The 56126-nt window shown below is 69.4% G+C and carries 64 protein-coding genes (1 of these 64 running past the window's edge); 49 read left to right on the forward strand and 15 right to left on the reverse strand.

The genetic code is table 11. The annotated features are described in order from the left end of the window. Positions 1 to 35: 35 nt before the first annotated feature. A complete protein-coding gene (locus GKO32_RS22415; protein ID WP_154758858.1) occupies positions 36 to 530 on the reverse strand; it encodes a DUF2505 domain-containing protein in 495 nt (164 codons plus the stop codon). A gap of 26 nt (positions 531 to 556) precedes the next feature. Here GKO32_RS22415 and GKO32_RS22420 point away from each other — a divergent pair, with 26 nt between their 5' ends. Continuing rightward, on the forward strand, positions 557 to 1597 hold the full coding sequence (locus tag GKO32_RS22420; protein ID WP_312868328.1) for a UDP-N-acetylmuramate dehydrogenase: 1041 nt from the start codon (positions 557 to 559) through the stop codon (positions 1595 to 1597). On the opposite strand, the gene GKO32_RS22425 is transcribed toward GKO32_RS22420, so the two are convergent. Further along, on the reverse strand, positions 1589 to 2323 hold the full coding sequence (locus GKO32_RS22425; protein ID WP_154758859.1) for an SDR family oxidoreductase: 735 nt from the start codon (positions 2321 to 2323) through the stop codon (positions 1589 to 1591). The genes GKO32_RS22420 and GKO32_RS22425 overlap by 9 nt on opposite strands. Positions 2324 to 2392: 69 nt before the next feature. Between GKO32_RS22425 and GKO32_RS22430 the strand changes: the two genes are divergently transcribed. From GKO32_RS22430 to GKO32_RS22440, 3 genes are all read left to right on the forward strand, one after another. Further along, positions 2393 to 3559 carry a L,D-transpeptidase gene (locus tag GKO32_RS22430; RefSeq protein ID WP_312868329.1) on the forward strand — a complete coding sequence of 389 codons (1167 nt, stop codon included), beginning with the start codon at positions 2393 to 2395 and terminating at the stop codon, positions 3557 to 3559. An 82-nt stretch (positions 3560 to 3641) separates the two neighbouring features. Next, positions 3642 to 4952: a D-inositol-3-phosphate glycosyltransferase gene (gene mshA / locus GKO32_RS22435; protein ID WP_376765988.1), complete on the forward strand. Its 1311-nt coding sequence runs from the start codon at positions 3642 to 3644 to the stop codon at positions 4950 to 4952. Then, positions 4949 to 5425, forward strand: coding sequence for a type III secretion system chaperone family protein (locus tag GKO32_RS22440; protein WP_312868330.1), 477 nt, complete (start codon positions 4949 to 4951; stop codon positions 5423 to 5425). The genes mshA and GKO32_RS22440 overlap by 4 nt, the downstream gene beginning before the upstream one ends. Before the next feature lie 13 nt (positions 5426 to 5438). Here the strand turns inward: GKO32_RS22440 and GKO32_RS22445 are convergent, their stop codons facing one another. After that, positions 5439 to 5942 carry a hypothetical protein gene (locus GKO32_RS22445; protein WP_154758860.1) on the reverse strand — a complete coding sequence of 168 codons (504 nt, stop codon included), beginning with the start codon at positions 5940 to 5942 and terminating at the stop codon, positions 5439 to 5441. A 545-nt stretch (positions 5943 to 6487) separates the two neighbouring features. On the opposite strand from GKO32_RS22445, the gene GKO32_RS22450 reads away from it, so the two are divergent. Next, on the forward strand, positions 6488 to 7228 hold the full coding sequence (locus GKO32_RS22450; protein ID WP_154758861.1) for a phosphoglyceromutase: 741 nt from the start codon (positions 6488 to 6490) through the stop codon (positions 7226 to 7228). A 28-nt stretch (positions 7229 to 7256) separates the two neighbouring features. Here the strand turns inward: GKO32_RS22450 and GKO32_RS22455 are convergent, their stop codons facing one another. Next, positions 7257 to 7904 carry a helix-turn-helix domain-containing protein gene (locus GKO32_RS22455; RefSeq protein ID WP_154758862.1) on the reverse strand — a complete coding sequence of 216 codons (648 nt, stop codon included), beginning with the start codon at positions 7902 to 7904 and terminating at the stop codon, positions 7257 to 7259. A gap of 67 nt (positions 7905 to 7971) precedes the next feature. Between GKO32_RS22455 and GKO32_RS22460 the strand changes: the two genes are divergently transcribed. From GKO32_RS22460 to GKO32_RS22505, 10 genes are all read left to right on the forward strand, one after another. Continuing rightward, on the forward strand, positions 7972 to 8841 hold the full coding sequence (locus tag GKO32_RS22460; RefSeq protein WP_154758863.1) for an aldo/keto reductase: 870 nt from the start codon (positions 7972 to 7974) through the stop codon (positions 8839 to 8841). A gap of 142 nt (positions 8842 to 8983) precedes the next feature. Further along, positions 8984 to 10186, forward strand: coding sequence for a sensor histidine kinase (locus GKO32_RS22465; RefSeq protein WP_312868331.1), 1203 nt, complete (start codon positions 8984 to 8986; stop codon positions 10184 to 10186). Then, the gene (locus GKO32_RS22470) at positions 10183 to 10872 is read left to right on the forward strand and encodes a response regulator (RefSeq protein ID WP_312868332.1); all 690 of its coding nucleotides are present in this window, start codon (positions 10183 to 10185) and stop codon (positions 10870 to 10872) included. Before GKO32_RS22465 ends, GKO32_RS22470 begins: the two co-directional genes overlap by 4 nt. Before the next feature lie 27 nt (positions 10873 to 10899). Then, on the forward strand, positions 10900 to 11946 hold the full coding sequence (locus GKO32_RS22475) for a Ppx/GppA phosphatase family protein (protein WP_312868334.1): 1047 nt from the start codon (positions 10900 to 10902) through the stop codon (positions 11944 to 11946). 78 nt (positions 11947 to 12024) lie between these two features. Further along, positions 12025 to 13557 (forward strand): Rv0497 family membrane protein, encoded by a 1533-nt coding sequence (locus tag GKO32_RS22480; RefSeq protein ID WP_154758864.1) that lies wholly within the window; start codon positions 12025 to 12027, stop codon positions 13555 to 13557. Then, positions 13554 to 14342 carry a sugar phosphate isomerase/epimerase family protein gene (locus GKO32_RS22485; protein ID WP_246244409.1) on the forward strand — a complete coding sequence of 263 codons (789 nt, stop codon included), beginning with the start codon at positions 13554 to 13556 and terminating at the stop codon, positions 14340 to 14342. The genes GKO32_RS22480 and GKO32_RS22485 overlap by 4 nt, the downstream gene beginning before the upstream one ends. A gap of 179 nt (positions 14343 to 14521) precedes the next feature. Beyond that, a complete protein-coding gene (locus tag GKO32_RS22490) occupies positions 14522 to 15349 on the forward strand; it encodes a thioesterase family protein (protein WP_312868335.1) in 828 nt (275 codons plus the stop codon). Between the two features lie 10 nt (positions 15350 to 15359). Beyond that, complete coding sequence (proC, locus tag GKO32_RS22495) at positions 15360 to 16157, forward strand: pyrroline-5-carboxylate reductase (protein ID WP_154758865.1); 798 nt, start codon at positions 15360 to 15362, stop codon at positions 16155 to 16157. A gap of 234 nt (positions 16158 to 16391) precedes the next feature. Further along, complete coding sequence (locus GKO32_RS22500; RefSeq protein ID WP_144643477.1) at positions 16392 to 16604, forward strand: helix-turn-helix domain-containing protein; 213 nt, start codon at positions 16392 to 16394, stop codon at positions 16602 to 16604. Positions 16605 to 16762: 158 nt separating this feature from the next. Further along, positions 16763 to 16864, forward strand: coding sequence for a 30S ribosomal protein bS22 (locus tag GKO32_RS22505; RefSeq protein WP_017986394.1), 102 nt, complete (start codon positions 16763 to 16765; stop codon positions 16862 to 16864). 401 nt (positions 16865 to 17265) lie between these two features. On the opposite strand, the gene GKO32_RS22510 is transcribed toward GKO32_RS22505, so the two are convergent. Genes GKO32_RS22510 through GKO32_RS22520 form a run of 3 tightly spaced genes read right to left on the reverse strand, consistent with a single transcriptional unit; the run spans position 17266 to position 19841 of the window. Continuing rightward, positions 17266 to 18144, reverse strand: a complete 879-nt coding sequence (locus tag GKO32_RS22510; protein ID WP_312868336.1) for an HAD family hydrolase — start codon at positions 18142 to 18144, stop codon at positions 17266 to 17268. 49 nt (positions 18145 to 18193) lie between these two features. Beyond that, complete coding sequence (locus GKO32_RS22515) at positions 18194 to 19189, reverse strand: DUF5667 domain-containing protein (RefSeq protein ID WP_312868337.1); 996 nt, start codon at positions 19187 to 19189, stop codon at positions 18194 to 18196. Between the two features lie 40 nt (positions 19190 to 19229). Continuing rightward, positions 19230 to 19841, reverse strand: coding sequence for a sigma-70 family RNA polymerase sigma factor (locus GKO32_RS22520; protein ID WP_154758909.1), 612 nt, complete (start codon positions 19839 to 19841; stop codon positions 19230 to 19232). A gap of 191 nt (positions 19842 to 20032) precedes the next feature. On the opposite strand from GKO32_RS22520, the gene GKO32_RS22525 reads away from it, so the two are divergent. The 19 genes from GKO32_RS22525 (at position 20033) to GKO32_RS22615 (ending at position 38007) form a co-directional block, all read left to right on the forward strand. Continuing rightward, entirely contained in the window at positions 20033 to 21517 is a 1485-nt protein-coding gene (locus GKO32_RS22525) for an AMP-binding protein (protein ID WP_154758868.1), read from the forward strand. Then, on the forward strand, positions 21514 to 21759 hold the full coding sequence (locus tag GKO32_RS22530; RefSeq protein WP_154758869.1) for a glutaredoxin family protein: 246 nt from the start codon (positions 21514 to 21516) through the stop codon (positions 21757 to 21759). Before GKO32_RS22525 ends, GKO32_RS22530 begins: the two co-directional genes overlap by 4 nt. A 29-nt stretch (positions 21760 to 21788) precedes the next feature. After that, positions 21789 to 23318, forward strand: coding sequence for a molybdopterin-dependent oxidoreductase (locus GKO32_RS22535; RefSeq protein WP_312868338.1), 1530 nt, complete (start codon positions 21789 to 21791; stop codon positions 23316 to 23318). A gap of 143 nt (positions 23319 to 23461) precedes the next feature. Further along, positions 23462 to 23887: a type II toxin-antitoxin system VapC family toxin gene (locus tag GKO32_RS22540; RefSeq protein ID WP_154758870.1), complete on the forward strand. Its 426-nt coding sequence runs from the start codon at positions 23462 to 23464 to the stop codon at positions 23885 to 23887. A 172-nt stretch (positions 23888 to 24059) separates the two neighbouring features. After that, positions 24060 to 24869 (forward strand): redox-sensing transcriptional repressor Rex, encoded by an 810-nt coding sequence (locus GKO32_RS22545; protein ID WP_376765989.1) that lies wholly within the window; start codon positions 24060 to 24062, stop codon positions 24867 to 24869. Beyond that, positions 24870 to 26189: a glutamyl-tRNA reductase gene (locus tag GKO32_RS22550; protein WP_312868339.1), complete on the forward strand. Its 1320-nt coding sequence runs from the start codon at positions 24870 to 24872 to the stop codon at positions 26187 to 26189. It abuts the gene before it with no gap. Further along, positions 26186 to 27142, forward strand: a complete 957-nt coding sequence (gene hemC / locus GKO32_RS22555) for a hydroxymethylbilane synthase (RefSeq protein ID WP_312868340.1) — start codon at positions 26186 to 26188, stop codon at positions 27140 to 27142. Before GKO32_RS22550 ends, hemC begins: the two co-directional genes overlap by 4 nt. Before the next feature lie 32 nt (positions 27143 to 27174). Continuing rightward, positions 27175 to 28707, forward strand: coding sequence for a bifunctional uroporphyrinogen-III C-methyltransferase/uroporphyrinogen-III synthase (locus GKO32_RS22560; RefSeq protein ID WP_154758871.1), 1533 nt, complete (start codon positions 27175 to 27177; stop codon positions 28705 to 28707). A 62-nt stretch (positions 28708 to 28769) separates the two neighbouring features. Beyond that, entirely contained in the window at positions 28770 to 29741 is a 972-nt protein-coding gene (hemB, locus tag GKO32_RS22565) for a porphobilinogen synthase (protein ID WP_312868341.1), read from the forward strand. Positions 29742 to 29784: 43 nt separating this feature from the next. Beyond that, positions 29785 to 30249, forward strand: a complete 465-nt coding sequence (locus tag GKO32_RS22570) for a hypothetical protein (RefSeq protein ID WP_208024512.1) — start codon at positions 29785 to 29787, stop codon at positions 30247 to 30249. Beyond that, positions 30246 to 30665 (forward strand): transport-regulating membrane protein Mce1N, encoded by a 420-nt coding sequence (mce1N, locus tag GKO32_RS22575; RefSeq protein WP_312868342.1) that lies wholly within the window; start codon positions 30246 to 30248, stop codon positions 30663 to 30665. Before GKO32_RS22570 ends, mce1N begins: the two co-directional genes overlap by 4 nt. Positions 30666 to 30678: 13 nt before the next feature. Continuing rightward, a complete protein-coding gene (locus GKO32_RS22580; RefSeq protein WP_312868343.1) occupies positions 30679 to 31011 on the forward strand; it encodes a hypothetical protein in 333 nt (110 codons plus the stop codon). A gap of 25 nt (positions 31012 to 31036) precedes the next feature. After that, the gene (hemL, locus tag GKO32_RS22585) at positions 31037 to 32338 is read left to right on the forward strand and encodes a glutamate-1-semialdehyde 2,1-aminomutase (RefSeq protein WP_312868344.1); all 1302 of its coding nucleotides are present in this window, start codon (positions 31037 to 31039) and stop codon (positions 32336 to 32338) included. Continuing rightward, positions 32335 to 32961, forward strand: coding sequence for a histidine phosphatase family protein (locus tag GKO32_RS22590; protein ID WP_312868346.1), 627 nt, complete (start codon positions 32335 to 32337; stop codon positions 32959 to 32961). The genes hemL and GKO32_RS22590 overlap by 4 nt, the downstream gene beginning before the upstream one ends. Beyond that, entirely contained in the window at positions 32958 to 33530 is a 573-nt protein-coding gene (locus tag GKO32_RS22595; RefSeq protein WP_154758875.1) for a TlpA family protein disulfide reductase, read from the forward strand. The genes GKO32_RS22590 and GKO32_RS22595 overlap by 4 nt, the downstream gene beginning before the upstream one ends. Before the next feature lie 46 nt (positions 33531 to 33576). Next, complete coding sequence (locus GKO32_RS22600) at positions 33577 to 34350, forward strand: cytochrome c biogenesis CcdA family protein (RefSeq protein WP_312868347.1); 774 nt, start codon at positions 33577 to 33579, stop codon at positions 34348 to 34350. Then, on the forward strand, positions 34347 to 35954 hold the full coding sequence (gene resB / locus GKO32_RS22605; RefSeq protein ID WP_312868349.1) for a cytochrome c biogenesis protein ResB: 1608 nt from the start codon (positions 34347 to 34349) through the stop codon (positions 35952 to 35954). The genes GKO32_RS22600 and resB overlap by 4 nt, the downstream gene beginning before the upstream one ends. A 2-nt stretch (positions 35955 to 35956) precedes the next feature. Further along, a complete protein-coding gene (gene ccsB, locus GKO32_RS22610; protein WP_312868350.1) occupies positions 35957 to 36919 on the forward strand; it encodes a c-type cytochrome biogenesis protein CcsB in 963 nt (320 codons plus the stop codon). Further along, positions 36919 to 38007, forward strand: a complete 1089-nt coding sequence (locus GKO32_RS22615) for a MinD/ParA family ATP-binding protein (RefSeq protein WP_154758877.1) — start codon at positions 36919 to 36921, stop codon at positions 38005 to 38007. The genes ccsB and GKO32_RS22615 overlap by 1 nt, the downstream gene beginning before the upstream one ends. Before the next feature lie 127 nt (positions 38008 to 38134). Here the strand turns inward: GKO32_RS22615 and GKO32_RS38105 are convergent, their stop codons facing one another. Then, entirely contained in the window at positions 38135 to 38311 is a 177-nt protein-coding gene (locus tag GKO32_RS38105) for a hypothetical protein (protein ID WP_166459697.1), read from the reverse strand. A 132-nt stretch (positions 38312 to 38443) separates the two neighbouring features. Further along, on the reverse strand, positions 38444 to 38653 hold the full coding sequence (locus GKO32_RS22620) for a BldC family transcriptional regulator (protein ID WP_154758878.1): 210 nt from the start codon (positions 38651 to 38653) through the stop codon (positions 38444 to 38446). Positions 38654 to 38947: 294 nt separating this feature from the next. On the opposite strand from GKO32_RS22620, the gene GKO32_RS22625 reads away from it, so the two are divergent. Genes GKO32_RS22625 through cds1 form a run of 3 tightly spaced genes read left to right on the forward strand, consistent with a single transcriptional unit; the run spans position 38948 to position 40794 of the window. Further along, positions 38948 to 39433 (forward strand): Lrp/AsnC family transcriptional regulator, encoded by a 486-nt coding sequence (locus tag GKO32_RS22625; RefSeq protein ID WP_312868351.1) that lies wholly within the window; start codon positions 38948 to 38950, stop codon positions 39431 to 39433. Positions 39434 to 39463: 30 nt separating this feature from the next. Beyond that, the gene (locus GKO32_RS22630) at positions 39464 to 39730 is read left to right on the forward strand and encodes a DUF4229 domain-containing protein (RefSeq protein ID WP_312868352.1); all 267 of its coding nucleotides are present in this window, start codon (positions 39464 to 39466) and stop codon (positions 39728 to 39730) included. Further along, the gene (gene cds1, locus GKO32_RS22635) at positions 39727 to 40794 is read left to right on the forward strand and encodes an L-cysteine desulfhydrase Cds1 (RefSeq protein WP_154758880.1); all 1068 of its coding nucleotides are present in this window, start codon (positions 39727 to 39729) and stop codon (positions 40792 to 40794) included. The genes GKO32_RS22630 and cds1 overlap by 4 nt, the downstream gene beginning before the upstream one ends. Here the strand turns inward: cds1 and GKO32_RS22640 are convergent. Genes GKO32_RS22640 through menE form a run of 3 tightly spaced genes read right to left on the reverse strand, consistent with a single transcriptional unit; the run spans position 40787 to position 42979 of the window. Next, a complete protein-coding gene (locus tag GKO32_RS22640; protein ID WP_154758881.1) occupies positions 40787 to 41659 on the reverse strand; it encodes a 1,4-dihydroxy-2-naphthoate polyprenyltransferase in 873 nt (290 codons plus the stop codon). The genes cds1 and GKO32_RS22640 overlap by 8 nt on opposite strands. A gap of 24 nt (positions 41660 to 41683) precedes the next feature. Continuing rightward, positions 41684 to 41821, reverse strand: coding sequence for a hypothetical protein (locus GKO32_RS22645; RefSeq protein ID WP_154758882.1), 138 nt, complete (start codon positions 41819 to 41821; stop codon positions 41684 to 41686). Positions 41822 to 41854: 33 nt separating this feature from the next. Continuing rightward, positions 41855 to 42979, reverse strand: a complete 1125-nt coding sequence (menE, locus tag GKO32_RS22650; RefSeq protein ID WP_312868353.1) for an o-succinylbenzoate--CoA ligase — start codon at positions 42977 to 42979, stop codon at positions 41855 to 41857. 158 nt (positions 42980 to 43137) lie between these two features. Between menE and GKO32_RS22655 the strand changes: the two genes are divergently transcribed. Both GKO32_RS22655 and GKO32_RS22660 read left to right on the forward strand, forming a co-directional pair. Then, positions 43138 to 43440 (forward strand): hypothetical protein, encoded by a 303-nt coding sequence (locus GKO32_RS22655; RefSeq protein ID WP_154758883.1) that lies wholly within the window; start codon positions 43138 to 43140, stop codon positions 43438 to 43440. A gap of 91 nt (positions 43441 to 43531) precedes the next feature. Continuing rightward, on the forward strand, positions 43532 to 43795 hold the full coding sequence (locus GKO32_RS22660; RefSeq protein ID WP_154758884.1) for a PIN-like domain-containing protein: 264 nt from the start codon (positions 43532 to 43534) through the stop codon (positions 43793 to 43795). Between the two features lie 15 nt (positions 43796 to 43810). Here GKO32_RS22660 and GKO32_RS22665 read toward each other — a convergent pair whose 3' ends face one another. Then, entirely contained in the window at positions 43811 to 44734 is a 924-nt protein-coding gene (locus tag GKO32_RS22665; RefSeq protein WP_312868355.1) for a 1,4-dihydroxy-2-naphthoyl-CoA synthase, read from the reverse strand. Positions 44735 to 44791: 57 nt separating this feature from the next. Between GKO32_RS22665 and menD the strand changes: the two genes are divergently transcribed. From menD to GKO32_RS22680, 3 genes are all read left to right on the forward strand, one after another. Continuing rightward, positions 44792 to 46447, forward strand: a complete 1656-nt coding sequence (gene menD / locus GKO32_RS22670) for a 2-succinyl-5-enolpyruvyl-6-hydroxy-3-cyclohexene-1-carboxylic-acid synthase (protein WP_312868356.1) — start codon at positions 44792 to 44794, stop codon at positions 46445 to 46447. Positions 46448 to 46517: 70 nt separating this feature from the next. Further along, positions 46518 to 48029 (forward strand): M1 family metallopeptidase, encoded by a 1512-nt coding sequence (locus tag GKO32_RS22675; RefSeq protein WP_154758886.1) that lies wholly within the window; start codon positions 46518 to 46520, stop codon positions 48027 to 48029. A gap of 21 nt (positions 48030 to 48050) precedes the next feature. Continuing rightward, entirely contained in the window at positions 48051 to 48518 is a 468-nt protein-coding gene (locus GKO32_RS22680) for a DUF3592 domain-containing protein (RefSeq protein WP_312868357.1), read from the forward strand. On the opposite strand, the gene GKO32_RS22685 is transcribed toward GKO32_RS22680, so the two are convergent. Continuing rightward, positions 48515 to 49345: an inositol monophosphatase family protein gene (locus GKO32_RS22685; protein ID WP_312868358.1), complete on the reverse strand. Its 831-nt coding sequence runs from the start codon at positions 49343 to 49345 to the stop codon at positions 48515 to 48517. The genes GKO32_RS22680 and GKO32_RS22685 overlap by 4 nt on opposite strands. Positions 49346 to 49499: 154 nt before the next feature. On the opposite strand from GKO32_RS22685, the gene GKO32_RS40220 reads away from it, so the two are divergent. Together GKO32_RS40220 and GKO32_RS22695 are read left to right on the forward strand one after the other, a co-directional pair. Continuing rightward, positions 49500 to 50621 carry a glycosyltransferase family 4 protein gene (locus tag GKO32_RS40220; RefSeq protein ID WP_312868359.1) on the forward strand — a complete coding sequence of 374 codons (1122 nt, stop codon included), beginning with the start codon at positions 49500 to 49502 and terminating at the stop codon, positions 50619 to 50621. 2 nt (positions 50622 to 50623) lie between these two features. Beyond that, a complete protein-coding gene (locus GKO32_RS22695; RefSeq protein ID WP_312868365.1) occupies positions 50624 to 51730 on the forward strand; it encodes a glycosyltransferase family 4 protein in 1107 nt (368 codons plus the stop codon). A 2-nt stretch (positions 51731 to 51732) separates the two neighbouring features. Here GKO32_RS22695 and GKO32_RS22700 read toward each other — a convergent pair whose 3' ends face one another. Continuing rightward, entirely contained in the window at positions 51733 to 52509 is a 777-nt protein-coding gene (locus tag GKO32_RS22700) for a hypothetical protein (protein WP_208024513.1), read from the reverse strand. A 299-nt stretch (positions 52510 to 52808) separates the two neighbouring features. Here GKO32_RS22700 and GKO32_RS22705 point away from each other — a divergent pair, with 299 nt between their 5' ends. The 5 genes from GKO32_RS22705 to GKO32_RS22725 all read left to right on the forward strand — a co-directional run. After that, a complete protein-coding gene (locus tag GKO32_RS22705; RefSeq protein ID WP_154758888.1) occupies positions 52809 to 53534 on the forward strand; it encodes a class I SAM-dependent methyltransferase in 726 nt (241 codons plus the stop codon). A gap of 27 nt (positions 53535 to 53561) precedes the next feature. Further along, the gene (locus GKO32_RS22710) at positions 53562 to 54833 is read left to right on the forward strand and encodes a geranylgeranyl reductase family protein (protein ID WP_154758889.1); all 1272 of its coding nucleotides are present in this window, start codon (positions 53562 to 53564) and stop codon (positions 54831 to 54833) included. Between the two features lie 300 nt (positions 54834 to 55133). After that, complete coding sequence (locus tag GKO32_RS22715; protein WP_154758923.1) at positions 55134 to 55490, forward strand: NADH-quinone oxidoreductase subunit A; 357 nt, start codon at positions 55134 to 55136, stop codon at positions 55488 to 55490. A gap of 1 nt (position 55491) precedes the next feature. Further along, positions 55492 to 56034, forward strand: a complete 543-nt coding sequence (locus GKO32_RS22720; protein ID WP_154758890.1) for a NuoB/complex I 20 kDa subunit family protein — start codon at positions 55492 to 55494, stop codon at positions 56032 to 56034. A 6-nt stretch (positions 56035 to 56040) separates the two neighbouring features. Further along, positions 56041 to 56126: the 5' portion of an NADH-quinone oxidoreductase subunit C gene (locus GKO32_RS22725; protein ID WP_312868360.1), read on the forward strand. The gene runs 676 nt beyond the window's last position; 86 of the gene's 762 nt are visible here — the first part of the coding sequence; its start codon is at positions 56041 to 56043; its stop codon lies beyond the right edge, outside the window.

A 56126-nucleotide genomic window follows, 5' to 3' on the forward strand; every position in this document is an offset into this window, starting at 1 on the left:
ACCACCACCCTCAACGGAGGCCCTTCGGGCCGCGGCTATCGACCGTGCGCGAGCCATTGCGCCGAGAGCTCGGCTTCGCGCTCGAGCAGGCCGGTGATCTGACCCGCGACGAACTCTTCGAGCCTGCCCCCGACCAGCGGGATGCGGATCTTCACCTCCCCGTTCGCGCGTAGCACGGTCTTCCCGCCCTCGGCACTGAGTTCGGTCCGGACAGTGATCTCCCCTGGCACGCCGCTCACCGTCGCCATGGCCGTCCCGGCATGGGTCGCGACCGTCCAGTTCTCCTGCCGGTCCACGAACAGGTCGCCGCTGTGCAACGTCCGCACGATCGACGGCAGCTTGTCGGCGTCGACACCCTGGCGCAACGTGAACCGCACGCTGTCGGAGGTGGGCGTGTAGTCGAGCAGAGCCGAGCTCTTGCCGCCGATCCCGGCGAGCCGGGCCCGCAACGCGGGTTCGCTGGTCTGGGCGGCGAACACCTCGTCAACGCCGTGGGGGAACTCGGCGCGGTGCTCGATACGGGCTGCCATGACCGCAGACAGTACCGTTTGACCTCGTGACACCAGTCGAAACCCGGACCACCCTCGCCGAGCACACGACCCTGCGCCTCGGCGGACCCGCCGGCCGGTTCGTCGTCGCCGAGACTACGGAAGCCCTGCTCAGCGCGGTGCGCGCGGCCGAGGATGAGGTGCTGCTGCTGGGCGGCGGCTCGAACCTCGTGGTCGGTGACGGCGGGTTCGACGGCACCGTGGTGAAGATCGCGACGAGCGGTTGGCGGATCGACGGCGAGTCGGTCGAGGTCGCTGCGGGCCAGAACTGGGACGAGTTCGTCGCGGCGATGACCGGCGCCGGCCTTGGCGGTTTGGAATGCCTGTCCGGTATCCCCGGCTCGGTCGGTGCGACGCCGATCCAGAACGTCGGCGCGTACGGCTGCGAGATCGCCGACCTGCTCACCTCCATCGAGTGTTTCGACCGGCGCACCGGTGAGATCCGCACGATGACCACCCAGGAGCTGGGCTTCGCGTACCGCACGAGCGTGTTGAAAGGCACGGACGCCGCGATCGTCCTCAACGTCCGGTTCGCCCTGCGGTCCGATGGCTTGTCCGCCCCGATCCGCTACGCCGAATTGGCGCGGACGCTCGGGGTCGAACTGGGCGACCGGGTGCCGGCGGCCGACGCCCGCGAAGCCGTGCTCACCCTGCGGCGCGGCAAGGGAATGGTCCTCGACGCGGCCGATCACGACACCTGGAGCGCGGGCTCGTTCTTCACCAACCCGATCGTCCCCGAGCCGGACCTGCCCGCCGTGCTGGCGCGGATCGCGCGGGTCGTGGACGCGCCGGTGCCGCAGTACCCGGCCGACGGCGGGGTGAAGCTGTCCGCCGCGTGGCTCATCGAACGGGCGGGTTTCCACAAGGGCCACCCGGGCCCCGGCGGGCGGGTGGCACTGTCCACAAAGCACACCCTGGCACTGACCAACCGCGGCGACGCCGGCACGGCCGACCTGCTGGCGCTGGCCGCCGAAGTCCGCGACGGCGTCGAGGCGCGGTTCGGCGTCACCCTGCAACCGGAACCACTGCTGATCAACTGCTCACTCTGAGCGGTGCGCGCGCGTCCCGTCGAGCTGCGCTCGGGGTTTGAGCACGATCGAGTCCAGGTTCACGTGGGACGGGCGGGTCGCGGCGAACGCGATCACCTCGGCCACGTCCTGTGCGGTCAGCGGCGTCAGCCCGCGGTAGACGCCGGCCGCTCGGTCGGTGTCGCCGTCGAAGCGGTTCGCCGAAAAGTCCGTCTCGACCAGACCCGGGATGATTTCGGTGAGCCGCACCGGGTCGCCGAGGTGTTCGGCGCGCAGTGTCTCGTGCAGCGCCGCCTGTGCATGCTTCGCCGCGGTGTAACCCGAGCCGCCCGGGTAGACCTCGTGCCCGGCGATCGACGTCACGGTGATCACATGCCCGTCGCCCGACGCGATGAGCTTCGGCAGCAGCGCCTTGGTCATCCGGAGCGTGCCCAGCACGTTCGTCTCCCACATCCAGCGCCAGTTGTCCTCATCGGCGTCGACGACGCGCTCGAGCCCGCGCGCTCCGCCCGCATTGTTGACGAGGACATGGCATTCTTGGACCCGCTGGACAAAATCGGCAACCGAACCGGGGTCCGTTACGTCCAGTTGAAGTGCGGTACCGGCCAGATCCGCGGCCACCTTTTCCAGGCGGTCGAGGCGACGGGCGCCGAGCACGACGTGGAACCCGGCTTCGGCCAGTGCGCGGGCGGTGGCCTCACCGATGCCCGCGCTGGCCCCGGTGATCACTGCGGTTCGTTCGCTCATACCGCCCATATTTCCAGTGGGGAAACTCGCGGCGTGGCCACGGGGAAGCGAACTAGGGGAGGAACGTTCGTGGCGAACAGGCGTGCGGTGCTCAAGGCGGCGCTGGTCGCGGGCACGGGAGCGATCGTGGCGGCCTGTACCGGCGGCGGCGAGGGCACTCGCACCGATGGCGGTGGGCAGGCCGCCGAAAGCAGACCGGTGGCGAAACTCACGGCGCAGCCCGCGGTCGACGCGACGGAAGCGCCGGTGCGCGGACCGGTCACGGTGCAGGTCAGCGACGGGTCGCTGACCGACGTCAAGCTCACCAACGCCGACGGCAAGCCCGTCGAGGGGTCGTTCAACGCCGACCGGACGGCCTGGACCAGCACCGAGACCCTCGGCTACGGCAAGACCTACACCTACGCCGCGACGGCCAACGGCACCGACGGCAAACCCGTCCAGCTCACCGGCACCTTCACCACGCTGAACCCGAAACAGCAGATCAGGGTCACCGTCAACCCGGCCGACAACGCCAAGGTCGGCGTGGCGATGCCGGTCAGCGTCAAGTTCTCCGACGATGTCACGAACCGCGCCGAGATCGAGAAGGCGCTCACGATGGAGACCAGCCAACAGGTCGAGGGCTCGTGGGGCTGGCTGTCCGCCCGCCAGATCGACTTCCGGCCCAAGGAGTACTGGCCCGCGAACACCACGGTCGACGTCGGCGCGAAGCTGTACGGCATCGATCTCGGCGGCGGCAGCTACGCCCGTGCCGACGTGACGACGAAGTTCACCATCGGGCGCAACCAGGTGGTCAAGATCCACACACCTGATCACGTGATGAACGTCTACCGCGACGGGGCCAAGATCAAGAGCTACCCGTGCAGCAACGGGCTGGACTCGGACGTCGACCGCAACACGCCCAACGGGACGTTCATCGTGATGACCAGGGAACCGCACGCGATCTTCGACAACGCCCGCTACGGCTACACCAACGTCAACAAGAAGTGGGCCTGCCGGATCTCCAACCACGGCGAGTACATCCACGAGAACCAGGACAACGCCGCCGCGATCGGCCGGGCGAACAACTCCCACGGTTGCGTCAACCTGCTGGAAGCCGACGCGAAGGACTATTTCGACTCGGCGCTGATCGGCGACCCCGTGGAGATCACCGGCTCCCGGCTCGGCGGTCCGGTCAATTCGGACGTTATGGACTGGCTCGTGTCGTGGCCCGCGTGGAAGGCGAAGTCCGCTCTGTGATCACCTGTCCCGTCAGGGAAGATGCCGGGGGCCTCGTGGCGTTGGGTTGAGGGGCCTACGACACACACGGGAGTGAACCAGGGTGACGATCTCGCTGTGCGGATCCCAACCGAGCTCGACGATCTGGCCGCGCAGGGTCGCGGTGCTGTCCGTGCACACCTCACCGCTGGAACAAGCCGGCACCGGTGACGCCGGTGGCATGAACGTGTACATCATGCACACGGCCGTCGAAATGGCGCGGCGCGGAATCAGCGTCGAGGTGTTCACCAGGGCGACGACCTCGGAGCAGCCACCGGTCGCGGAGCTTGCGCCCGGGGTGCTGGTGCGGCACATCCCGGCGGGGCCGTTCGAGCCGCTCGGTCGCGAGGAGCTGCCGGCACAGCTGTGCCAGTTCACCTCGGGTGTGCTGCGGACCGAGGCTTTCCACGAGCCCGGGTACTACGACATGATCCACTCGCACTACTGGTTGTCCGGCCAGGTCGGCTGGCTGGCGCGTGACCGGTGGGGTGTGCCGCTCGTGCACACCGCGCACACGCTCGCCAAGGTCAAGAACGCGGCACTCGCCGATGGGGACAAGCCCGAGCCGCGCACCCGTGTGTTCGGTGAGGAGCAGGTGGTCGCCGAAGCGGACTGCCTGGTGGCGAACACGGCCGTGGAGGCGCGGCAGCTGGTCGGCCTCTACCACGCCGACCCGCACACCGTGCACACCGTCGAGCCGGGCGTCGATCTCGAGCGGTTCACCCCGGGCTCACAGCGTGCGGCGCGGGAAAAGCTGGGCCTGCCCAGTGACGCGATCGTGCTCGCGTTCGCGGGGCGGATCCAGCCGCTCAAGGCGCCGGACGTGTTGTTGCGGGCCGCGGCCCGGCTGCTCGAACGCAAGCCGGAGCTGGCGCGACGGCTTGTCGTGCTGGTCGTCGGCGGGCCGTCGGGGACGGGGCTGGAACAGCCGCAGGCGTTGCGGCAGCTGGCATGCACGCTCGGCATCGAGGGACAGACGCGGTTCCTGCCGCCCCAGGGCGGTCCGATGCTCGCGGAGGTCTTCCGGGCGGCGGACGTGGTCGCGGTGCCCAGTTACAACGAGTCGTTCGGCCTGGTCGCGCTGGAGGCGCAGGCCTGCGGGACGCCGGTGGTCGCAGCCGAGGTCGGCGGGTTGCCGGTGGCGGTCGCGCACGGGGTGTCGGGGCTGCTGGTGCCGTCCCATTCGGCGGACGACTGGGCCTCGGCGCTGGGGAGTGTGGCGTTGCGGCCGGACCGGCGGGCCGAGCTCGCCGAGAACGCGGTGCACCACGCCCGGCGGTTCTCGTGGGAACGGACGACCAGCGCGCTGCTGGACACCTATGCCGCGGCCTTCCACTCGTTCCGGGACGTGGTGCGGACGGAGGTCGCGGTGTGAGTTTGGACCAAGTGATCAAGTCCACTTTGGACAAGGCGGGCCTGGAGTACGACCGGAAGGCCGATGGCCGGTACTTCGTCACCCTGCCCGGCACGAAGAAGCTGCAAACGAACTGCTGGCTGATCGTGCGGGACCACGCCTTCACGATCGAGGCGTTCGTCTGCCGCCGTCCCGACGAGGCACACGAGGACGTCTACCGTTTTCTGTTGCGCCGCAACGCGAAGCTCTACGGCGTGGCCTACACGGTGGATGCACTCGGCGACATCTACCTGACCGCCAAACTCCCGCAGGTCACCGTCACCGAGGAAGAACTGGACAAGCTGCTGGGCCAGGTACTGGAGGCAGCCGACAACGACTTCAACACCCTCCTCGAACTGGGCTTCGCGTCCTCGATCAGACGCGAATGGGCTTGGCGCGTCTCGCGGGGCGAGTCGCTGGCGAACCTGCAGGCGTTCAAGCACCTCGTCGATTGAGCGCCCGCACCCGTCAGGGCGTGTAGATCTCGGCCAGCTTCGTGATGTGGTCCGCGGCGTCGATCTGGATCTTCGCGAGCAGCCCGCCGCCGTCGCGCACCGTGTCGATGAGCTGGTCAGCCGTGCACGGCTTGGTGCCGGCGCCGTCGCTGTCGACGGTGACCTCGCCGTCGGAGCACAGTTGGTTCGCCGACAGGATCGTCGGATCGGCGCTCAGCGCCAGCCGGTGCGGCGCCGAATCGGTGGGATCGGTGACGAAGTGGCCGCCGTCCGGGCCCCCGGGCTGCCAGACCTGCAGGCGGAACCTGACCATCCCGACCGTGTCGTCGTAGCCCTGGAGGAACACGGTCTGCTTGGTATTGGGGAACTTGAGCCGCTGTTTCGCGTCGTCCGCCTGCATCGGGTCGGCGTTCGCGGGCGCCGGCTTCGCTGTCACGGCCGGAGCCGCACTGCAACCACCGATCGTCAGCGCGGCCAACACGGCAGCCACCGACGCCACGACAATTCGTTTCCGCATGAGTTTTCCCTTTCCCCCAGCGACTTTCGCCATGATCCCGTCATGGTTTCGAGCGTTGGACGCGACGCGGCCGCATCCGGTTCACGGAAAGGGAAGATGTGAAGCAGGCCATCGCGAGGGAGGCGGGACGGCTCGAGGGAGGGGGAGTCGCGAACTCGAGCCGCCCCGCTGACGCTCCCGCCGCTGTGGACCCGGTGGCGAGGGGGAGTGCCAACGGGGCCGGCGGGGCCGCAGCTCGGCAGGGGGGAGACGAGCTGCGGTCGTACCCCGCTGCTGCTGGGGAGTGCGTGGAATCCAGCAGCGCGGGACTTAGTCAACTTGTCAGATATCGACCAGTAATCACAAGACTACTGGATACTCCATCCGGGTGAAATTCATGATGGCTGTTAACGGAGCGCGGCGAGTGTCACTTTCGGTCGCGGTTCTGCGGGGCAATGAAGCTGCCCGGTCGATTCTGTTACTCGGTGGTAACGCACTGTGTGTAGACCGCGCCATGGTGCGGCCCATAGTGCCGAGCCGGGTGACGTTCTGGAATCCTTGGCCCCATGGCGCAACTAGGGACGTTGGTGCTGCTCCGGCACGGGCAGAGCACCTGGAACGCGGACAACCTGTTCACCGGCTGGGTCGATGTGCCCCTGTCCGAAACCGGGCAGACGGAGGCTCGCAAGGGCGGTGAGCTGCTGGCAGGGAAGGGACTGCTGCCGGACGTCGTGCACACCTCCCTCCTGCGCCGCGCGATCTCGACCGCCAACATCGCGCTGGATGTCGCCGACCGGCACTGGATCGACGTGCGCCGCAGCTGGCGGCTCAACGAGCGGCACTATGGCGCGCTGCAGGGCAAGAACAAGAAGCAGGTGCGTGACGAGTTCGGCGAGGAGCAGTTCATGCTGTGGCGCCGCTCGTACGACGTGCCGCCGCCGGAGATCGAGCGCGGCAGCGAGTTCAGTCAGGACACCGACCCGCGCTACGACGCGGACGCGCCGCTGACGGAATGCCTCAAGGACGTCGTCGCCCGCCTGCTGCCGTACTGGGAGTCGGCAATCGTGCCGGATCTGCGGGCCGGCAAGACCGTGCTGGTCGCCGCACACGGCAACTCGCTGCGGGCGCTGGTCAAGCACCTCGACGGCATCTCCGACGAGGCCATCGCGGGGCTCAACATCCCGACCGGCATCCCGCTGCGCTACGACCTGACCGAGGACCTGAAACCCGTCACCACCGGCGGCGAGTACCTCGACCCGAAGGCAGCGGAAGAAGCCGCGGCGGCGGTCGCCAACCAGGGCCGCTGACCCACTGGCCGGGAGCTGTCGCTGATGTTCAGACCATGCCCAGCTCCCGCGCCCGGGCGCCTGCCTGGAAGCGGGACGTGGCGCCCAGCGCCGACATCAGCTCGGCCACCCGGCGCCGGTAGGTGCGCAGGCCGAGGCCCAGCGTCCGGGCCGCGGTCTCGTCCTTGCAGCCGGACGCGAGCAAATCCAGAATCCGCGGCGCCAGCACCCGAACCTCGGCGAACCGCAGGTCGAACACCTCGAGTTCGGTCGCCGCGCGCCAGGCCGCGTTGAACAGCGACGTCACGCTCAGCACCACCTCGAGCTGGGTGACCACGCGGTAGCTGCGTTCACCGCTCGCACGGTCACCGGCCAGGATCGCGATCCGCTGGTCGATGACGATCGTCTCGCTGATCTCGTTGGTGGTGATCCGCACCTCCGCGCCCAGCCGCCGCAGCTCGCGGACGTGCTCGGCGCGGCCCGGCTCGATCAGCGCACCGGGCCGGTAGAGCTTGCGCGCCCGGTGTTTCAGCCTGCTGGGGTGCGTCATCGCGGATCGCCGCTGCGAGGTCCAGGCCCAGGTGTTGAGGTCATTGGCCGCGCAGATGATCTCTTCGGCCCCCTCGAACAGGTGCGCCGTGCGGGCGAACACCTCGGCCTCACCGTAGACGACCGCTGCCTCACGCGTGGTCTCCATGCTGTCCAGTGTGGCAGCAAGCTGCCAACCACGGGTGTGCCGCGAAACGTGCCCGCAAGCTGGGGCCATGACAACAGAAACGATCACCGCCGCCGCGGCGGGCACCTGGCAACTGGGCGACCTCACCGTGAACCGGATGAGCTTCGGCGCCATGCGGCTGCCGATGACCGACCGGGACAGCGCCCTCGCCGTCCTGCGTCGCGCCGTCGACCTCGGCGTCAACCACATCGACACGGCAGCCTTCTACTTCACGGACCTGCTGTCGGCGAACGAGCTGATCAACACGGCGCTGCGCCCCTACCCCGAAGACCTCGTGATCACGACGAAGGTCGGCCCCGGTCGCGACCCGTCCGGCGAGTTCTACTCCGCGCGCCCGGACCAGCTGCGCGGGCAGGTCGAGGAGAACCTCCGCCAGCTCGGCCGCGACCATCTCGACGTGGTCAACTTCCGGCTCGGCAAGGAGCTCGACCGCGGGACCGGTCCGCTCGCCGACCATTTCGGTGCCCTGGCGGAACTGCGTCAAGCAGGGCTCATCCGCCACCTTGGCATCTCGAACATCGAACCGGGGCATCTCGCGGAGGCACAGGCGATCGCGCCGGTCGTGTGCGTGCAGAACCAGTACGGGCTCGGTGTCCGGCGCGAGGACGACGAACTGTTGCGCCTGTGTGGTGAGCAACAGATCGCGTTCGTCCCGTTCTTCGCCGTCGCCCACACGCAGTTCGCCGGCACCGAGGCACGCGAGGACGCGGTGGCCACGGTGGCGAAGGCGCACGGGGTGACGCCCGCGCAGATCAGGTTGGCCTGGACCTTGCACCAGGGAACACATGTGCTCGCCATTCCGGGCACGGGAAATCCCGCGCATCTGGAAGAGAACATCGCCGCAGGCGGACTCCGACTGACTCCCGAGGAGCTCGCCCAACTCGACCCGATCCAGTGAACTTCGCCGGTCACGGAGGAGCGGCGTGCATGTGAACGTGCGTTGAACCGGCGGCCAACAGTTTCCGTGACGGTGTCACAGGCGTCACGACAAGCCTGTCAAGACTAGGTCAAATGGACATCTTCGTGCTTACGATTCAGCCGTGAGCGTGAGTGCTGCACTCGCCCTGGCCGTCGGCTGCCTGCTCGTCGGCGCGATCGTTGGTTCCCTGATCACGCGGAGTCGGCGCCGGCGGGCGGACAGCCGTCCGACGGGACCGACCGTCGCGGAGTTGTTGCTCCGCCTGGTGCGCTCCTCCAACAACGGGGTCCTCGTCCTCAACCGCTTCGGCGACATGGTGCTGCACAACCACCGTGCCGAGGTCCTCGGCCTGGTCCGGGACAACCGCGCCGACCCCCGCGCTCGCGTGGCCGCCGAGCAGGTCGTCGAGACCCACGAAGACCTCGAGGTCGACCTGTCACCGCTGGAGGCACGCGGCCGGCAGCCGGAAGCCGTCGTCGGGCACGTCCGCCCCCTCGGCGACGGGTTCACCGTCGTCGAGGCGGTGGACCACTCCGAGGCCGCCCGGCTGGAAGCCGTCCGCCGCGACTTCGTCGCCAACGTCAGCCACGAGCTCAAGACCCCGGTCGGCGCGATCGCCCTGCTCACCGAGGCCGTGCTGGACGCCGCCGAGGACGTCGAGGAAGTCCGCCGGTTCGGCGGCAAGATCCTGCACGAGTCGACCCGGCTGGGCACGCTCGTCACCGAACTCATCGCGCTGTCCCGCCTGCAGGGAGCGGAGCGGCTGCCCGACCTGAACGTGGTCGAGGTGGACGCCGTCGTCAGGGAGGCGCTGGGCCGCACCAAGCTGTCCGCCGAGTCGGCCGACATCCAGGTCACCGCCGACGCCCCGAGCGGGCTGCTCATCGAGGGCGACCGGACGCTGCTGGTGACCGCGCTGTCCAACCTGCTCGAGAACGCGATCGCGTACTCGGCCGCCGGCAGCCCGGTTTCGGTCAGCCGCAAGCTCGTGGCCGACGTGGTGGAGATCGCCGTGACCGACCGTGGCATCGGCATCGCCGAAGAGGACCAGCAGCGCGTCTTCGAACGGTTCTACCGCGCGGACAAGGCCCGCTCGCGCGCCACCGGCGGCACCGGGCTGGGCCTGGCGATCGTCAAACATGTCGCCGCCAACCACGGCGGTGAGGTCAAACTGTGGAGCATGCAGGGCACGGGTTCGACGTTCACCCTGCGGCTGCCCGTGTACCAGGCCGCGAGTGGCAACGGCAAAGGTGCTGCCCCGGAATCCCCCGAGCAGATTCCGAGGCTCGTGGTGACCACTCAGGAACAGGGAGGAAAACCGTGACGAGAGTGCTCATCGTCGAGGACGAGGAGTCGTTCGCCGATCCGCTGGCCTTCCTCCTGCGCAAGGAGGGCTTCACCGCCGCCGTGGCGGGCAACGGCCAGCAGGCGCTCGAGGAGTTCGACCGCAACGGCGCCGACATCGTGCTGCTGGACCTGATGTTGCCCGGCATGAGCGGCACGGACGTCTGCAAGCAGCTGCGGCAGCGCTCGGCCGTGCCGGTGATCATGGTGACCGCGCGCGACAGCGAAATCGACAAGGTCGTCGGCCTCGAACTCGGCGCCGACGACTATGTCACCAAGCCGTACTCGGCCCGCGAGCTCATCGCGCGCGTGCGGGCCGTGCTGCGGCGCGGCGGCGAGAACGGGACGGAGGGCGAGCTGGCACCGCTGGTGCTGGCGGCCGGCCCGGTGCGGATGGACGTCGAGCGGCATGTGGTCACCGTCGATGGTGGCGAGGTCTCCTTACCGCTCAAGGAGTTCGACCTGCTGGAGTACCTGCTGCGCAACGTCGGCCGGGTGCTCACCCGCGGTCAGCTGATCGACCGGGTCTGGGGTGCGGACTACGTCGGGGACACGAAAACCCTGGACGTGCACGTCAAACGACTGCGGTCGAAGATCGAGCCGGACCCGGGCTCGCCACGGCATCTGGTGACGGTGCGCGGTCTTGGTTACAAGTTCGAGACATGAGCACGTGGCCGGGTACCGTAGGGCTTTGTGCGCCTAGGGGTTCTCGACGTGGGGTCCAACACCGTGCATCTGCTGGTGGTGGACGCGCATCGTGGTGCCCACCCGACGCCGATGCATTCGGAGAAGACCGTGCTGCGCCTCGCCGAGCAGCTCACCAAGCACGGTGAGCTGAGCAAGTCCGGGGAGAAGGCGCTCGTCGACACCGTGGCGGCGGCGAAGAAGTCGGCCGCCGCGCTGGGCTGCGAGGAGGTCATGGCCTTCGCGACGTCGGCGGTGCGTGAGGCGACGAACTCGGCGAAGGTACTGCGCAAGGTCCTCGACGAGACCGGGATCGAGCTGCAAGCGCTTTCCGGCGCCGACGAGGCGCGGATGACCTTCCTCGCCGTGCGCCGCTGGTTCGGCTGGTCGGCAGGAAATCTGCTGGTGCTCGACATCGGCGGCGGCTCGCTCGAAGTAGCGATGGGCATCGACGAGGAACCCGTGCTCGCGGAATCGTTGCCACTCGGCGCCGGGCGCATCACTCGCACCCGGTTCTCGCACGACCCGCCGAGCCGCGGCGAGCTCGACGAAACCGTGGACTGGCTCGAAGACCAGCTCGCACCGCTCGCCCAGAAGGTTGCCCGATGGGGCAGACCGGACCGCGTGGTGGCCACCTCCAAGACCTTCCGTTCGCTGGCGAGGCTGACCGGAGCGGCGCCGTCTGACGAAGGGCCCCGCGTACGCCGTACCCTGTCCCAAACCGCGCTGCGGCAGCTCATCGCCTTCATCTCCCGGATGACGGCGGCCGACCTCGCCGAGCTGGAGGGGGTCAGCGCGAGCAGAGCGCACCAGCTCGCGGGTGGTGCGCTGGTGGCGCAGGCGGCCATGCGGGCGCTTTCGTTGCACGAACTGGAGATCTGCCCGTGGGCGCTGCGAGAGGGGTTGATCTTGCGGCGACTGGACCGGACGAACGGTGACGGCGACGCTGCACCGGAAACCTGGCGCAGTTCGTCGCGCCGATGGACCGATGACAGCACCCCGGTGGACGGGAGTGCTGCGGTCAGTGCACGGTGGAAAGGTGGAAGGGATGCGTGAGGCGGTGTCGCTGTGTCACGTCCGAAGCCGTGCTCGCAGGCTACGCGATGACCCAGGCGTGGTGGGGGTGAAACGCTGATGAGTCGGGAAAGCGGTCAGGACCGCTCGCAGAAGACGGTCGCCGAGCTGCTCGCGCTGCACGGTGGCAACGTCGAAGGCCGTCGGCGTCACCGCCGTGCCGCGGACGAGGAAGACGAGCAGCCGACCGGAAACGAGCCGAGGCCCGGCCAGTCCACCGAGACCGGGCCACAGGCGATCATCGACCGGGTCCGCGGGGACAACCCGCCGCCGAACGGGCGCCGCAACGGCGGCCGCCGGGCACTGCCCGACGAGGACGCGCCGCCACCTCCCGCGCCGCCGGTCCCGCCACGGGACCAGGCCCCGTTGCCGCCGCGTCCCAACGGGGCCGCGCCTTCGGGGCACTTTCCGCGGCCCGCGCCACCGGCGTCGGGCACGTTCCCGAAACCGCCGCCCCAGGAGTCCGGCGGGTTCCCGAAACCGCCGCCCCAGGAGTCCGGCGGGTTCCCGAAACCGCCGCCTCAGGCATCGGGCGGGTTCCCGAAACCGCCTCAAGAGTCCGGCACCTTCCAGCGGCCCGGCCCGCCGGAGTCCGGCACGTTCCCCCGTCCGAACGTGCCGCCACCGCCGCCCGAGTCGGGGGCCTTCCCGCTGCCCAACCGGCGTCGCCCGCCGAACGACTCGGCGCCGCCGCGCCGCCCGGACCAGGCGTCGCCGCCCGATTCGCCGGATGAGCCACGGCCCGCCACACGCGCGGCGGAGGAAACCCGGCAGGTTCCGCCGTTGCGGCGGCCCCAGCCCGGTGGACTGTCGGCCCGGCTCGACGGGCTCGACGCCTCGGCCCCGGAGGACGCCGCGGACCCCGGTCCGCCGCCCGGTGGCATGGCCAGCGGCCTGTTCCCGCCACCGCAGCGCCGTCCGCTGCGCAGGCCGGCCCGACCGCAGGCCGAGCCGGAGCCGCACACCGAGCAGTTCCAGGCGGTCAACGGCAAGGAGCCGACCGTCGCGCCGGACGCGCCACCCGCCGGGCTGTCCCGGTGGCGCCGCCAGCGCCCACCGGAACCCACGGCTGAGGAGACCCAAGTCGGTGTGACGCCGGTCGTGCGCGAGCAGCCGGAGGCGCACCCGTCCGGATTCGCCCGCCCCGTACCGGAGGAGGCGCTCGAAGCCACCGGCTTCCACGACCCCTTCGCGGAGGACGACGACGAGGTCGACGAGTTCGGTGATTTCGGCGAGGCCGAACCCGAGCGCCGCGGCGGTTACGAGTACGAGGACGACGCCGAGCAGGCCGACGAGTATGCGGAAGAAGCGGAGCCCGAGCACGAGGCGTCCCCGGCGAAGCAGTGGCTGTCCATGGCGGCGCAGCTGGCGCTGGGCGTCATCGGCGGGGCCGCGGTATGGCTCGGGTTCAACTGGCTGTGGGGCCAGATCCCGGCCGCGGCGCTCGTCGTCGCGCTCGCCGTGATCGTCGGGCTGGTGTTCATCGTGCGGAAGATCCGTCGCGCGGACGACATCCAGACGATGGTCCTGGCAGTGCTGGTCGGGCTCGTGGTCACCGTGTCGCCCGCAGCCCTGTTGTTACTGTCGCGTTGATTCCGGTCGGCCTGTCCACTGCCTCGGTCTGGCCGCTGCGGGCAGGCACCGGGTTCGAGCTGGCCGCGGACCTCGGCTACGACGGGGTCGAGGTCATGGTGTGGGTGGACCCGGTCAGCCAGCATGTGGCGGAGCTGCGCCGGTGGTCGCGGCGCACGGGTATGCCGGTGCTGTCGGTGCATTCGCCGTCGCTGCTGATCACTCAGCGGGTGTGGTCACCGGATCCGGAGATCCGGCTGCGCCGCAGCGTCGAGGCAGCGCTCGACCTCGAGGCCCGCACGGTCGTGGTGCATCCGCCGTTCCGCTGGCAGCGCCGTTATGGCGACGCGTTCGCCGACCTGGTCGTCGAGCTGGAGGAGCAGAGCGGGATCGAGATCGCGGTCGAGAACATGTTCAAGGTCCGCCCGCCCGGTGGCCGCCGTGACGCCCGCATGTCCGCCTTCCGGCCCTCGATCGACCCGACCGACGTCGGCTACCGGCACTACACGCTCGACCTGTCGCACTCGGCGGCCGCCCAGATGGATGCGCTGGCGCTGGCGGACCGGATGGGGCCCGGCCTCGCCCACGTGCACCTCGCCGACGGGACGGGCGTGCCGAAGGACGAGCATCTGGTGCCGGGTCGCGGTGGACAGCCGTGTGCCGAGCTCATGCAGAAACTCCTGCTCGAGGGCTTCGGCGGGCAGGTGGTGCTCGAGGTGAACACCCGCCGGGCGGCCAGTTCCGCGCACCGGATGAAGGACCTGGCGGAGGCCTTGCTGTTCGCCCGCTTCCAGCTCGGCCAGTAAACGTCAACAAGATCAACTTCACTCGGTCAAGGCATGCCCGGTGCATGGGCTTCCGATATGTGAGCACGTAAAGTTTCCGTCGTGAACTTCCTGCGCTCGCTGAAACTCGCCGCCGGAAGCGGCACGGTGTGCTGGGCCGCGCCTCAAGCCCCCGTCCCACGCCTCCTGGTCAGTCGTTCGTGAGCACGCTGGAAGCCCCAGGTCCCGCGGCCTTCGACGTGGCCTGCGCGGTGCGGTCGCTCGGAGACGGCACGCTGACCGCGGACCTGCGTCAGGAATGGGCGATCGGGCACCACCCGCACGGCGGATTTCTGCTTTCGCTCATCGCGAAAGCCGCCGTCGCGGTGCTGGCCGAGCAGGGCGACCCCGCGGCGGAACCACTGGTCGTCAGTGCCGAGTTCCTGCGGGCACCCGCGATCGGACCCGTGCTGCTGCGCACGGACGTGCGCAAGCTCGGCCGCCGTGCGACGGTCGTCGCCGTGCGGCTCGAGCAGCGCGGGCGCAGCTGCGTCGAGGCGACGGTGACCGTAGGGCGGCTACCTGTCCGGCGACCGGACTGGACCGACCTGGGCCCGATGCCCGTCGAGCCGCCGCCGCGCGCGATCCCGCTGGGCGGTGACACCCCGGAGGGGGCGTTCAACCTGGCGAAGGGCTGCGACGTCCGGCTCGACCCGGCGACCGCCGGCTACCTCACCGGCCGCGTCACCGATCCGCCCCGATTGCGGCTGTGGGTGCGCCCTCGGCACTCGGCGCCGGACCCGTACTTCGTGCTGCTGGCGGGCGACGTCAACCCGCCGGTGGTGTTCAACCTCGGCCGCGTCGGCTGGGCGCCGACGGTGCAGCTGACCGCCCTGTTGCGCGCCCGCCCCGCCGGCGGCTGGCTGCGTGTGCAGGTCGAATCCCGGACGGTGCAGGAATCGTGGTTCGACTCCGACGCGACGGTCGTCGACTCCGCGGGCCGGCTCGTCTGCCAGGCCCGGCAGCTGGCACTCGCGCCCGCACCCTAATGTCGGGGGCATGACGACGATTGCTGTGTTGGGGGCAGGAAAGATCGGGGAAGCGCTGCTGGCCGGCCTGTTGCAGGCCGGCCGGGACGCGGAGGACCTGCTGTTCACCGAACGGCATCCGGACCGCGCGGCGGAACTGACCGCGCGCTACGGCATCGCCAAGGTCGAGATCGACGAGGCCGCCAAGCGGGCCGATGTGCTCGTCGTCGCGGTCAAACCGCAGGACATCGACCCGGTGCTGACCGAACTGGCCCCCGTCGTCGGGCCGTCGTCGCTGGTCGTGTCGCTGTGCGCGGGCCTGCCGACATCGTTGTACGAGCGGCGGCTGCCCGAGGGCGTGCCCGTCGTCCGGGTGATGCCGAACACCCCGATGGTGGTCGGCGAGGCGATGAGCGCGGTGTCGGCGGGAACGCACGCGACGACGGCGCACGTCGCGCTCGTGACGGACCTGCTGTCCGCCGTCGGGCAGGTGATCGAGGTGCCGGAATCGCAGCAGGACGCGGTCACCGCGCTGTCGGGCTCCGGCCCGGCGTACTTCTTCTACTTGGTCGAGGCCATGATCGACGCCGGGATCTTGCTGGGCCTGCCGCGCGCGGTCGCGGAGAAGCTCATCGTCCAGTCGGCCGTGGGTGCCGCGAAGATGCTCGCCGAAAGCTCCGAGCACCCGGTGATCCTGCGCGAGGCCGTCACGTCACCGGGGGGCACGACCATCAACGCGATCCGCGAGCTGGAGAAGCACGGGGTCCGGGCGGCCCTGCTGGACGCCATCGAGGCGGCCCGTGACCGATCGGTCCAGCTCGGTCAGTGACTGTGCGTCGAGCGCCGGTCACGTCGCGCTGGGCCGACCGGTACATCCGGTGCGGGATTCTCTGCGATAACGGGCAACAATCTGCAGGTCCGCGCCCCGGTTGGCTCAAATCTGCGTTCAGACGTCGCACTGGTCCCACGTGTCCCGCTACCCTCAAGAGACAAGCACGTGCGTGTCGAACCGCCGGTGGGGAAGCCGAGCGGCACGACGCGTGTCGAAGGGGCACGGTGACGTATGCCGTCGAACAAGAAGGACGTGCCCGCCGTCGGGCAGGTCCAGTTTCTGACGGTCGCCGAGGTGGCCTCGCTGATGCGGGTCTCCAAGATGACCGTCTATCGCCTCGTGCACTCGGGCGAGTTACCGGCCGTACGGGTCGGTAAGTCCTTCCGGGTGCCGGAGAAGGCTGTGCACGAGTACCTGGAAGGCGCGTATTTCGACGTCGGATGAGAATGTGGCCGGCGGCTGGGAAAGCGTCGCAGTAGGGTGCCTGATTCCGGGTGCGACATGCGCGGGTAACCTGGGAAACCGCTCGCGCCTGATGCGCTCCATTTCGCTGGACGCTGCGCGAGGGCAGCGTCGGTAGACGAAACGTTGGAGGAGCACCCGTGGGCTCAGTGATCAAGAAGCGCCGCAAGCGCATGTCGAAGAAGAAGCACCGCAAGTTGCTTCGCCGCACGCGGATGCAGCGTCGGAAGCAGGGCAAGTAACACCTGCGTCTTCCGCGACCCGCCCGGGGCTTCCCGGGCGGGTCGCGCTCGTTTGGGGCTCCTGACCTGGGCGTTGTTGTGGCCCCGCCTGCGCGGTCCCGGCGCGGGGACGATCGCGACCGCCGAGCGTGTCCTCGGAACTTCCGCGAGTCCCACGTTCCGTGCGCGCGAGTTGCGCGTTGCGTGCGCGCGAGTTGCGCGTTGCATGCGGCCGACTTGTGCGTTCCGTGCGACGGGAACACGCAACTCGCGCGACGGGAACGCGCAACTCGCGGGGCGGGACCGTGCGACTCGCGCGACGGGACCGTGCGACTCGCGCGACGGGAACACGCAACTCGCGGGGCGGGAACGTGCGACTCGCGGGGCGGGAACACGCAACTCGCGCGGGCGGGAAAGCGGTTTCAGCGGCGGCGGTAGGCCATGCCTGCTGCGACGGCGCCCGCTACCGCGCCGGCACCCAGTACTGACGGGACGCCGATCTTCGCGGCTTTGCGGCCGGTGCGGAAGTCGCGGATTTCCCAGCCTCGGGTGCGGGCGATTTCCCGCAGGCCCGTGTCCGGGTTGACCGCCACCGCCGTCCCCACGACCGACAGCATCGGCACATCGTTCGACGAGTCCGAGTATGCCGTGCAGCGACGGAGGTTCAGACCTTCCCGCGCGGCGAGGGCGCGCACGGCGTGGGCCTTCGCGCGGCCGTGCAGCAAGTCACCGACCAGCCGGCCCGTGTAGACCCCGTCGACGTGCTCGGCGACGGTGCCCAGCGCGCCCGTCAACCCGAGCCGCCGCGAGATGATGGCCGCGAGTTCCACCGGGGTCGCCGTCACCAGCCACACCCGCTGCCCGGCGTCGAGATGCATCTGCGCCAGCGCCCGCGTGCCCGACCAGATCTTGTCGGCCATCAGCTCGTCGTAGATCTCCTCGCCGACTTCGGTCATCTCCCGCACCGTCTTACCGGCCACAAAGGACAGTGCCTGCTCGCGGCTGGACGTGACGCTGTCCTGCGTCTCCCGCCCGCCGATGCGGAACTTCACCTGGCGCCAGGCGAAACCGGCCAGATCCGAAGTCGTGAAGTACTTGCGCGCGGCCAGTCCACGCGCGAAATGGAAGATGGACGCGCCCATCATCATCGTGTTGTCGACATCGAAGAACGCGGCCGCGGTCAGGTCCGGTGGCGCCGGCGGATGCGCGCTCTCCATCGCGACGGCGGCCTCGGCCGACGCTTCGCCGGCGAGCGTGGCGAGTCGCTCGAGTTCCGGGCCCTTGCCCTTGTCGCGCCACACGCGGACCGCCTCCTGACTCGGGTGTCTCGGCCAAGCGTAGCGATTGACCTCAGCCGATCCCCACCCCGGGAAGACCCGGGAGCAGCGGCGGAACGGAGATCAACGGCGGTGGCGGACTCGTCGTGGTGGTGGGCTGGCGCTGGCTCGTCGGCGCGATCACCGGCCCGTCGATCGCCGGTGGCGCCTGCGTGCTCGGCGGTGGCGGGATGACGGACGCCGACGACGGCCGTACAGGTGTCGCGGACGTCGGGTTTTGCCGTGCCGGCAACTGTTCCCGGCTCGGCGGAACCGGGCGCGGCACCGGTGGCCGCCCGGCCGGGGTGGTGTCCGCCGGCGGCATACACGAGCCGGATTCGGGAATTGCGCCGAGCTCGTCGGTCTCGGTCGTGGTGATCCGGAAACAGTCGAGCCGGGCCATCAAGGTCTGCGCGCGGGCCTCGATCCGGTTCAGCAATTCCGCCGAAGAGGTGAACCGGCCGAGTGCCGCGGACGGAACGGCCGGTCGCGCGGCGAGCAGTTTCGCCTGCTGCGCAAGCGACCACGAGCGCAGTTGGACGAGTTCGTCCCCACTGCCTTGCGTGGCCAGCCGGGTCAGCTCCGCCGTGCCCGCGGCCGCCTCGCGCTGGAAGTCCGCGAGCGTCGATTCGTACGCGACCAGCGCGGACGGGCCGAGCGCGGCCAGCTCGTCGAGCCGGTTCGAGGCGAACTCCAAATGCTTCTGTGCCTTGGCCGAATCGCCGAACGCCAGCCCCAGCTCGGCACTCTCACCGGCTCGTTTCACGCCGTACAACGCATCACCGGGCAGCGCACGGTCCGACAGCACCAGGCCGAGCCCGCTCAGTGCGATCACCAGCGCCACCGCCGCGGCCAGCACCTCGGCGAGGATGCGCCGGCGACGGCTGGGCCGGTCATCGTGGCGCAGCCGGCCGAGAATGGCGCCGCGCATGCGTTGCCGGGCCGCGGCGTCAGGCTTCGTGGCGTCACCGAGCTGACGCAGCCCGGAGATGACTTCCAGGTCGCGCCCCGACCACCTGGGTACGTCCACGTTCTGTGAACGACCGATGGGCCAAGTCAGTTACGGGCTTTCACCGCCACGCGGGCGGCAGGAGCTGACCCAGTCTCCGGACGGCCCGATGCTGCAACGCCTTCACCGCGCCTTCGTTGCGCTTCATGATCCGTGCGGTCTCCGCGAGTGACAGGCCCTCGACGAAGCGCAGCACGATGCACTCACGCTGGTCGTCGCCGAGCGCAGCGATGGCGCGCAGCAGCGCTTCCCGGGTCGCGCTCGTCATCGCCTCCTGCTCGGGCCCGTCTTCCCTGATCGTCTGCCCGGCGAACGGCGCCGAGCCGGTCTCCGACACCTCGTCGGTGACGAGTTCGAGCTTGTACCGGCTCGACTTCACATGATCGAACACGAGGTTGCGGGCGATGGTGATGAACCAGGCACCGACGTCACGGCCCTGGTAGCTGACCGACGTGATCCGGCGCAGCGCACGCAGGAACGTCTCACTGGTGATGTCTTCGGCGAGTTCACGATCGCCGAGCCGGAAGAACACGTAGCGGTAGACGACGTCGACATAGCGGTCATAGAGCGTGCCGAATGCCGTGGTGTCGCCGCGCTGCGCGGCGTGCACGAGATCCCAGGACCCGGTCTCCTCCTCGGAGCGTGCGAGCGGCGTGCCGGCGCGCAGGCCCATGGGGCGTGCGGCAAGCCAGTTCGTCACGGCCACTCCTCTGTCCTGGTCCGAGTGATCACCGCCACTCGGACGTCCAGGCAGCATACGTGTTGTTACCCGGAAGTAGGTAGTGGTCCCGGGTGCGGAGATGGGACGATCCGCGTGCGTCCCCATGACGGGGGAGGTGACAAGAAACGGGAGACACTGGGGTCATGTCCAACGTCGCCGCTCTGCTTGCCGCGGGAGCCGCTCGCCGCCCGGACGCCGTGGCACTCGTCGACACCTCCGCGCGGACGAGTTTCACCTGGTCACAGTTCGACGCCGCGGTCAACGGTCAGGCCGGGAAGCTGCGCGAGCACGGCGTGACGGCCGGTGACCGGGTCGTGTTGCGGCTGCCGACCTCCGCCGACTTCGCGATCGCGCTGTTCGCTGTCGCCAGGGTCGGTGCGATCGCGGTGCCGGTTTCTCCCACCGCGCCAGGAGCCGAGCTCACCACCGTCACCGGGCACAGCGGCGCGCGGTTCGTCATCAGCCGGGACGCCGGCGACGTCCGTCCCGATGTGCCGGTCCTGACGCCTTCGACCGAACCGGGCGAGCCGATCGCGGCGGTCGGCGGGGGCGAGGACATCGCGGTGCTGTCCTACACCTCCGGCACCACCGGACCGTCCCGCGGCGTGATGCTGTCCCACCGGGCACTGGTGGCGAATGTCGAACAGCTGGAGGCTGTGCCCGGCACGCTCCGGCACGGCGACCGGGTCTTCATCGCGATCCCGCTGTTCCACGTCTACGGTCTCGGCCCCGGTCTGCTGCACTCGGTGGCGGTCGGTGCGACCGTCGTGCTCGCCGAGCGGTTCGACGTGGTCAAAGCCCTCGAAGTGTGTGCGGCGCACCGGATCACGGCGATCGGCGGGGTGCCCGCCATGTACGCCGAGTTCGCCCGCATGCCTGCCGAGGAACTGGGCGCGGGACTCGCCTCGATTCGCTTGCTCAACTCGGGCGCGGCGCCGCTGCATCCGAAGGTGCTCGCGACCATCCGGGAGAAGACCGGGCTCGCGATCTTCGAGGGCTACGGGCTCACCGAAGCCGCGCCGGCGGTCACATCCACGCTGGTTACGGGGTACGCGAAGCCCGGATCGGTCGGGCGGGCGCTGCCGGGGATCGAGCTGCGGCTGGTCGAGTCGGACGGGGTCGCCGGGCCGGTCCCGCTGGATCCGGACGATCTCGACGACGCGTTCGCCGCCGACGATGCCGGCGCGGGGCTGGTGTCGTTGCGTGGCGCGAACCTGTTTTCCGGGTACTGGCCCGACGGTGCGCACGGGCCGGGGGAGGACGGCTGGTTCCGCACCGGCGACGTCGGTTACCTCGACACCGACGGCGATCTGCACCTGATCGACCGGGCGAACGACCTGATCATCGTCAACGGTTTCAACGTGTTCCCGCACGAGGTCGAGGAGGTCATCTCGGCGCTGCCCGAGGTCGCGGAAGTCGCGGTGGTGGGCGTGCTCGACGACCGCAGCGGCGAGTCCGTCAAGGCCGTTGTCGTTCCGGCACAAGGGGTTTCGCTTTCGGAGCAGCAGGTCGTGGACCACTGCGCCGGGCAGCTCGCCGGGTACAAGGTGCCGCGCACGGTCGAGTTCGCCGAGGCGCTCCCGCATTCGGCGACCGGGAAACTGCGGCGCGGTAACGTCGGGGCATGACGGTGACCGTGATGACCCGGCAGGGTTGCCACCTGTGTGAGCAGGCCGAGCAGGACGTCGAGCGGATCTGCGGCGAGCTCGGCGTCGCGTGGACCACGGCCGATGTGGACTCGGACCCGGAGTGGCGCGCGGAGTACGGCGATCATGTGCCGGTGATCCTGATCGACGGGGTCGAGCACGGGTACTGGCGCGTCGAGGAAGACCGGCTCCGTAAGGCTCTCGTAACCAGCACCCCACGGTGATTTAGCCGCGTCGCGCCAACAATGAGCAGGTGAGCACCGAGCTGGGTGAAGCGCCCGCCGAAGCGCCGCAGCGGCTGCCCGCGGCCGTCGCAGGACTGACCGGTGTGCTGGCGCTCGTCGCGGCACTGGGCGCCGGGCATCTCGTGGCGGCGTTCGTCGGCATCGGTGCCTCGCCGTATCTCGCCGTGGGCAACGCCGCGATCGACCTGACGCCCACGTGGCTCAAGGACTTCGCGGTCAGCGCGTTCGGCACGAACGACAAACCGGTGCTGCTCGCCGGGATGGCCGTGGTGATGGTGCTGCTCGCGGTCGTCGCCGGCCTGCTCTCGCGCGAGCGGCCGTGGCCGGGGCAGCTGATCATCGCCGTGTTCGGTGTCGTCGGGTGCCTGGCCGTGTGGAGCCGCCCCGACCTCGGGCAGGCCGCGCTCATCGCCCCGCTGGTGAGTCTCGCCGCTGGTGTACTGGCGTTCCGCTGGCTGCATCACGCGGCGTTGACCCGCGGTGTCTCCGCGAGCCGCAGGCAGTTCCTCGTCACCGCCGTCGTGGCCGGAGTCGCCGGCTTGGTCGGGCAATGGGCCGGTACGCGGAAGGATGCCGGCAGTTCGCGCGCGGCGATCGGCCCGCTCGTCCCCGCGCAGCCCGCGCCGCCGGTGCCGGCCGACGCGGATTTCGCCAAGCTCGGCACCCCGCCGTTCATCACGCCGAACGGTGACTTCTACCGGATCGACACGGCGCTGGTCGTGCCGCAGCTGCCCGCCCAGGACTGGAGCCTGCGCATTCACGGCATGGTCGACCGCGAACTCACGTTCAGCTACGACGACATCCGCCGCCGTCCGCTCGTCGAGCGTGTTGTGACGTTGTGCTGTGTGTCGAACCCGGTAGGCGGGCCGTACATTTCGACGTCCCGGTTCGTGGGCGTGGACCTGGCGGAACTGCTCACCGAGGCGGGTGTTCAGCGGGGCGCGCAGCAGCTGTTCTCGACCAGTACCGACGGGTTCACTGCGGGCACGCCGGTGTCGACGATCATGGAGCCCGGCCGTGGCGCGATGCTCGCGATCGGGATGAACGGTGAGCCGCTGCCGATCGAACACGGCTTCCCGGCGCGCCTGGTCGTGCCGGGGCTGTACGGCTACGTTTCGGCCACGAAATGGGTCACCGACCTGGAACTGACGACGTGGGACGCGAAGCAGGCGTACTGGCTGCAGCGCGGCTGGGCGGAGCAGGGGCCGATCAAGACGGAGTCCCGGATCGACGCGCCGGACGGCGGAGTGGCGGCGGGCAAGGTGCGGGTCGCGGGGATCGCGTGGGCGCAGCACACCGGGATCGACAAGGTCGAGGTGCGGCTCGACAGCGGGCCGTGGCAGCAGGCGGTGCTGTCGGCTGAGGTCACGACGGACACGTGGCGGATGTGGTGGGCCGAGCTCGACGCGGCACCGGGCCCGCACAGCGCGACGGTCCGCGCCACCGACCGCTCCGGCTACACCCAGACCGACCGGCTCGCCGACGTCGTCCCCGACGGTGCGACCGGCTGGCACACCATCACGTTCACCGCGCACTGAGCGGGTGCATGCAGGTAAGAATGCCTGTGTGGTGAGCATCGAAATTCGGGAGGTTGGCGGCGCCTACTCGTCCGAAACGGGAGAAGCCGCCCCGATGATCGCCGAGCTTCGCGCGGAACGTGATCGACGGAACGCCTCGACGCATGATCGTCATTGACGCGTCACAGCTGGTCGAGGCGCTGGTCAACGACAGCGTCCTTGGCGACCTGGCGCAATCGGCGTTGAACGCCGACCCCCGCTGGGTAGCGCCCGAACCCCTTCGCGTCGAGGCCACTTCCGCGATCAGGGGTCTTTTGCTTGCGAAGAGGATCAGCGGAGAGCGCGCCGACACCGCCGTGAGCACCCTCAACCAGCTCACGGTGGGCTATGCGGCTTGGGCTGAGGTTGCCGACCGAGTGTGGGAACTGCGGCACAACCTGACGCCCTATGACGCCGCGCACATCGCACTCGCCGAGGCGAGGGGCTGCAATCTCGTTACTACCGACTGGAAACTGTCCGACTGCTCCGCCGGTCGCTGTCAGGTTGATGTCGTCGGCGCTCCCGCACCTGCGCCTCGAGCGGGGATCTGAGCGGCACTGAGCCCGATTGTGTCTCTGGTCATGCCCGCGACCAGCGACTTTGTGCCTGCGTTCACAAGTGGCTACCGTATGGCTTACCCCCCGCGCGGCACGGTATCGAACCGGAGTTCGTCCGCCGGGTCAAGGAAAAGTTTCCGATGGTGACGGTGACGAGGAGGCCGGCGTGGCGGTACGGCGTGGCCGACGAAACGGCGCCAGATCCGACGACGCTGTCGACCTCGGCGCTTCTAAGATCACTGCCGACAACGCACCCACCGCCGAAATGCCTGCCGTGACCGACGGGGCCGATCCGGTCGTCCGCGTGAAGTCGATTCCCGAGGCCGCCGTCGCCCGCCTCGCGGTGTACCTGCGGGTGCTGTCCGCCATGGCCGAGCAGGGCGCGACCACGGTCGCCAGCGAGGAGCTCTCGGCCGCCGCCGGGGTCAACTCCGCCAAGCTGCGCAAGGACTTGTCGTATCTGGGCTCATACGGCACCCGCGGCGTCGGCTACGAGGTGCAGGTGCTCGTCGGCCAGATCGAGCGCACACTCGGGCTCACCCGCCAGCACAAGGTCGCCGTGGTGGGAATCGGGAACCTGGGGCACGCGTTGGCCAATTACGGCGGATTCCCCGGCCGGGGTTTCCCCGTTGAAGCGCTGTTCGACGTGGACGCCGACCTGATCGGCATCCCGGTCGGCGGGATCCCGGTCTCGCATCTGGACGACATCCCCCAGGTGTGCGCGGATCGCGGCATCTCCATCGGCGTGATCGCGACGCCGCCGACCGCGGCACAGTCGGTATGCGATCGCTTGGTCTCCGGCGGCGTGCAGTGCATCCTGAACTTCGCGCCCGTGGTGTTGCAGGTACCGGAGCACATCGAGGTCCGGAAGGTGGACCTCGCCGTGGAGCTGCAGATCCTGTCCTTCCACGTGGCGCGGCGCGCGGACGAGAACAACGGCGCCCACCCGGTGGGCAACGGAATGGTGGTGCGGTAAGTGTCTGTGTTGGCCGTCGGGCTGTCGTATCGCACCGCGGATCTGGGCACGCTGGAACGCGCGGCGATCGCCAGTGAAGACCTGGAGAAGGTCTTGCACGCCCTCCAGCAGTCCGAAAACGTGCACGAAGCGATGCTCGTCTCGACCTGTAACCGCGTCGAGGTGTACGCGGTCGTCGAGACGTTCCACGGTGGCCTCTCCGACGTGTCCGAGGTGATGGCGCGGCAGGCCGGGTGTGTCGCCTCCACCCTCTACGACAACCTGTACGTGCACTACGCGGGTGCCGCGGTCGAGCACATCTTCTCGGTGGCTTCGGGGCTGGACTCGATGGTCGTCGGCGAAACCCAGATCCTCGGCCAGGTCCGGAACTCCTACGCCGTCGCGCGCGAGGCGGGCACCGTCGGCCGCACGCTGCACGAGCTGATCCAAACCACGTTGCGGGTCGGCAAGCGGGTGCACACCGAGACGGGGCTCGACAAGTTGAGCGCGTCGGTGGTGTCCGAGGCGCTGGGTGAGACACAGGACCTCGCGGGCAAGCACGCGGTGATCATCGGCGCGGGTTCGATGGGTGCGCTGGCCGCGAGCCAGCTGCGCAAGGCCGGAATCGGCCGGATCACCGTGATCAACCGGACGTTGGAGAACGCGCAGCGGCTGGCCGCGAACGTCACCGAGCTCGGGGTGCCCGCGGCCGCTGCCGGGATGCCCGAGCTGGCCGCCCGCCTCGTCGAGGCCGATGTCGCGATCAGCTGCACCGGTGCGCAGGACGTAGTGCTACAGGCCGGGCACATCCTGCCGCGCGACGGGCGTGAGCTGGTGATCTGCGATCTCGGCCTGCCGCGTGACGTCGAGCCGTCCGTCGCGGCGGTGCCCGGCGTGCGCGTCGTGGACCTGGAAACCGTGCGCCGGCGGATGGATTCGATCGGCGGCGCGTCTTCGGCCAAGCAGATCGCCCGCGCGACCGGGATCGTGCTCGACGAGGTGCGCGAGTACCTGGCCGGTCAGCGCAGTGCTGCGGTCACCCCAACCGTGACGGCGCTGCGCAAGCGTGCCGCCGAGGTCGTCGACGCGGAGCTGCTGCGTCTCGACAACCGGCTGCCCGAGCTCGAAGCGGGCGTGCGTGACGAGTTCGCGCGGACGGTGCGCCGGGTCGTCGACAAGCTGCTGCACGCGCCCACGGTGCGGGTCAAGCAGCTCGCGGCGGACGCGCAGGGCACCGATTACGCGAACGCGCTACGCGAACTGTTCGAGCTCGATCCCGCATCGCCGGCCGTCGTCGCGAGCCCCTCTCCCCAACCCAGTACAGACGGTGAAACCCAGTGACACGAACCATCAGGATCGGCACCAGAGGCAGCGCACTCGCTCTCGCCCAGACCGGCATCATCGCCGAGGCGTTGCGTCAGGCGGGCGAGAACGTCGAGATCGTCAAGGTCTCCACGCCTGGTGACCGCTCGCACGCCGCGATCGCCGAGATCGGCGTCGGCGTGTTCACCTCTGCGCTGCGGGAAGCGTTGCAGCGCAAGGAAGTTGATGTCGCGATCCACTCGTACAAGGACCTGCCGACCGCGCCGGAACCGGGCATCGTGCTGGCCGCTGTGCCGTTGCGTGAGGACCCGCGGGACGCGCTGATCGCCCGTGACGGGCTGACTCTCGGCGAGCTTCCGCAGGGGTCGACGGTCGGCACCGGTTCACCCAGGCGGATGGCGCAGCTGCGGGCGCTCGGGCTCGGTTTGGAGATCGTGCCGATTCGCGGCAACATAGACACCCGGCTCCGCAAGGTCGCCGACGGTGAGCTCGATGCCGTCGTGCTTGCGCGGGCCGGTCTCGCGCGGCTCGGCCGGGCGGGAGAGATCACCGAAACACTGGACCCGATTCAGATGCTGCCCGCACCCGCCCAGGGTGCGCTGGCGGTGGAATGCCGCGTCGACGACGTGGACATCGAACACCTGCTTCGGTCCATTGTGGACGATGAAGCGACGCGGGCCGCGGTGACGGCCGAGCGCGCGATGCTGGCCGCGCTCGAGGCCGGCTGCAGCGCGCCCGTCGGTGCGCTGGCCGAGGTGGTGGAGGATCTCGACGCGGAAGGCTCGGTTATCGAGCGGGTTTCGCTGCGTGGGGTCGCCGCCGCCGGACTCGACGGGGAGTCCGTGGAGCTGATCCGCGCCTCGGCCGTCGCGGACAAGAGCGATGCGGAGCGACTCGGCCGTCAGTTGGCCGCGGAGCTGCTCGACCTGGGTGCCGGCGCGTTGTCCGGCCCCGGCCGCAACCAACGTTGACAGAGATATCCGGTACTGGAGAAAGAAAAACAATGACCCCCGCGCGGAATACCGCTGGGCGCGTCGCATTCGTGGGCTCCGGCCCCGGCGACGCCGGATTGCTGACCGTTCGTGCCCAGGAACTCCTGGCGAAGGCCGAGGTCGTGGTCACCGACCCCGATGTGCCGTCCGGGGTGCTCGCCGCGGCCAGCGCGGACGCCGAGGTGCGGCCCGCGGTCGGGGAGCCGGGCGAGGTGGCCAAGGACCTCGCGGGCGAAGCGAAGGCGGGGCGGCTCGTGCTGCGCCTGATCAGCGGGGACCCGCTGACGCTGCCCGCGGCGGTGAGCGAAGTGCAGGCGGTCGCGAAGACCAGTGCCGTGTTCGAGGTCGTGCCAGGCGTTTCGCCGGGCGTGGCGGTGCCCGCGTACGCCGGTATCGCGCTCGGCGGCGCGTACACCGAGGTGGACACCCGTGGCGAGGTCGACTGGGCCGGGCTGGCCGGTGTCAAGGGGCCGATCGTGCTGCACGCGACGTCCGCGCATCTCGCCGAGGCCGCCGGCGCTCTGGTCGAGCACGGCGTGGCGGCGTCGACACCGGTTGCGGTGACGTCGAACGGGACGATCAACACACAGCGCACGCTCGACAGCACGCTGGCCACGCTGGCGCAGGACGCCGGGGAACTGGTCGGTCCGCTGGTCGTGACGATCGGTGAGGCGGCCGGGCAGCGGTCGAAGCTGTCCTGGTGGGAGTCGCGGGCACTGTACGGCTGGAAGGTGCTGGTGCCGCGCACCAAGGAGCAGGCCGGCGAGATGGCCGACCGCTTGCGCAGCCATGGCGCGACGTCGCACGAGGTGCCCACGATCTCGGTGGAGCCGCCGCGGAGCCCGGCGCAGATGGAGCGCTCGGTGAAGGGCCTGGTGGACGGCCGGTACCAGTGGATCGTGTTCACGTCGGCCAATGCCGTGCGCGCGGTGTGGGAGAAGTTCGACGAGTTCGGCCTTGACGCGCGGGCTTTCTCGGGTGTGAAGATCGCCTGCGTCGGCGAGGCGACGGCGGAGCGGGTGCGCGCGTTCGGGATCAACCCGGAGCTGGTGCCGAAGGGCGAGCAGTCGAGCGATGGGCTGCTGGCGGAGTTCCCGCCGTACGACGACATTCTGGACCCGGTGAACCGGGTGCTGCTGCCGCGGGCCGACATCGCCACGGAGACCCTGTCGGCGGGCCTCGTCGACCGCGGCTGGGAAGTGGACGACGTGACGGCCTACCGCACCGTGCGCGCCGCCCCGCCGCCGGCGGAAACCCGCGAGATGATCAAGACCGGCGGTTTCGACGCGGTGTGTTTCACGTCGTCGTCCACCGTCCGGAACCTGGTCGGCATCGCGGGCAAGCCGCACACGCGGACGCTGGTCGCCTGCATCGGCCCGAAAACCGCGGAGACAGCGGTGGAGTTCGGCCTGCGCGTGGACGTCCAACCCGAGACGGCGGACATCCCGCACCTCGTCGACGCACTGGCCGCCCACGCGGCGAAGCTGCGCGCCGAAGGGGCACTGCCGCCGCCCCGGAAGGCCAAGCGCACCCGGCGAAGCTGACGAAAATGCCCTCCCACACCTGGTGCGGGAGGGCATTTTCGTTACGGAGTACCGTCGTTGCCGTGTTTCCTGAGTTTCGGCCTCGTCGGTTGCGGGGGACCGCCGCGATGCGGCGGTTGGTGAGTGAGACGACGCTGCGCCCGCGCCAGTTGATCCTGCCTATGTTCGTCGCCGAGGGGGCGGCTCAGCCGCGGCCCATCTCGAGTATGCCGGGGGTCGTGCAGCACACCCGCGAGTCGCTGCGCAAGGCCGCGGTTGACGCGGTGCGTGCCGGGGTCGGGGGGCTGATGATCTTCGGCGTGCCGCAGACCCGCGACGCCACCGGGTCCGGGGCGACCGACGAGCACGGCATCCTCAACGTCGCCCTCCGCGACCTGCGCGCCGAGCTCGGGGACGACACCGTGCTGATGGCCGACACCTGCCTCGACGAGTTCACCGACCACGGGCACTGCGGCGTCCTCGACGCCGACGGGCGCGTGGACAACGACGCCACCCTCCGGGTCTACGCCGAGATGGGGGTCGCGCAGGCCGAGGCCGGGGCGCACATGCTCGGGCCGAGCGGCATGATGGACGGCCAGGTCGGGGCCATCCGCGAGGCGCTCGACGACGCCGGTCACCAGGACACCGCCATTCTCGCCTACTCGGCCAAGTACGCGAGCGCCTTCTACGGCCCGTTCCGCGAGGCCGTCGACTCCCAGCTCAAAGGCGACCGGAAGACGTACCAGCAGGATCCGGGCAACGCGCGTGAGGCGTTGCGTGAGATCGAGCTCGACGTCGCCGAGGGCGCCGACGCCGTCATGATCAAACCCGCGCTTGCGTACCTCGACATTCTCCGGGCGGCCGCCGAGGTGTCGCCCGTGCCGGTCGCCGCCTACAACATCTCCGGTGAGTACGCGATGGTCGAGGCCGCCGCGGCGAACGGGTGGCTCGACCGCGAGCGCACCATCCTCGAGGTCCTCACCTCGATCCGCCGGGCCGGCGCGGACATGATCCTCACCTACTGGGCGGCCGAAGCCGCGGCCTGGCTCGACTGAGCCCCGAGCCCGCACGCAGCGGCCGCGCAGTATTCTCGGCGTGGTGAGCACCCCCGAAGCGCCCGAGCCTGCGAACCCGCCGAAAGCGGTCCAGGTGTCGTTCTGGCTGTGGGTCGCGTCCGGGATCGTGTTCCTCGCCGGGTACGTCATCCTCTTCCTGAACCGCAACCAGCTCGTCGCGCAGATCATCAAGACCACCACCGACCCCGCCGCGACACCGGACCGGATCCGCTCCGGGGCCACCCAGGCGCTGGTCATCGCGCTCGTCGGCGCGGTCTGCCTCACCGCGCTGACCCTGCTCTTCGCGTGGAAGGCGCGGCAGGGCACGCGCTCGGCGCGCACCGTCCTGGTCGTGCTGACCGTCATCAGCCTGCTGGCCCAGATCGGCCTCGGGCTGGGCAGCCTGATCACACTGCTGGGCACCCTGGTGGGGCTGGTCGCGCTGCTGCTGATGTTCCTGCCGAAGTCGACGACGTACTTCCCGAAGGTCTCCCGCAGGGCATTGTGAGCGAGGCGCGATACCTCGAGCCCGGGGCGAAGTGGTCGGCGCTGCTCTACGGCCCGCTGTTCGCCGTGCTCGGTTACCTTGCCGAACTCCTCACCAGCACCACGCACACCGTCGCCTGGGTTCTCGTCGGGCTCGGACTCGCCACGATCACCGCGCCGTGGATCCACGCGCGCCGCCGGTTCCTCACGGTCAAGGTCACCGACACCGACCTCTGGGCTGGCCGGGAATCCTTGCCGTTGAAGGAAATCTCCGAGACCAGCGACGTAGGCGCACCGACCGGGGCGCGGGTGCTCGGCGGCGGCTGGGGCACCCCGCGCAAGTACGACGAGCTTCCGATCCGCCTCACCGACGGCACGGTCGTCGTGGCCTGGGCGAAGGATGTGCGAGCTCTGCGCGCCGCCCTCGAACGGACATGAGAGCCTTGTCACCGTGAACACTCAGCCGAAGCTGCACCGGCCGTGGCGGTCCTGGGTCGCGGTCGCCGAGGTGCTGCTCGCCGGCGTCGCCATCTGGCTCGCCTTCCCGGTGTGGGACCTGGGCGTGAAAACGCTGACCGTCCAGCTCAGCGACGGTGCCGTGCTCACCTCGACCCGCTACATCGGCAGCTGGATGGCGGGGGCGATCGGGCTCGGCCTGCTGTCCGCGCTGCTGCTCGTCGACGCCGTCCGCGAACTGCTGCTCGCGGTCCGTGCCAGGCACCGCCCCAAGCACCGCGAACGGGACTCCGAAGGCTTCTTCGAGGGCCACCTGAACGAGGCATGACAACGCCTTTGCAAGACTGACAGTCGTGGCATACCGAGTCGATCAGTCCAAGGCATGGTTCGAGCGGGCGACGGCCGCGACACCCGGTGGCGTGAACTCGCCGGTGCGCGCGTTCAACGCGGTCGGCGGCACCCCCCGGTTCATGGCCCGCGGTGAGGGTCCGTACCTGTGGGACATCGACGGGAACCGCTACGTCGACCTGGTCTCCTCGTGGGGGCCGATGATCCTCGGACACGCGCACCCGGCGATTGTCGACGCCGTCACCCACGCCGCTCGTCACGGACTGTCCTTCGGCACGCCGACGACCGGTGAAGTGGAACTCGCCGAGGAGATCATCGCCCGCGTCGACCCGGTGCAGCAGGTGCGCCTGGTCAACTCCGGCACCGAGGCGACCATGAGCGCGATCCGGCTCGCCCGCGGTTTCACCGGGCGCAGCAAGATCATCAAGTTCGCCGGCTGCTATCACGGCCACGTGGACGCGCTGCTCGCGCAGGCGGGTTCCGGCGTTGCGACGCTGGGCCTGCCGACCTCGCCCGGCGTCACCGGCGCGCAGGCCGCGGACACGATCGTCTTGCCGTACAACGACATCGAGGCCGTGCAGAAGTCCTTTGTGGACAACCCGGGGGAGATAGCGGCGATCATCACCGAGGCTGCCGCCGGGAACATGGGTGCGGTCGCCCCGGTGGCCGGGTTCAACGCGGGCCTGCGCGAACTCGCCCATGCCAACGGTGCCTTGCTGATCATGGACGAGGTCATGACCGGCTTCCGCGTCTCGCGCGCAGGGTGGTTCGGCCTCGACGCGGTGCCCGGTGACCTCTACACGTTCGGCAAGGTCATGTCCGGTGGTCTGCCGGCCGCGGCCTTCGGCGGGCGGGCGGACGTGATGGCCAAGCTCGCCCCCAGCGGGCCCGTCTACCAGGCCGGCACGCTGTCCGGGAACCCGGTCGCCGTGGCCGCGGGGCTGGCGACGCTGCGCGCGGCTGATGACGACGTGTACCGCGCGCTCGACTCGAACTCCCAGCGCCTCGGCGCCCTCTTCGGCGAAGCGCTCAAGGCCAAGGGCGTCGCACACCACGTCGCGTACGCGGGCAACCTGGTCAGCGTGTTCTTCACCGAGCGGCCCGTGCACAACTACGAGGACGCGAGCCGCGCCGAGACCTGGCGCTTTCCCGCGTTCTTCCATGCGCTGCTCGATCGCGGCGTCTACGGGCCGCCGAGCGCGTACGAGGCGTGGTTCGTGAACGCGGCCTTGGACGACGCGGCGTTCGGGATCATCGAAGCGGCACTGCCGGCCGCGGCCGAGGCGGCGGCGGAGGCACGCCCGTGACAACGATCGTGCACCTGCTGCGGCACGGCGAAGTACACAACCCGGAGCAGATCCTCTACGGCCGCCTGCCCGGGTTCCGGCTGTCCGAACGTGGCCGGCGTCAGGCCCTTGTCGTCGCGGAAGCCGTTGCGGGACATGACATCGTGCACGTCGTCGCGTCGCCGCTGCAGCGCGCGCAGGAAACGGCCGCGCCGATCGCGGGTGCGCACCGGCTCGACGTGCACACCGACGAGCGGCTGATCGAGGCCGCCAACATGTTCGAGGGCAAGCGGGTCTCGGTCGGTGACGGCGCGCTGCGCAACCCGCGGTACTGGCCGCAGCTGAGCAACCCGTTCCGCCCGTCGTGGGGCGAGCCGTACCTGGAGATCGCGCGCCGCATGCTGGGCGCGGTGTACCGGGCCCGCGCGGCGGCCGAAGGACACGAAGCGCTGTGTGTGTCGCACCAGTTGCCGATCTGGACCCTGCGCCGGTTCCTGGAAGCGAGGCCGTTGTGGCATGACCCACGGAGCCGGCAGTGCTCGCTGGCGTCGTTGACCAGCCTGGTCTTCGATGGCGAGGAACTGGTCGAGATCGTCTACAGCGAGCCGGCCGGTGCGACGGATCCGAAGGTGACCGGGGCATGAAAAAGCTGCTTCTCGTCCTGCTGACGCTCGCGCTGGCGGCCGGGTGTTCGACCGGCAAGGACGCGGTGTCCCAGGGCAGCAGCTTCCAGTTCGTCGCGCCCGGCGGCAAGACCGACATCACGTATGACGTCGCCGACCGCAAGCCGATCCCGAACCTGTCCGGCGACGACCTGATGAACGACGGCAAGCAGCTCTCGCTCGCCGACTTCAAGGGCAAGGTTGTGGTGCTGAACATCTGGGGCCAGTGGTGTGCACCATGCCGCACCGAGTCGCCCGAGATGGAGAAGCTCTACCAGGCCGAGCAAAGCAAGGGCGTGCAGGTCCTCGGCTTCGACGTGCGTGACTTCGACCGCTCCGCCCCGCAGGACTTCGTGCGGGATCGTGGCCTGACCTACCCGTCGATCTACGATCCGCCGGGTCGCGGCCTGCTGCGGCTGTCGGGCTATCCGGTCAACGTCGTGCCCTCGACGATAGTGATCGACAAGGAACAGCGCGTCGCGGCCGTCTACCTGCGCAGTCTCCTGGCGTCCGACGTCCAGCCCCTGGTGCAGAAGCTCGCCACCGAATAGCCAACCCGAAAAGCTCACGCGGAACTCACTGCTTACCCTCAGCAGAGTGAACTCCGTGACCGAGCTGGCGACCTCCGGGCCGCTGCTGCTCGCTGCCGGAGTGGCGCTGCTCGCGGGCACCGTCTCGTTCGCCTCGCCGTGTGTCGTGCCGCTGGTCCCGGGTTACCTCGCGTATCTTGCCGCGCTCGTCGGGGCGGACGCGCCCGCGGTCAACATCGACGAGGACCGTAAAAAGGGCCGCTATGCGGTCGTCGGCGCGGCCGGGTTGTTCGTCCTCGGGTTCACGGTGGTGTTCGTCGCCGGGCTCGGCACGCTCGTCTGGCTCGCCGACGCCGTCCTCGGCAACCAGGCACTGCTGCAGCGCATTGGCGGCGTTGTCACGATCGCCATGGCGCTGGTGTTCCTCGGCCTGATTCCGGCTCTGCAGAAGGACATCCGCTCGCATCGCGTGCCTCGTGGCGGGTTGTGGGGCGCGCCGCTGCTCGGAGCGGTGTTCGGCCTCGGCTGGACGCCGTGCATCGGCCCGACGCTGTCCGGTGTGCTGGCCATCGCGACCGCGACCGGCAGCCAGGGGGCCCGCGGGTTCCTGCTCGTGCTGATCTACTGCCTCGGCCTCGGCCTGCCGTTCCTGCTGATCGCGCTCGGCGCCCGGTGGGCGGTCCGCGCGACGGACTGGTTGCGCCGCAACGGCCGCCGCGTACAGATCTTCGGCGGCACGCTGCTGCTGGCCGTCGGCATCCTGCTGGTGACCGGGCTGTGGGGAGACCTGGTGAGCTGGCTGCGCGACGCGTTCGTCACGGACACGGTGTTACCGCTGTGACCGCGACCGAAAGTCCACCGACATCCCAGTACCGGCCGACGCCGGCCAAGCGTGTCCTCGCGTTCTTCCGCAACACCTGGCGCGGCCTGACCGCGATGCGCACTGCGCTGATCCTGCTGTTCCTGCTCGCGCTGGCCGCACTGCCCGGCGCCCTGCTGCCGCAGCGTGCGCTGAACCCGCCGAAGACCGACCAGTACATCGCCGACCACGGCTGGTGGGGCACGCTGCTGGACCGGCTGCAGTTCTTCACCGTCTACTCCAGCGTCTGGTTCTCGGCGATCTACCTGCTGCTGATGGTCTCGCTGGTGGGCTGCCTGCTGCCGCGCAGCTTCGACTACATCCGGTCGATGCGCGCCAAGCCGGTGCTCACACCGCGGAACCTGTCTCGGATGCCGCACTTCCGCGAGGCGACTACCGAGCGCGGCGCCGATGACGTGCTGACCGCGGCCCGTGCGCGCCTGCGAGGCTGGCGGACCGTCGAGCGAGACGAGGGCGACGGGGTCCGCAGCCTCAGCGCCGAACGCGGCTACCTGCGGGAGACCGGCAACCTGGTGTTCCACTTCGCGATGCTCGGGCTGATCATCGCGTTCGCGCTGGGCAAGATGTTCACCTACGACGGCCAGGTGATCGTGCAGGCCACCGGCGGCCAGGACGCGGTGTTCTGCAATTCCGGCATCTACGCCTACGACTCGTTCAACCCCGGGCTGCGCGTCGACGGCACCGATCTCGAGCCGTTCTGCGTGAAGATCAACGATTTCACCGCCCAATACACGGAATCCGGCGAACCGACGCACTATTCGTCGAATATCCAGTACCAGTCCGGCGCGGACCTGACGAGCGGCACGTGGAAGCCGTACTTGCTGGAGGTCAACGCGCCGCTGCGTACCGCGGGCGACCGCGTCTACCTGCTCGGCCACGGGTATACGCCGATCTTCACCGTCACCTACCCAGGCGGTGACAAGCGGACCCAGGCCACCCAGTGGCGGCCGGAGAACCAGGTCACCTACCTGTCCGACGGTGCGACGAAGTTCGACCCGCCCGGCGTCACCGACGCGGCGGAACGGCGCACGAAACAGCTCGCGATCACCGGGTTGTTCGCGCCGACGTCGTTCCTGCACGGTGGGGTGCTGACTTCGACCGCCCCCGGGTTGAACAACCCGATGGTGGCGATCGACGTGATGCGCGGCGATCTCGGTCTCGACTCCGGCAAGGGCCAGTCGATCTTCGAGATCGACCAGTCCATGGTGGACGACGGACGGCTCAAGCGGGTCGCGAGGCAGAACCTCGAAGTGGGCCAGTCCCTGACGCTCGACGACGGGACGAAGGTCAGCTTCGACGGGGTCCAGCAATGGGTTTCGCTGCAGGTCTCGCACGATCCGACCCAGGGCTACGTGCTGGTGTTCGCGATCGCGATGCTGGCAGGGCTCGGTGCGTCGCTGCTGGTCAAGCGGCGGCGTGTGTGGCTTCGGGTACGCCCTGCGGACGGCGACGGAAACGGTACCGTGGTGCAGGTGGGCGGGCTGGCCCGCACTGATCAGGCGGGCTACGGCGAGGAGTTCACCCGGATCGCGGATGAGCTGCTCTCGGGTGGAAAGAGGAAGTAGAAGTGCCGGTCAACGAGACGTTGTCCCAGTACAGCGACTGGTCGTACACCACCGCGACCGCGATCTACGTGCTGGCGCTGGTCTTCTTCCTCATCGAGCAGTCCTTCGGCAGCCGGGGCCGCAGTGCGGCGGAACGCGCGAAGGCACGTCAGCTGGTCGGCGCCGGCGCCCCGACGCCCGACACCGCCGACGCCCCGCCCGCGCCGCGTGGCCGCGCCGAGCGGATCGGCCGGATGGGCGCCTCGCTGCTGGTGCTCGGTGCACTGCTGCACCTGGCCGCGCTGGTGTTGCGTGGGCTGGCGACGCACCGCGTGCCGTGGGGCAACATGTACGAATACATCATGGCGGTGACCTTCATCGCCGTGGTGACCTGGCTGTACGTGATCCGCAAGTTCCCGGTGCGTCACTTGTCCGGCTTCATGCTGCTGCCGGTCGTGATCCTGATGTTCCTCGGCGGCACGGCGCTGTACACGGTCGCGGCCCCGGTGGTGCCGGCGCTGCAGTCGTACTGGCTGGTGATCCACGTGTCGGCCGCGGCGACGTCATCGGGCATCTTCCTGGTGCCGGGCGTGGCGAGCGTCCTGTACCTGATCCGCAGTGCCTACGACCGCAACCCGGCCCGCTTCGCCCGGTTCGGCGCGCGGTTGCCGGAGGCGGACGTGCTGGACCGCGTCGCCTACCGCACGACGGTCTTCGCGTTCCCGTTGTTCACCTTCGGCGTGCTGTGCGGCGCGATCTGGGCGGAGTCGGCCTGGGGCCGGTTCTGGGGCTGGGACCCCAAGGAGACCACGGCGTTCATCGCGTGGGTGGTCTACGCCGCGTACCTGCACTCGCGCGCGACCGCCGGCTGGCGTGGCACCCGCGCAGCGGTGATCAACACGCTCGGGTTCGCGGTCACCGTGTTCAACCTGTTCTTCGTCAACCTGGTCACGACGGGCTTGCATTCGTACGCCGGGGTCGGCTGATGACGGATCCTCGCGAGTTCTCCGAGGAGCGCACTGACTCGACGTCCCACCCCGGGCCGCCGCGGCAGCGGCCGCCCGTGCAGCACGGCGGGTATGCGCAGGACCCGAACCTGCCGCCGTTGCAGCCTGCGCAGTCGCAGTACCCACCGCTGCCGCAACCCTCGCGGTCGCGGCCGGAGATGCCGGGCGCGCCGGTGCGCCCCCCGAAGCGGACTCCCCGGTCGGGCTGGCGCAAGGCCGTTTACGTGGGCAGCGGCAAGCTGATCAACCCCGGGGAGAGCCCGGCGGAGCGGCGGCAGCGCGAGCTGACCGCGCGGGTGAACCAGCCGCTGCGGGGCTGTTTCAAGATCGCGATGATGAGCCTCAAGGGCGGGGTCGGCAAGACCACGATCACGACCACGCTGGGCGCGACGTTCGCGTCGCTGCGCGGGGACCGGGTGATCGCGGTGGACGCCAACCCGGACCGGGGGACGCTGTCGCAGAAGATCCCGATCGAGACCACCGCGACCGTGCGGCACCTGCTGCGGGACGCGGACAAGATCACGCGCTACAGCGATGTCCGCGCGTACACGTCGCAGGGTCCGTCGCGGCTGGAAATCCTTGCCAGCGAACAGGATCCGGCCGTGTCGGAGGCGTTCTCGGAGCTGGACTACCTGCGTGCGGTGAGCCTGCTGGAGCACTACTACAACATCGTGCTCACCGACTGCGGTACCGGGCTGATGCACTCGGCGATGAAGGGTGTCCTGGACTCGGCCGATGCGCTGGTCGTGGTGTCGTCGGGTTCGGTGGACGGGGCCACGAGCGCGTCGGCGACGATCGACTGGCTCGACGCACACGGCTACGGTGACCTGGTCAAACGCTCGATCGTGACGATCAACTCGGTGCGCCCGAAGGCCGGATCGGTGGACCTGGACAAGCTGGCCGCGCACTTCAGTGCCCGCGCGCGAGCGGTGTGCCAGATCCCGTTCGATCCGCATCTGGAAGAAGGCGCCGAGATCGAACTGGACCGCCTCCAGCCCGGCACCCGGCTCGCCTTACTGGAACTCGCGGCCGCGATGGCCGACGCGTTTCCGTTGAAGGGGCTTTAGATTCCCGGCTTCCGCGCGAGTTGACCTTTCCGGCCGCGCGAGTTGCGCGTTCCGGCTGCGCGAGTTGCACGTTCCCGCCGCACGCAACGCTCAACTCGCCCGCACGCAACGCTCAACTCGCGGGGGTTTAACTTTCGTCTTCGGGGCGGCGCTGCTGCTCACCGAGCGAACGCAGGAAATCGGGGTCGTCGTCAGGGGCGACCGGCGCCCGGCGGGAGGAAACCCCGACACGCTCCGGGCCGAACGCGCGCCACAACAGGACGGCGATCGTGAGCGCCCCGATCAATGCGAGCAGATAGATCATGCCCGCTCCCTTCCGAAACCGTGGTGCCTGCCTGTCCGAGCGTAGCCCCTCGGGAGGTGTTCGGGGATCGGCAGCCACGGGCCCGCGGCTGCCGGCGGTCGCTCCGCCGGGGCCGCGGGTTCGGCCGGAGTCTCAGCCGCGAGCAGGCTCGCTGGCGTCTGTGGTGAGCTCGGCGAGCAGCGCGTTGACCTCGGACTCCCGGAACCGCCGGTGCCCACCGGGGGTGCGGATCGAGCCGATGCGGCCGGCCGTCGCCCAACGCGTCACCGTCTTCGGGTCAACCCGGAACAACGCGGCGACTTCGCCGGGAGTGAGCAGCCGCCCACCTACGGTCGCGGTCATTTTCCGCCTCCTTAACGCCTGCACTGCTATACCCGAAAACATCTGCCGTCCCGGGCGAATAACACGGCAATCGTTGCACTTCACCCGCCAGGTACTCGAACGGTTGTCGAAGAGTAAAGAGGTAGTAAGGGACAAATCGCCCAGTCTGGACAGGGTCGTCCTGTTACCCTGTGTCGCCGCTGGGGCCTGCCCGGGAATCAGGACGCACCGTGCGTAGGCCAGGACCCGACTCCGTCGGGTGGCTTCGCCTCCGCGCAATCGGCTCCGCCGATTCACAGGATTAGGGTGACCTTTGTGGACGCACTGGACCGCAAGATCATCGCCGCGTTACGGGAAAACGGGAGGGCGACCTACGCGGAGCTCGGCAGAACCATCGGCTTGTCCGCGTCTTCGGTGCACGAGCGGGTCGGCAAGCTCGAGGCGGCGGGCGTCATCACCGGCTATCACGCGGTCGTCAACCCCAGCACGGTCGGGCTCGGTGTCACGGCGCTCGTCGGCATCCAGCCCACGGATACCGCGGAGAACGACGAGCTCGCGGAGGCACTGGCCGGTCTTGCCGAGGTCGAGAGCTGTTACGCGGTCGCGGGGGACGAGGCGTTCGTGGTCAAGGTGCGGGTGTCCACAGTGGACGACCTGGAGCTGACGCTCGGGCGGCTGCGACGCATCACAGGGGTGGCGCGCACACGGACCACGGTGGTGCTGTCCACCCGTTTCGAGGGGCGGCCCAACAACAGCGAGCTGGACGACGAAGCCACTGGTGGCACGGGTGCTCGACCATGACGACCAGCGCCGAGCGTAGCCTTGGTGGCCGTGAGCGAACGACAGACGTTGGGCCGTGACCTGACTCTTTACCTGCTGGCGCGCTTCGGTCTGATCGCCGTGGTGGCCGTCGTGCTGCTGCTGGCCGGAGTGCCGCTGCTGGTCGCGCTCGCGGTGGGCATCGTCGTCGGGCTGCCGGTCGGTTTGCTCGCGTTCCGCGGCCTGAACGCCCGGGTCACCGCAGGGCTGGCCGCGCGCAACAAGCGCCGCGCGCGTGAGCGGGCGAAGCTGCGCGCCGAGCTGCGAGAGGCGGAATGAACCGCGCCTGGGTCCGGGAAGCGGTACGCCTCATCGAGGCCGACGCGAACCGCAGCGCCGACACCCACCTGCATGTGTTCCCGCTGCCCGCCGAGTGGGGTATCGACCTTTATCTGAAGGACGAGTCGGTCCACCCGACCGGCTCGTTGAAGCACCGCCTCGCGCGGTCGCTGCTGCTGTATGCCCTGGTCAACGGGCAGGTCGGGCCGGACACGACGCTGATCGAGGCCTCCAGCGGTTCGACGGCCGTGTCGGAGGCGTACTTCGCGCGGATGCTGGGGCTGGACTTCGTCGCGGTGATGCCACGCAAGACGAGTCCGGAGAAGATCCAGCTGATCGAGTTCTACGGCGGGCGGTGCCATTTCGTCGACATCCCGTCCGCGATGTACACCGAGGCCGAGCGCCTGGCCGCGGAATGCGGCGGCTACTACCTCGACCAGTTCACCTACGCCGAGCGCGCGACGGACTGGCGCGGCAACAACAACATCGCCGAGTCGGTGTTCGCGCAGATGCAGTTGGAGCGGCACCCGGTACCGTCGTGGATCGTGGTCGGCGCCGGTACCGGTGGGACGAGCGCGACCTTCGGCCGGTACGTGCGCTATCGCAGGCACACCACCAAAATCTGTGTCGTGGACCCGGAGAACTCGTCGTTCTACGGGGCGTGGCAGACGGGCGTGATGGACTACACCACGGGGATGCCGTCGCGGATCGAAGGGATCGGGCGCCCGCGGGTCGAGCCGTCGTTCGTGCCGCAGGTGATCGACGAGATGATCCAGGTCCCGGACGCCGCTTCGATGGCCGCGATCCAGTTGCTGCGTGAGCGCACGGGTCACTGGGCGGGCGGCTCGACGGGGACGAACCTATACGGCGCCTTCCAGTTGATCGCCCGGATGCTGGCGGCGGGCCAGACGGGCTCGGTGGTCACGCTCCTGTGCGACGGCGGCGAGCGGTACGCGCACACGTACTACAACGACGAGTGGCTGGCCGACCAGGGTCTCGACGTCGACGCCGAAATGGCGGTGCTGGAAGACTTCTTCCGCACCGGCCGGTGGCCGGTCAGCTGAACGCCAGCGACAGTCCACTGAGGACGGACCAGGCGAGCATCACCAGGCCGGTGTCCCGCAGTACCGGGATCAGGCCGGGACCGGTGCCGCCGGTGCGGATCGCTTTCAACGGGGCGCGCAGCAGGACCGCGCTGAGTACGGCGATCAGCGCCAGCGGGTGCCAGATCCCGACGAGAATCGTGATGGCGTAAGGGATGCTGACCAGCGCCAGGTAGAGCCGCCGGGTGCCGGCGTCGCCGAGGCGCACCGCGAGGGTGTTCTTCCCGACCTCGCGGTCGGTGGGGATGTCACGCAGGTTGTTCGCGGTCAGCACGGCCGTGGAGAAGCAGCCGACGGCGACGGCGACACCGAGGGCGACCCAGCTGAGCCTGCCGGCCTGGACGTACACCGTGCCGAGCACCGCCGCCAGGCCGAAGAACACGAAGACCGCGATCTCGCCGAGGCCCGCGTACCCGTAGGGCTTCTTGCCGCCCGTGTAGAACCAGGCGCCGATGATGCACAGCGCGCCCATCACCAGCAGCCACCAGCGACCGGTGGCGATGACCAGCGCCAGGCCCAGTACACCGGCCAGGCCGAGACAGCTGAGCGCGGCGGTCAGCACCAGCCGTGGCGCGGCGACACCCGAACCGACCAGGCGCAGCGGGCCTACCCGGTTCTCGTCCGTGCCGCGGATGCCGTCCGAGTAGTCGTTGGCGAAGTTCACGCCGATGATCAGCGACAGTGCCACGAGCAGCGCGAGCAGCGACTGCCACCACGAGAAGGCGCCCTGTTCGATCGTTACCCCGACCCCGGCCACGACCGGGGCCACCGCGTTGGGCAGCGTCCGGGGGCGGGCCCCCTCAATCCACTGTGCGACTGTCGCCATGTCACCCATTGTGGCGAACGGTGCTTACTCCCCGAGGACCGGGACGGACCAGGTGAGCGTGCCGCTGCCGGGTTCCCCCGCCGCCGCGGCGGCCGAAGCAGCCGGGGTCACAGCGATGGCCACGGCCACGAAGGCCAGGAGGGCAAAGACGAAGCGTTTCATACGATCGAGTGAAACGGGACTGTCTGTGACCTGTCAACCAATCCCAGGGAAAAGTCGGGAGACAGCCCCGCGGTCGACCTTTCCCGGGCCCCGCAGCGGCAGGGCGTCGACGAATTCGAACCGCTTCGGCACCGCCGCGGCACCCACCGTGGCCCGCACCGCCGCCCGCAAATCCGCGATCTCGACCGGGCCGTCCGTGATCACCGCCGCGGCGACCGCCTCGCCCCATTCGGCGTCCGGCAGGCCCACGACACACGAGTCGCGAACCCCGGTACACGCGCCCAGCGCCCGTTCCACCGCCGCCGCCGACACCTTGACCCCACCGGTGTTGATCACGTCGTCGAGCCGGCCGAGGACCTCGACGCGACCATCCGCCAGCCGTCCCCGGTCTCCTGTCCGGAACCAGCCGTCGACCAGCGCCTCCGCGGTGAGATCCGGCCGCAGCCGGTACCCGTGGGTCAGCACGGGACCGGCGATCAGCACCCGCTCGTCAGGACCGATCCGCACCTCGACGCCGTCGAGCGGCACGCCGTCGTACACGCACCCGCTGGCCGTTTCGCTCATCCCGTAGGCCGGCACAATGGGCACGCCTGTCTCCGCGGCTCTGTCCCGCAACGCCGGCGGCGTCGCGGCGGCGCCGATGATGATCGCGTCGAAGGCGCGTGCCGCCGCCAGACCCCGGCCACCGGCGTCGAGAATGCGGGTCAGCTGGGTCGGCACCAGCGCGGTGTAGCGCGGGCCGTCCTCCCGCAGGACGGGCGCCGCGGCGTCGGCGAACAGCTCGCCGTCGAACCGCCCCGGCGGCAGCACGGCGCACGCCGTCCCGGCCAGCAGCGAACGCACCATGACCTGCAGTCCACCGATGTAGTTCGCCGGCGTCGCGAGCAGCCAGTGCCCCGGCCCGCCGAGCCGCTCGTGCGTCGCCGTCGCCGAGGCACGCAGCGCGTCCGCCGAGAGCAGGACCCCTTTCGGCTCACCGGTCGAGCCGGACGTCGCGATGATCACCGCGGTCCCCGGCTCCACCGGTTCCGCCGGTGCGATGGCCGTCAGCAGTGCGTCGGACCCCGGCGCCAGCGGCAACAGCGCCTCACCCCCGTCGAGCGCCGCGGCGAGCGCGTCCCGAAGCTGCGCGACCTCGTCGGTCCAGACCACGTGCACGCGGAAACCTCTCGGCAGTCGTAAGTATCGAGTCTCTGATGGTTCGGTGTGCCATTCTTACCCCGTGACGACCCTCGTGCTTGACCAGGAGATGTACACGGAGGCCGAGGCCGCTCGGTTGCTACGTGTGTCACAGCGCACCCTCAATTCGAGTTCCGATGAAGGAGCTCCGCGCGTTCATCACGAAGTTGCGCGAGGAATATGGCGTGCCGTACCCCGTCAGTGGCCAGTATCTGCTGACCGCTCCTTCCGACGCGTTCGTCCAGCGAGTCGAATGGGCCGACGATGTCGCCGTGGCGTGGCGCCCTCACGACGAGCCGAAATCGGAAGTGCGGATACGCCCAGACGTCCGGTTTGGCCGGCCTGGAGCCAGCGTCGCCGAAGTTGCCGATGACTTCGACCTGACGGTTCGAGATGTGCGCTGGGCGGTCAGCTACGAAAACGCTGTACGCGCGGCGTGAGTGAACGAAACGCCAAGAAAGCGGTCGTTCGCTTCTACATCGACGCGGACCTGCTTGGACTTGCGAAGCTGTTGGTTCAGGTGCGTTGCCTGTGGTCTGCCGCAGCAACTGGCTCATCATCACCCGCGACTGGCACATCAACGATCATCGAGCAGAGATCGCCGCGGTGCGTGACCATGGGGCGCGCACGGTCACATTGGCGAGTAAGCACGCCGGAAACAAGTTCGAACAACTTGAAGTCGTGATGTGCCGTTGGCGAGATATCGAAGCATCGACGGAGCGTCCTGGCCCTTTCATCGACGAAGCGACCAGGACGACGTTGAAAGAACTGCCATTGGGCGTTGGCCGCACCTGACTTGTCGGATCGCGCTCAGTAGTAGTAAGGGAAATCGGACCAGTTGGGGGTGCGTTTCTCGAGGAACGCGTCGCGTCCCTCGACCGCTTCGTCCTGCATGTAGGCCAGGCGCGTGGTCTCACCGGCGAACAGCTGCTGGCCGACCAGACCGTCGTCGATCAGGTTGAACGCGTACTTGAGCATCCGCTGAGCTGTGGGCGATTTGCCGTTGACCTCCCACGCCCATTGCAACGCCTCGGCCTCCAGCGAGTCGTGCGGCACGACCGAGTTCACCGCGCCCATCGTGTGCATCTGCTCGGCGGTGTACTCGCGGCCGAGGAAGAAGATCTCGCGCGCGAACTTCTGCCCCACCTGGCGGGCCAGGTAGGCCGAGCCGAACCCACCGTCGAACGAGCCCACGTCGGCGTCGGTCTGCTTGAACCGCGCGTGTTCGGCCGAGGCCAGCGTGAGATCGCACACCGCGTGCAGCGAGTGCCCGCCCCCGGCCGCCCACCCCGGCACGACGCAGATGACCACCTTCGGCATGAACCGGATCAGCCGCTGCACCTCGAGAATGTGCAGGCGGCCGGCCCGCGCCGGGTCCACCGTGTCCGAGGTCTCGCCGCTGGCGTACTGATAGCCGGACCGACCGCGAATACGCTGGTCTCCACCGGAGCAGAACGCCCACCCGCCGTCCTTGGGCGACGGGCCGTTCCCGGTGAGCAGGACGCAGCCGACGTCCGGGCTCATCCGCGCGTGGTCGAGCGCGCGGTAGAGCTCGTCCACGGTGTGCGGCCGGAAGGCGTTGCGGACCTCGGGCCGGTCGAACGCGATGCGCACGACACGCTTTCCGGAGCGTGTTTCGGCGGAGCGGTGGTAGGTGATGTCGGTGAAGCCGGAACCCTCGACCTCGGTCCACGCGGCGGGGTCGAACAGCTCGGAAACCTGGGCGTCATGCACGTTTGGGAGAATAGGACCTGTGGCCGAGATGACGGACGACACACCAAGGGTGACCTGGTGAACCCATCGACCGCACAGGCCAGGGTTCTCGTGGACGAACTCGTTCGCAACACCGTGTCCCACGTGGTGCTGTGCCCCGGTTCGCGCAACGCGCCGCTTTCGCTGGCACTGCACGACGCCGCGACCGCGGGAAGGCTTCAGCTGCATGTCCGGATCGACGAGCGGGGCGCGGCGTTCCTCGCGCTCGGCATCGCCGCGCGGACGGGGCGTCCGGTCGCGGTGGTCTGCACCTCGGGCACGGCCGCGGCGAACTTCCACCCCGCGGTGCTGGAGGCCGACCGCGCCGGGGTGCCGTTGATCGTGCTGACCGCCGACCGGCCCCCGGAGCTGCGGGCTGCGGGCGCGAACCAGGTCATCGACCAGCGACATCTCTACGGCGACGCGGTCCGGTACTTCGACGAGCTTGCCGTCGCGGAGCGGCGGGCCGGGCAGAACGCCTACTGGCGCAGCCAGATCTGCCGGGCGTGGAACGCGGCCTACGGCGAGTGGCGGTGCGGGCCGGTGCAGCTGAACATCCCGTTCCGAGAGCCGCTGGTCCCCGATGGTTCGAACGACTGGTACGAGTCGCTGGACGGCAGGCCGGGTGGGGCGCGTTGGACGGAACTGCCCGACTTCGGTGCCCTGCCGTCGTTTGTGGTGCCCTCGGCCCGGTGCGGACTGGTGATCGCCTGTGACAGCGGGGTGCGCGCGGCCAGCGAATGGGCGCAGCGGCACGGCTGGCCGATGGTTTCGGAGACCGGCGGTCTTGGCCTGTCCGGTGAGACGGGTATCGCCAGCGGGGTGTGGTTGCTGGGCGCGGAGAAGTTCATCGCCGAGCACAAACCCGAGCAGGTGCTGTGCATCGGGCGGCCGACGGTGTTCCGGCAGGTGCAGGCGCTGCTTTCGGACGCGGACGTCGAGGTGCTGCTGGTGCGGCCCGACTCGGACTGGCCCGCGCCCGCGCACAACGTGCGGCAGGTCGGCCAGTGGTTCGACGAACCGACGAAACCGGCCGACCCGGAATGGCTGGCGAGCTGGCAGCGTGCGGACAGGGCGGCGCTCGCGGCTGTGAGCACTGCTCTCAATCGAGAGCAGTGGCCCAGCGGGCTGCGGATCGCGTCGGAGTTGATCGACACGTTGCCGCCGGACGCGCTGCTCGTGGTGGGTTCGTCGAACCCGGCGCGGGACGTGGCACTCGCCGGCCGGATGCGGCCGGACGTGCTGGTGCACCGCAACCGCGGGGTGGCCGGTATCGATGGCACGGTGTCCACGGCGATCGGCGCGGCGAGCGTGCATCGGGGGCATTCGTACGCCCTGCTCGGTGACCTGACTTTCCTGCACGACGTCAACGCTCTGCTCGCGGACGATCGGCCGGACCTGACCATCGTGGTCCTCAACGACGACGGCGGCGGGATCTTTTCCTTGCTGGAACAGGGCGCGCCCGAGCACCAGGACTCGTTCGAGCGGGTCTTCGGCACCCCGCACGGCGCGGACCTCGGGTCGTTGTGCGCGGGTTTTCAGGTGCCGCACCAACGGGTTTCCGGCGTCGCGGAGTTCCGCGAGGCGCTGCGGCCCGCCCCCGGCCTGCGGGTCGTGGAGGTACAGGTCGACCGTTCGCGCCATCGCGAGTTGCACGCACGCGTGCGCGAGGCGGTTTCGGCGGTGCTCGGCTGAGCGTCCCAGAAAGTAGGACCCTCCTTACGGCCGTACCCGGTGGGGATCTTTCCGGCTAGATTTCCGCGCCATGCACATGCGAACCCGCGTGGGCCTGGGGGCTGTCGCCACCGGCATCGCGACCACTTTGTTCACCGCCACGGCCATCGCCGCACCCGAGCCGGGTGCGCCGGGCGCCGGCGATCCGTATTACCCGTTCGCGGGCAACGGCGGTTACGACGTTTCGCACTACGACATCCGGCTGACCTATCAGCCGGCGACCGACCAGCTGGCCGGCACCACGACGATCCGTGCCAAGACCACGCAGAGCCTGTCGAGCTTCGATCTCGACTTCGGGTTGCACGTCAATTCCGTGCTGGTCAACAACATTCCGGCGCAATTCCACCCGCACCCCGACGAGAACGGCGAACTCGTCGTCACTCCGGCCAAGCCGCTCAACCCGAACCAGACGATCACCGTCGTGGTCAACTACGCCGACACCCCGTCGAAGGTCGTGATCGACGGCTACACGGCGTGGAAGAAGACGCCCGACGGCGCGCTCGCGGTGGACGAGCCGCAGAACTCGCAATGGTGGTTCCCGGCCAACGACCACCCGACGGACAAGGCCACCTACGACATTTCCGTCGAAGTCCCCGACAACGTCTCCGCGCTGTCCAACGGCACGCTCGTGCGCAAGACCAAGCAGCGGGCCGGCTGGACGCGGTGGAACTGGCGCAGCACCCAGCCGCAGGCGACGTACCTCGCGACGCTGGAGGTCGGCGCGTTCGAGGTCGACCAGTCCATCACGCCGGACGGCAAGCCCTTCGTCACCGCCTATGACCCGGCCACCGGCGAGTCGCTGGAGGCGGCGAAGTCGAGTGTCGAGCGGACGCCGGAGATCGACGAGTTCCTCGGGACGAAATTCGGCCCGTACCCGTTCGAAGCGCAGGGCGGGGTGGTCTCGACAGGCCTGTCGTTCGCGCTCGAAGCGCAGACGCGGCCCGTGTACGGTGCGGCGTTCTTCCGGTCCGGGAGCAACACTTCCGTTGTGGCACACGAAAACGCGCACCAGTGGTTCGGTGACGCGGTCTCACTCGGCCGCTGGAGCGACATCTGGCTCAACGAGGGTTTCGCTTCCTACGCCGAATATCTGTGGTCCGAGCACGAAGGCGAAGGCACCCCGGCCGAACTGGCGCAGTACATCTACGACCTGTATCCGGCCGATGATCCGTTCTGGCAGGTGCTGCCGGGTGACCCGGGCGCGGCGAAGCAGTTCGACGATGCCGTGTACGACCGCGGCGCACTGACCTTGCAGGCGCTGCGCAGCACGGTCGGCGACGAGGCGTTCTTCAAGATCCTGCAAACGTGGGTCGCCGAGCACAAGGGCGGCGCCGCGAGGATCGAGGACTTCATCGCGCTGTCCGAACGGGTTTCCGGCAAGCCGTTGCAGGACCTGTTCCGGACGTGGTTGTTCACCGCGGGCAAACCGGCGGCGGGCCCGAACGGGGCGAGCACGTTCGCGGCGGCTGTCCGCCCGGTGCCGAAGTCGTACCCGCAGATCCAGCGGACACACGAACTGCTGGCGGCCGCCGACGGGCACTGACGTCGTGGCTACTCTGGAAGGGTGACGAAGACCGAAGGCCGGCCGCGCATCCTGCGCCGTGTCGTGCTCGGCGCCGCGGCATTGATCACCGTGGTGTGCGTCGGCCTGCTCTTCGCCGCCATCCGCAATGACGAGGCCATCACGAGCCACCTCGGCGCCGCGAACGCCGAGGTGGACTCGGTCTCGTGGGACCGGACGATCATCCGGTTCGACACCCCGGATGGCATCGTGCACATCCCGGCGAACGGCGTGCTGTACCCCGGCGGCCTGGTCGCGGGTGCTCTGGTGCGTATCGAGTACGACACCGGCAACCCGGAGCTGGCCAGGGTCGCAGGCCGCAGCGCGACGCTGACTCTGCTGCCGCTGGGCACGACGATCCTCGGCACGTGGGCCGTGGCGATCGGGTTGCTGTGGTTGCTCCGCCACCGCACACGCCGCATGCCACCGACGCCCGCCGAACGCGAACCGGCGATGACCGCCAAGCCCTAGCCGGCGGTTTCCTGCCACCAGGCCAGTACTTCCTCCGCCGCGCTGGGGGCGGCGACCAGCAGTCCGTCGGCGGGCAGCGCCGTCCCCGCGCCCCGCCGGTCGAGCACCGCCGCGCCGGCTTCGATCGCCAGTGCCACCGAGCCGGCGACGTCCCACTCGTGGTAGCTGTGCAGCACCGCGGCCGAGGCGTGGCCGAGCGCGACCTGCGCGATCGACAGCGCCGCCGAACCCAGCACCCGCACCCCGGCGTGTGCGGCGGCGGCACGTTCGATGAACTCGCCCATCCCGGGCCACGGGCCGCGCCGCGCCAGTTCGGTGCAGACGATCGCGCCTTCGGTGATCCCGCGGTCGATCAGCCGCACCGGTTTGCCGTTGGCCCGTGCGCCGCGGCCGCGGGCGGCGGCGTAGATCTGCGCGCGATACGGGTCCGCGACCACCCCGACCACCGGCCCCGACGAGTCGATCAGCGCGAGGCTGTAGGCGCACCACGGCACCCCGGCGACGTAGTTCGCGGTCCCGTCGACCGGATCCACCACCCAGCGGTACGGCGCGTCCTCGGCACCATGGTCGGCGCCGAATTCCTCGCCCACCACGGGAATTCCGGGGAACTCCGCGGTCAGCACCCGCCGCGTGTGCCGCTCCAGGATGCGGTCCGTATCGGTGACCCAGTCGAACGGCGAGTCCCTGGTATCGGGATGGGCGCCCCGGCCCGCGGTCGCGGTGATGACGTCGGTGGCTTCGTTGGCGAGCCGTCCGGCGACCTCGAGCGCTCGTGACAGCAGGCCCGGTTCGACCGGCTGGGACGGGCGGGCGGATAGGAGGGTCACGCCGGTTTAGTGTGGCCGCACCGAGTGTCCACGACGCTACGAAGAGATGAAGTGTCTACTCTGAAAGGCGCAGCTTCGAGAAGTTCCGGCACCGTTTCCTTGGCAGTTACACGACCTTCCCCGGACGAACCGGGCATCGTGAGATTTTGACTGGGTGCGCGTCGCCATCGTCACCGAAAGCTTCCTTCCGCAGGTGAACGGCGTCACCAACTCCGTACTGCGTGTCGTCGAGCATCTGCGCGACCGCGGACACGAAGTGCTGGTGGTCGCCCCCGGTCTGACCGGTCCCGCGGACTATCGCGGTGCGCCCGTGGTGCGCATCCCCGCCGTGGACCTGCCCGTGGTCAACTCGCTGCCGATCGGGCTGCCGACCAGGACGGTGCTCACGGCGTTGTCCGCGTTCCAGCCCGATGTGGTCCATCTGGCTTCGCCGTTCGTGGTCGGTGCTCGCGGGCTCGCCGCGGCCAGACGCCTCCGGGTGCCCTCGATCGCCGTGTACCAGACCGACATTCCCGGGTTCGCCACCGCGTACGGCCTCGGCCTCGGTGCCCGCGCCGCGTGGCGGTGGGTGCGGCGGCTGCACAGCAAGGCGGACCGGACGCTCGCGCCGTCGAGCGACTCGGTGCGGAACCTGCGTGCGCACGGGATTCCCCGGGTGTACCGCTGGGGCCGCGGGGTCGATGTGGAGCGGTTTTCGCCGGCGCACGCCGATCCGGCGTTGCGCGCCGAGCTTGCCCCGAACGGTGAGCTGCTCGTCGGGTTCGTCGGCAGGCTCGCGCCGGAGAAGGAAGTCGACCGCCTGGTGGCGCTCGCCGGAATCGACAGGATCCGGGTCGTGGTCGTCGGTGACGGGCCCGAGCTCGAGCTGTTGCGGGAACGCCTCCCCAGTGCCGCTTTTCTCGGCGCGCGGTACGGTGACGAGCTTTCCACCGCATACGCCAGCCTCGATGTCTTTGTCCACACTGGACCATACGAGACGTTCTGCCAGGCGGTGCAGGAGGCGATGGCGTCCGGACTTCCGGTCCTCGCACCGGACGCCGGTGGGCCCAAGGACCTGGTGCTGCCGGGACGCACCGGCTACCTGCTGCCCGCCGACCGGGCCGGGTTCGAGCGTGAGCTGCCGGCCAAACTGAACGACCTGAGGGATCCCGCGTTGCGGGAACGGTTGGGGCGCAAGGCTCGCAAGGTCGTACTCGGCCGCACCTGGCCCGCCGTCTGCGACGAGCTCGTCGGCCACTACGAGGCCGTGACCGGCCGCGTCGCCCGTGCGGCGTGACCGTGCACATCGTTCAGCTGGCGAACTTCTACGGGCCACGATCGGGCGGGTTGCGCACCGCACTGCACCATCTCGGTGCCGGGTATGTCGCAAGTGGACACCAGGTGACGCTGGTCGTGCCGGGAAGCGCTTTCCAGGATGAGTTGCTGCCCAGCGGGGTCCGGCGCTTTTCCTTGCCGGCGCCCAAGATTCCGGGCACCGGTGGTTATCGCGCGGTGGACCCGTTCCGGGTGCAGGCGCTGCTGCGCGGGCTGCGACCCGATCGGCTCGAGGTGTCCGACCGGCTGACGCTGCGCGGGATGGGCGCGTGGGCGCGGAGGAACGGGGTACCGAGCGTGGTGATCTCGCACGAGCGGCTGGACCGGTTGCTGGAACAGATCCTGGTGCCGCCACCGCTGGCCCGCAGCCTTGCGGACGTCGCGAACCGCCGAATGGCGGGAAGCTACGACAAAGTCGTTTGCACCACGGAGTTCGCGCGTGAGGAGTTCGACCGGATCGGCGCGCCGAACGTGCAGCGCGTCCCGCTGGGGGTGGACCTGGCCGCGTTCGCGCCGGGCAGGCGTGACACCGGCTGGCGCACCGAGCTGGCCTGCGGTGCCGACGCGCTGATCGTCCACTGTGGACGGCTTTCGCCCGAGAAGCACGTCGAGCGCAGCGTGGACACCGTCGCCGAGCTGACCGAGGCGGGGGACAAGGTGCGGCTGGTGATCGCGGGAGACGGCCCGCGCCGCCGTGCGCTGGAAAAGCGGGCGCGCGGGCTGCCGGTCACCTTCCTCGGTTTTGTCGCCAACCGCACCGAAGTGGCCAAAATCCTGGCCAGCGCCGATGTTTCACTCGCACCTGGTCCACATGAGACATTCGGGTTGGCCGCGCTGGAGGCTCTGGCGTCGGGCACACCTGTGGTGGTTTCCCGGTCTTCGGCGCTACGGGAGATCGTGCGGCCGGGTTGTGGCGCCGCCGTCGCCGATCAGCCCGGTGCCTTCGCCAGCGCGATCACCGGGCTGCTGGAGAGCCCGGAGGAGCTGCGTCGTGCGGCGGCCCGTGCCCGCGCCGAGGAGTTCACCTGGCCGAAGTCCGTACACGGCATGCTGTCGTTGATGCCGTCCTGAGCCTACTCGTACACCACATACACCGGTTTCGGTTGCAGCGTCATGACTTCCGCCGGTGTCATCAGCCGGCTGCCGTTGCGGGTGTCCTCGTCGTAGAACAGCTTGAACCCGGCCTGCACGTGATCGGGTTTGCCCTTCATAACCAGGTTCCACGTCGCGAGCTTCGATTCCGGCGCGCCGATCCCGTCGACCACCTTGATCGGGACCACGCCGTCGCGGGGCCGCAGATCGGCCTCGTTACGCACCACCGACGCCGCGACCTGGTGGTACACCAGCATTTTCGGCGGCAACCCGTGCTGCTGGACCAACCCGGCCAGATAGGACGAAACCTGGTCCAGCACGGCACCTTCGACGTGCCCGTACTTCTTGCCCGGCACGACACCGGGGTCCACGGCCCACTCCGGATCGAGTGCGATCCCGACGTCCGGCTCGGTCAGCCAGTGTTCGTAGGCGCGGACTTCGGTGGGGAAATCGGCGTGTCCCGGCTGGATGTTCAGCAGCAGCGGGCCGCCGAGCCGCCGGGCCTCGGCCAGATACGACTCGACGGTGCTGTCGGACTCGCGGCTGCGGTAGAGCCCGTCGGGGCCGGGGGTGGCGTGCACCCGGGTGGCGATCAGTTCGACCACGGGCCCGGCCTCGGGATAAGCGGAAAGTTGTTGCCGCAGCTGCTCTCCCGCGGCGGTGAGGTTGCCGGTCATCCGCCCGAGCGCCGGCGCGTTCGGCCCGCCGCAGAAGCCGACGCGCAGCGTGGGCGTGGGTGGCTCGGGCGGCGGTGTCACCGATGTGGTGGACGGAGACGGCTCCGGTGGAGGCGGTGGTGCCGGCGGAGGGGCAGCCGGAGCGGCGTCCGTACGACCGCACGCGGCGGCCAGGCCAAGCAAGGACAAAAGCAGAACGCTCCTACGGCTGGTCTCCTGTGCACCCACGGAGCGTGCCTCCTTCGTCACCGCCTTTGGACCAGTACTGGAGGTAACCACTGTCGCGAGTTTTACACCTCCAGGTGACACCTATTCGTGAATTCGTCACGAAAAGCCAGCCTCAACGGGAGCCGCCGGGCCCAGCGGGCTAATTTCTAGGCATGGCCCGAGCGAACCTCGACAAGGACCCGCACCAGGTCGCAGCGATGTTCGACGACGTCGCGGGCGGATACGACCGCGCGAACTCGTTCATGACCTTCGGCTTCGACCGTCGCTGGCGGACCACCACGGCACGGGTGCTGGACGCGAGAAGCGGCGAGAAGGTGCTCGATCTCGCCGCCGGCACCGGGGTGTCCACGGCGGAGTACTCCCGCGGCGGCGCGTGGTGCGTCGCCGCCGACTTCTCGCTCGGGATGCTCCGTCGCGGTAAGCACCGCGAGTTGCCGATGGTCGCCGCCGACGCGCTGCGCCTCCCGTTCGCCGACGACAGTTTCGACGCCGCGACGATCAGCTTCGGCATCCGCAACTTCGTCGACACCAAGGCCGCGCTCGTCGAGCTGCTGCGCGTGGTCAAACCCGGTGGGCGGCTGGTGATCCTCGAGGTGTCCACCCCGCCGTTCGCGCCGATTCGCTTCCTCTACCGCATGGTCATCCGCCGCGCGACGACCTTGCTCGGGCGGCTCACCTCCAGTAACCCGGAGGCCTACTCCTACCTCGCGGAGTCGATGGCCGCCTGGCTCGACCAGCGCGCGCTCGCCGAGACGATGGCCGCCACCGGCTGGCAGAAGGTGGAATGGCTCAACCTCACATTCGGCGCCGTCGCCATCCATCGCGCGGTGAAGCCCTCCGTAGCGCCGGCCCCTCGCCCGACCACCACCCCCGAATGACGCGCTGCGCGCGGCTAGTCTTTTGGCATGACTCAAGACGCCCAGGTGATCGTCGTCGGGGCCGGACCAGCCGGATCGACCGTGGCCACGTACCTGGCGCGTGCCGGGGTGGACGTCCTGCTGCTGGAGAAAACCACGTTCCCGCGCGAGAAGGTGTGCGGCGACGGGCTGACTCCGCGCGGTGTCAAGCAACTCATCGACCTCGGCGTCGACACGAGCCAGGAGGCAGGCTGGGTGCACAGCCGTGGCCTGCGCATCCTGACCGGTGAGCTGACGCTGGAACTCGACTGGCCCGAACTGACCAGCTACCCGCCCTACGGCGTTTCCCGTACCCGGCACGATTTCGACGATCTGCTCGCGAAGATCGCGGTCAAGGCCGGCGCGCGGTTGCGGGAGCAGACCACGGTGACCGGGGCGATCACCGACGAGCGGACCGGGCGCGTGATCGGCGTGGAGGCGCGGTCCGGCGCGGAGAAGACCCCGGTCCGCTATCACGCGCCGCTCGTCCTCGCGTGCGACGGGGTGAACGCGAAGCTCGCCCGCTCCGTCGGCATCGACACCGATGGCAAGCGCCCGATGGGCGTCGCGGTGCGCCGCTACTACAAGAGCCCGCGGCATGACGACGCGTTCATCGAGGGCCACCTCGAACTGTGGGACCGCAGCGACCCGCGCAACCCCAAGCTGTTGCCCGGCTACGGGTGGGCGTTCCCGCTCGGCGACGGCACGGTGAACGTCGGCCTCGGCATGCTGTCCACTACGAAAGCCTTTCGTAACACCGATTATCGTGCGCTGCTGCGGTCGTGGCTCGACTCGACACCGGAGGAATGGGGCTACCGCGAGGAAAACGCGGTCGGTCGCGTCGGTGGCGCCGGGCTGCCGATGGGCTTCAACCGCACCCCGCACTACCGCGACGGGCTGCTGTTGCTCGGCGACGCGGGTGGCATGGTGAGCCCGTTCAACGGCGAGGGCATCTCGTCGGCGATGGAGTCGGCGCAGCTGGCCGCGGAGTTCGTCGTGCAGGCGCTGGCCCGCCCCGAAGGGTCCTCGAGGGAGCGCGCCCTGTACGGTTATCCCTTGGCGCTCAAGGAACTCATGGGCGGGTACTACCGTCTCGGCAACCTGTTCGCGAAGGCCATCGGGAAGCCGAAGGTGATGCGCGCCGCGACCAAGTACGGGTTGCGGATCAACCCGCTGATTCCTCTTGTCTACAAGGGACTTTCCGGTTGCTACGACGCCAAGGGCGGGGACGCGGTGGACCGGATGATCGCGCTGGCCGCCCGGTTGACGCCCAGCGCGTGATGTCGTTCGCGTGGGTTATGTCACATTGACTCTCCGTGAAATCGGACGGCTTTGCTGATCTTGGTCGGTTGTCCCAGCTCTCCGGCTCGCGGCCCGTTTCTGGCCTCGCGGCAAGTTAGGGCGGCCTTAAATGAAGGACCCCGCGACAACGTTGTGAGGTACGTCCTACACTGCCCCCATGCTTTGTGAACCCGTTCACAACTTCGTAGGGAAGCTTGTGAACAGTTTCACAATCACCGCGACGCTGCGGAAGGGGTTTGACACGTGGTGTTAGCGCAGGGTGCGTCTGCCAGCCCGGCGATGTACGTGCCGCTGGTCATCTTGTTCGTGCTGGCGGCCGGCTTCGCCGTGCTGTCCGTGCTGCTCGGCCCGCTCGTGGGCCCGAGCCGCTACAACAAGGCGAAGCTGCAGGCCTACGAGTGCGGGATCGAACCGTCACCGCAGCCGCTGGTCGGCGGCGGCCGGATGCCGGTGGCCTACTACATCACCGCGATGCTGTTCATCCTTTTCGACATCGAGATGGTCTTCCTCTACCCGTTCGCCGTGAACGCGGACGCGCTCGGCCTGTTCGGGCTGGTGGAGATCCTGTTGTTCATCGCCACGGTCGGTTTCGCCTACGCGTATGTGTGGCGCCGCGGCGGGCTGGATTGGAACTGAGATGGGTCTGGAAGAGAAGCTCCCCAACGGGATCCTGCTGGCCAGCCTCGAAGGTCTGGTCAACTGGGCCCGCAAGAACTCCTTGTGGCCGGCCACTTTCGGGCTGGCCTGCTGCGCCATCGAGATGATGACCACCGGCGGTTCCCGTTACGACATCGCGCGATTCGGCATGGAGCGGTTCTCGGCGACCCCGCGGCAGGCGGATCTGATGATCGTCGCGGGCCGGGTGACCCAGAAGATGGCGCCGGTGCTGCGCCAGATCTACGACCAGATGGCCGAGCCGCGCTGGGTGCTCGCGATGGGTGTGTGCGCGTCGTCGGGCGGGATGTTCAACAACTACGCGGTGGTGCAGGGCGTCGACCACATCGTGCCGGTCGACATGTACTTGCCCGGCTGCCCGCCGAGGCCGGAGATGTTGCTCGACGCGATTCTCAAGCTGCACGCCAAGATCCAGGACGAGCCGATGGGCCCACGACGGGCCGCGCTCAAGGCGGGACAGCGCACCGAGCTGATCCCGTCGTCGATCAAGTACGCGAAGAAGTGATCCCGAGTGCCTGAGCAGAAACCAGAACCGGGCGGCGAACAGTCCAGCGCCGAGCGCGCGGAAAACGGGCTGCAGCCCCACGGTGCCCGCCC

The organism is Amycolatopsis pithecellobii, from assembly GCF_009707865.1.
In the GTDB taxonomy this organism is placed as follows: Bacteria; Actinomycetota; Actinomycetes; order Mycobacteriales; family Pseudonocardiaceae; genus Amycolatopsis_E; species Amycolatopsis_E pithecellobii.

Coding starts and splice junctions, on each gene's coding strand:
- GKO32_RS22415 (WP_154758858.1), bottom strand. CDS start 530: ATGGCAGCCCGTATCGAGCACCGCGCCGAGTTCCCCCACGGCGTTGAC.
- GKO32_RS22425 (WP_154758859.1), bottom strand. CDS start 2,323: ATGAGCGAACGAACCGCAGTGATCACCGGGGCCAGCGCGGGCATCGGT.
- GKO32_RS22445 (WP_154758860.1), bottom strand. CDS start 5,942: ATGCGGAAACGAATTGTCGTGGCGTCGGTGGCTGCCGTGTTGGCCGCG.
- GKO32_RS22450 (WP_154758861.1), top strand. CDS start 6,488: ATGGCGCAACTAGGGACGTTGGTGCTGCTCCGGCACGGGCAGAGCACC.
- GKO32_RS22455 (WP_154758862.1), bottom strand. CDS start 7,904: ATGGAGACCACGCGTGAGGCAGCGGTCGTCTACGGTGAGGCCGAGGTG.
- GKO32_RS22460 (WP_154758863.1), top strand. CDS start 7,972: ATGACAACAGAAACGATCACCGCCGCCGCGGCGGGCACCTGGCAACTG.
- GKO32_RS22480 (WP_154758864.1), top strand. CDS start 12,025: ATGAGTCGGGAAAGCGGTCAGGACCGCTCGCAGAAGACGGTCGCCGAG.
- proC (WP_154758865.1), top strand. CDS start 15,360: ATGACGACGATTGCTGTGTTGGGGGCAGGAAAGATCGGGGAAGCGCTG.
- GKO32_RS22500 (WP_144643477.1), top strand. CDS start 16,392: ATGCCGTCGAACAAGAAGGACGTGCCCGCCGTCGGGCAGGTCCAGTTT.
- GKO32_RS22520 (WP_154758909.1), bottom strand. CDS start 19,841: ATGGGCCTGCGCGCCGGCACGCCGCTCGCACGCTCCGAGGAGGAGACC.
- GKO32_RS22525 (WP_154758868.1), top strand. CDS start 20,033: ATGTCCAACGTCGCCGCTCTGCTTGCCGCGGGAGCCGCTCGCCGCCCG.
- GKO32_RS22530 (WP_154758869.1), top strand. CDS start 21,514: ATGACGGTGACCGTGATGACCCGGCAGGGTTGCCACCTGTGTGAGCAG.
- GKO32_RS22540 (WP_154758870.1), top strand. CDS start 23,462: ATGATCGTCATTGACGCGTCACAGCTGGTCGAGGCGCTGGTCAACGAC.
- GKO32_RS22560 (WP_154758871.1), top strand. CDS start 27,175: ATGACCCCCGCGCGGAATACCGCTGGGCGCGTCGCATTCGTGGGCTCC.
- GKO32_RS22595 (WP_154758875.1), top strand. CDS start 32,958: ATGAAAAAGCTGCTTCTCGTCCTGCTGACGCTCGCGCTGGCGGCCGGG.
- GKO32_RS22615 (WP_154758877.1), top strand. CDS start 36,919: ATGACGGATCCTCGCGAGTTCTCCGAGGAGCGCACTGACTCGACGTCC.
- GKO32_RS38105 (WP_166459697.1), bottom strand. CDS start 38,311: ATGATCTATCTGCTCGCATTGATCGGGGCGCTCACGATCGCCGTCCTG.
- GKO32_RS22620 (WP_154758878.1), bottom strand. CDS start 38,653: ATGACCGCGACCGTAGGTGGGCGGCTGCTCACTCCCGGCGAAGTCGCC.
- cds1 (WP_154758880.1), top strand. CDS start 39,727: ATGAACCGCGCCTGGGTCCGGGAAGCGGTACGCCTCATCGAGGCCGAC.
- GKO32_RS22640 (WP_154758881.1), bottom strand. CDS start 41,659: ATGGCGACAGTCGCACAGTGGATTGAGGGGGCCCGCCCCCGGACGCTG.
- GKO32_RS22645 (WP_154758882.1), bottom strand. CDS start 41,821: ATGAAACGCTTCGTCTTTGCCCTCCTGGCCTTCGTGGCCGTGGCCATC.
- GKO32_RS22655 (WP_154758883.1), top strand. CDS start 43,138: ATGAAGGAGCTCCGCGCGTTCATCACGAAGTTGCGCGAGGAATATGGC.
- GKO32_RS22675 (WP_154758886.1), top strand. CDS start 46,518: ATGCACATGCGAACCCGCGTGGGCCTGGGGGCTGTCGCCACCGGCATC.
- GKO32_RS22705 (WP_154758888.1), top strand. CDS start 52,809: ATGGCCCGAGCGAACCTCGACAAGGACCCGCACCAGGTCGCAGCGATG.
- GKO32_RS22710 (WP_154758889.1), top strand. CDS start 53,562: ATGACTCAAGACGCCCAGGTGATCGTCGTCGGGGCCGGACCAGCCGGA.
- GKO32_RS22715 (WP_154758923.1), top strand. CDS start 55,134: ATGTACGTGCCGCTGGTCATCTTGTTCGTGCTGGCGGCCGGCTTCGCC.
- GKO32_RS22720 (WP_154758890.1), top strand. CDS start 55,492: ATGGGTCTGGAAGAGAAGCTCCCCAACGGGATCCTGCTGGCCAGCCTC.